The organism is Cryobacterium sp. N21, from assembly GCF_002929575.1.
In the GTDB taxonomy this organism is placed as follows: Bacteria; Actinomycetota; Actinomycetes; order Actinomycetales; family Microbacteriaceae; genus Cryobacterium; species Cryobacterium flavum.
Window position 1 is genome coordinate 342,226 of the sequence record NZ_PJJQ01000035.1, and the last position, 55,494, is coordinate 397,719.

General features: G+C 66.7%; 56 protein-coding genes, 2 pseudogenes and 1 riboswitch (1 of these 59 only partly in view). Of the genes and pseudogenes, 25 read left to right on the forward strand and 33 right to left on the reverse strand.

The annotated features are described in order from the left end of the window. The 6 genes from CXY77_RS16025 to CXY77_RS16050 form a co-directional block, all read right to left on the reverse strand. Positions 1–1,692 (reverse strand): hypothetical protein, encoded by a 1,692-nt coding sequence (locus CXY77_RS16025; RefSeq protein ID WP_104130480.1) that lies wholly within the window; start codon positions 1,690–1,692, stop codon positions 1–3. 26 nt (positions 1,693–1,718) lie between these two features. Then, positions 1,719–1,982 (reverse strand): hypothetical protein, encoded by a 264-nt coding sequence (locus CXY77_RS16030; protein ID WP_134505135.1) that lies wholly within the window; start codon positions 1,980–1,982, stop codon positions 1,719–1,721. Positions 1,983–2,039: 57 nt separating this feature from the next. Then, positions 2,040–3,203 carry a sulfate/molybdate ABC transporter ATP-binding protein gene (locus CXY77_RS16035; RefSeq protein WP_104130481.1) on the reverse strand — a complete coding sequence of 388 codons (1,164 nt, stop codon included), beginning with the start codon at positions 3,201–3,203 and terminating at the stop codon, positions 2,040–2,042. After that, positions 3,200–3,982, reverse strand: coding sequence for an ABC transporter permease (locus CXY77_RS16040; protein WP_104130482.1), 783 nt, complete (start codon positions 3,980–3,982; stop codon positions 3,200–3,202). The genes CXY77_RS16035 and CXY77_RS16040 overlap by 4 nt, the downstream gene beginning before the upstream one ends. Before the next feature lie 163 nt (positions 3,983–4,145). Next, positions 4,146–4,919 (reverse strand): molybdate ABC transporter substrate-binding protein, encoded by a 774-nt coding sequence (gene modA / locus CXY77_RS16045; RefSeq protein ID WP_092340333.1) that lies wholly within the window; start codon positions 4,917–4,919, stop codon positions 4,146–4,148. After that, positions 4,916–5,320 (reverse strand): molybdopterin-binding protein, encoded by a 405-nt coding sequence (locus tag CXY77_RS16050; protein ID WP_104088999.1) that lies wholly within the window; start codon positions 5,318–5,320, stop codon positions 4,916–4,918. The genes modA and CXY77_RS16050 overlap by 4 nt, the downstream gene beginning before the upstream one ends. Before the next feature lie 320 nt (positions 5,321–5,640). Here CXY77_RS16050 and CXY77_RS16055 point away from each other — a divergent pair, with 320 nt between their 5' ends. From CXY77_RS16055 to CXY77_RS16085, 6 genes are all read left to right on the forward strand, one after another. Next, entirely contained in the window at positions 5,641–6,942 is a 1,302-nt protein-coding gene (locus tag CXY77_RS16055) for a ThiF family adenylyltransferase (RefSeq protein WP_092340335.1), read from the forward strand. Between the two features lie 3 nt (positions 6,943–6,945). After that, positions 6,946–8,595 (forward strand): gephyrin-like molybdotransferase Glp, encoded by a 1,650-nt coding sequence (gene glp, locus CXY77_RS16060; protein WP_140425562.1) that lies wholly within the window; start codon positions 6,946–6,948, stop codon positions 8,593–8,595. After that, positions 8,592–9,101, forward strand: a complete 510-nt coding sequence (gene moaC / locus CXY77_RS16070; protein ID WP_092340337.1) for a cyclic pyranopterin monophosphate synthase MoaC — start codon at positions 8,592–8,594, stop codon at positions 9,099–9,101. Before glp ends, moaC begins: the two co-directional genes overlap by 4 nt. Before the next feature lie 160 nt (positions 9,102–9,261). Further along, positions 9,262–9,948: a molybdenum cofactor guanylyltransferase gene (locus CXY77_RS16075; RefSeq protein ID WP_104130483.1), complete on the forward strand. Its 687-nt coding sequence runs from the start codon at positions 9,262–9,264 to the stop codon at positions 9,946–9,948. Next, positions 9,945–10,217, forward strand: a complete 273-nt coding sequence (locus tag CXY77_RS16080) for a DUF6457 domain-containing protein (RefSeq protein WP_092340339.1) — start codon at positions 9,945–9,947, stop codon at positions 10,215–10,217. Before CXY77_RS16075 ends, CXY77_RS16080 begins: the two co-directional genes overlap by 4 nt. Continuing rightward, the gene (locus CXY77_RS16085) at positions 10,217–10,456 is read left to right on the forward strand and encodes a MoaD/ThiS family protein (RefSeq protein WP_092340340.1); all 240 of its coding nucleotides are present in this window, start codon (positions 10,217–10,219) and stop codon (positions 10,454–10,456) included. Before CXY77_RS16080 ends, CXY77_RS16085 begins: the two co-directional genes overlap by 1 nt. 109 nt (positions 10,457–10,565) lie before the next feature. Here CXY77_RS16085 and CXY77_RS16090 read toward each other — a convergent pair whose 3' ends face one another. Together CXY77_RS16090 and CXY77_RS16095 are read right to left on the reverse strand one after the other, a co-directional pair. Then, positions 10,566–11,030, reverse strand: coding sequence for a molybdenum cofactor biosynthesis protein MoaE (locus CXY77_RS16090; RefSeq protein ID WP_104130484.1), 465 nt, complete (start codon positions 11,028–11,030; stop codon positions 10,566–10,568). After that, positions 11,030–11,545 carry a molybdenum cofactor biosynthesis protein B gene (locus CXY77_RS16095; protein WP_233197454.1) on the reverse strand — a complete coding sequence of 172 codons (516 nt, stop codon included), beginning with the start codon at positions 11,543–11,545 and terminating at the stop codon, positions 11,030–11,032. The genes CXY77_RS16090 and CXY77_RS16095 overlap by 1 nt, the downstream gene beginning before the upstream one ends. Positions 11,546–11,869: 324 nt before the next feature. On the opposite strand from CXY77_RS16095, the gene CXY77_RS16100 reads away from it, so the two are divergent. The 3 genes from CXY77_RS16100 to CXY77_RS16105 all read left to right on the forward strand — a co-directional run bounded on the left by CXY77_RS16100 (position 11,870) and on the right by CXY77_RS16105 (position 14,822). Further along, a complete protein-coding gene (locus tag CXY77_RS16100) occupies positions 11,870–13,195 on the forward strand; it encodes an MFS transporter (RefSeq protein WP_104088996.1) in 1,326 nt (441 codons plus the stop codon). 96 nt (positions 13,196–13,291) lie between these two features. Next, positions 13,292–13,429: a hypothetical protein gene (locus CXY77_RS20360; RefSeq protein ID WP_167552427.1), complete on the forward strand. Its 138-nt coding sequence runs from the start codon at positions 13,292–13,294 to the stop codon at positions 13,427–13,429. A gap of 163 nt (positions 13,430–13,592) precedes the next feature. Continuing rightward, complete coding sequence (locus tag CXY77_RS16105) at positions 13,593–14,822, forward strand: NAD(P)/FAD-dependent oxidoreductase (protein WP_104130485.1); 1,230 nt, start codon at positions 13,593–13,595, stop codon at positions 14,820–14,822. A 126-nt stretch (positions 14,823–14,948) separates the two neighbouring features. Here the strand turns inward: CXY77_RS16105 and CXY77_RS16110 are convergent, their stop codons facing one another. From CXY77_RS16110 to CXY77_RS16140, 7 genes are all read right to left on the reverse strand, one after another. After that, positions 14,949–16,370 carry a dicarboxylate/amino acid:cation symporter gene (locus CXY77_RS16110; RefSeq protein ID WP_104130486.1) on the reverse strand — a complete coding sequence of 474 codons (1,422 nt, stop codon included), beginning with the start codon at positions 16,368–16,370 and terminating at the stop codon, positions 14,949–14,951. 135 nt (positions 16,371–16,505) lie between these two features. Further along, on the reverse strand, positions 16,506–16,859 hold the full coding sequence (locus CXY77_RS16115) for a DUF488 domain-containing protein (protein ID WP_092340346.1): 354 nt from the start codon (positions 16,857–16,859) through the stop codon (positions 16,506–16,508). A 9-nt stretch (positions 16,860–16,868) separates the two neighbouring features. Continuing rightward, entirely contained in the window at positions 16,869–17,627 is a 759-nt protein-coding gene (narI, locus tag CXY77_RS16120) for a respiratory nitrate reductase subunit gamma (protein ID WP_092340347.1), read from the reverse strand. Continuing rightward, positions 17,624–18,364 (reverse strand): nitrate reductase molybdenum cofactor assembly chaperone, encoded by a 741-nt coding sequence (gene narJ, locus CXY77_RS16125; RefSeq protein ID WP_233197455.1) that lies wholly within the window; start codon positions 18,362–18,364, stop codon positions 17,624–17,626. Before narJ ends, narI begins: the two co-directional genes overlap by 4 nt. Beyond that, on the reverse strand, positions 18,361–20,028 hold the full coding sequence (gene narH / locus CXY77_RS16130; RefSeq protein WP_104130487.1) for a nitrate reductase subunit beta: 1,668 nt from the start codon (positions 20,026–20,028) through the stop codon (positions 18,361–18,363). The genes narJ and narH overlap by 4 nt, the downstream gene beginning before the upstream one ends. After that, on the reverse strand, positions 20,028–23,783 hold the full coding sequence (locus tag CXY77_RS16135; RefSeq protein WP_104130488.1) for a nitrate reductase subunit alpha: 3,756 nt from the start codon (positions 23,781–23,783) through the stop codon (positions 20,028–20,030). The genes narH and CXY77_RS16135 overlap by 1 nt, the downstream gene beginning before the upstream one ends. A gap of 105 nt (positions 23,784–23,888) precedes the next feature. Then, positions 23,889–24,596, reverse strand: coding sequence for a metalloregulator ArsR/SmtB family transcription factor (locus CXY77_RS16140; RefSeq protein ID WP_158252863.1), 708 nt, complete (start codon positions 24,594–24,596; stop codon positions 23,889–23,891). 152 nt (positions 24,597–24,748) lie between these two features. Here CXY77_RS16140 and pdhA point away from each other — a divergent pair, with 152 nt between their 5' ends. From pdhA to CXY77_RS16155, 3 genes are read left to right on the forward strand one after another with little or no spacing between them, the layout of a single operon-like run. Beyond that, the gene (gene pdhA, locus CXY77_RS16145) at positions 24,749–25,825 is read left to right on the forward strand and encodes a pyruvate dehydrogenase (acetyl-transferring) E1 component subunit alpha (protein ID WP_092340351.1); all 1,077 of its coding nucleotides are present in this window, start codon (positions 24,749–24,751) and stop codon (positions 25,823–25,825) included. After that, positions 25,822–26,844 (forward strand): alpha-ketoacid dehydrogenase subunit beta, encoded by a 1,023-nt coding sequence (locus CXY77_RS16150; RefSeq protein ID WP_233197456.1) that lies wholly within the window; start codon positions 25,822–25,824, stop codon positions 26,842–26,844. Before pdhA ends, CXY77_RS16150 begins: the two co-directional genes overlap by 4 nt. A 9-nt stretch (positions 26,845–26,853) precedes the next feature. Beyond that, the gene (locus CXY77_RS16155; protein ID WP_199181933.1) at positions 26,854–28,149 is read left to right on the forward strand and encodes a dihydrolipoamide acetyltransferase family protein; all 1,296 of its coding nucleotides are present in this window, start codon (positions 26,854–26,856) and stop codon (positions 28,147–28,149) included. Here CXY77_RS16155 and CXY77_RS16160 read toward each other — a convergent pair. The 3 genes from CXY77_RS16160 to CXY77_RS16170 are packed head-to-tail and all read right to left on the reverse strand — an operon-like array spanning position 28,146 to position 30,455. Next, positions 28,146–28,382: a ferrous iron transport protein A gene (locus CXY77_RS16160; RefSeq protein WP_104130490.1), complete on the reverse strand. Its 237-nt coding sequence runs from the start codon at positions 28,380–28,382 to the stop codon at positions 28,146–28,148. The two genes, CXY77_RS16155 and CXY77_RS16160, sit on opposite strands and share 4 nt — an antisense overlap. Next, a complete protein-coding gene (locus CXY77_RS16165; protein ID WP_233197457.1) occupies positions 28,379–29,077 on the reverse strand; it encodes a TrkA family potassium uptake protein in 699 nt (232 codons plus the stop codon). Before CXY77_RS16165 ends, CXY77_RS16160 begins: the two co-directional genes overlap by 4 nt. Continuing rightward, positions 29,070–30,455, reverse strand: a complete 1,386-nt coding sequence (locus CXY77_RS16170; protein ID WP_233197458.1) for a TrkH family potassium uptake protein — start codon at positions 30,453–30,455, stop codon at positions 29,070–29,072. Before CXY77_RS16170 ends, CXY77_RS16165 begins: the two co-directional genes overlap by 8 nt. A gap of 186 nt (positions 30,456–30,641) precedes the next feature. On the opposite strand from CXY77_RS16170, the gene CXY77_RS16175 reads away from it, so the two are divergent. After that, a complete protein-coding gene (locus CXY77_RS16175) occupies positions 30,642–31,169 on the forward strand; it encodes a hypothetical protein (RefSeq protein WP_134505331.1) in 528 nt (175 codons plus the stop codon). 33 nt (positions 31,170–31,202) lie between these two features. Here the strand turns inward: CXY77_RS16175 and CXY77_RS16180 are convergent. From CXY77_RS16180 to CXY77_RS16195, 4 genes and pseudogenes are all read right to left on the reverse strand, one after another. Then, positions 31,203–32,077, reverse strand: a pseudogene (locus CXY77_RS16180) (FAD-dependent oxidoreductase). Positions 32,078–32,120: 43 nt separating this feature from the next. Continuing rightward, a complete protein-coding gene (locus tag CXY77_RS16185; RefSeq protein WP_092340516.1) occupies positions 32,121–32,825 on the reverse strand; it encodes a phosphatase PAP2 family protein in 705 nt (234 codons plus the stop codon). Positions 32,826–33,012: 187 nt separating this feature from the next. Continuing rightward, positions 33,013–34,290, reverse strand: a complete 1,278-nt coding sequence (locus tag CXY77_RS16190; RefSeq protein WP_233197459.1) for a multidrug effflux MFS transporter — start codon at positions 34,288–34,290, stop codon at positions 33,013–33,015. Next, positions 34,287–35,543: an ROK family transcriptional regulator gene (locus CXY77_RS16195; RefSeq protein ID WP_104130533.1), complete on the reverse strand. Its 1,257-nt coding sequence runs from the start codon at positions 35,541–35,543 to the stop codon at positions 34,287–34,289. The genes CXY77_RS16190 and CXY77_RS16195 overlap by 4 nt, the downstream gene beginning before the upstream one ends. Positions 35,544–35,688: 145 nt before the next feature. Here CXY77_RS16195 and CXY77_RS16200 point away from each other — a divergent pair, with 145 nt between their 5' ends. The 5 genes and pseudogenes from CXY77_RS16200 (at position 35,689) to CXY77_RS16225 (ending at position 40,795) form a co-directional block, all read left to right on the forward strand. Next, positions 35,689–36,693 carry an aldo/keto reductase family protein gene (locus CXY77_RS16200; protein WP_104130491.1) on the forward strand — a complete coding sequence of 335 codons (1,005 nt, stop codon included), beginning with the start codon at positions 35,689–35,691 and terminating at the stop codon, positions 36,691–36,693. A 36-nt stretch (positions 36,694–36,729) separates the two neighbouring features. Further along, the gene (locus CXY77_RS16205) at positions 36,730–37,575 is read left to right on the forward strand and encodes an NAD(P)-dependent oxidoreductase (protein ID WP_104130492.1); all 846 of its coding nucleotides are present in this window, start codon (positions 36,730–36,732) and stop codon (positions 37,573–37,575) included. Between the two features lie 664 nt (positions 37,576–38,239). Beyond that, on the forward strand, positions 38,240–39,439 hold the full coding sequence (xylA, locus tag CXY77_RS16215) for a xylose isomerase (RefSeq protein ID WP_104130493.1): 1,200 nt from the start codon (positions 38,240–38,242) through the stop codon (positions 39,437–39,439). 119 nt (positions 39,440–39,558) lie between these two features. Then, positions 39,559–39,744: pseudogene (locus CXY77_RS16220) on the forward strand (sugar phosphate isomerase/epimerase); the annotation flags it as partial. Positions 39,745–39,913: 169 nt separating this feature from the next. Beyond that, a complete protein-coding gene (locus CXY77_RS16225; RefSeq protein ID WP_233197460.1) occupies positions 39,914–40,795 on the forward strand; it encodes a thioredoxin domain-containing protein in 882 nt (293 codons plus the stop codon). A gap of 109 nt (positions 40,796–40,904) precedes the next feature. Here the strand turns inward: CXY77_RS16225 and CXY77_RS16230 are convergent, their stop codons facing one another. From CXY77_RS16230 to CXY77_RS16245, 4 genes are all read right to left on the reverse strand, one after another. Continuing rightward, on the reverse strand, positions 40,905–41,285 hold the full coding sequence (locus tag CXY77_RS16230; protein ID WP_104130494.1) for a CrcB family protein: 381 nt from the start codon (positions 41,283–41,285) through the stop codon (positions 40,905–40,907). Beyond that, positions 41,282–41,719, reverse strand: a complete 438-nt coding sequence (locus CXY77_RS16235; RefSeq protein ID WP_104130495.1) for a CrcB family protein — start codon at positions 41,717–41,719, stop codon at positions 41,282–41,284. The genes CXY77_RS16230 and CXY77_RS16235 overlap by 4 nt, the downstream gene beginning before the upstream one ends. 41 nt (positions 41,720–41,760) lie before the next feature. Next, a riboswitch (Fluoride riboswitch) is annotated at positions 41,761–41,830 on the reverse strand. A 9-nt stretch (positions 41,831–41,839) separates the two neighbouring features. Then, positions 41,840–42,340, reverse strand: coding sequence for a universal stress protein (locus CXY77_RS16240; RefSeq protein ID WP_092340363.1), 501 nt, complete (start codon positions 42,338–42,340; stop codon positions 41,840–41,842). A gap of 72 nt (positions 42,341–42,412) precedes the next feature. Then, positions 42,413–42,787: a helix-turn-helix transcriptional regulator gene (locus tag CXY77_RS16245; protein ID WP_233197461.1), complete on the reverse strand. Its 375-nt coding sequence runs from the start codon at positions 42,785–42,787 to the stop codon at positions 42,413–42,415. Positions 42,788–42,967: 180 nt separating this feature from the next. Here CXY77_RS16245 and arsB point away from each other — a divergent pair, with 180 nt between their 5' ends. From arsB to CXY77_RS16260, 3 genes are read left to right on the forward strand one after another with little or no spacing between them, the layout of a single operon-like run. Next, entirely contained in the window at positions 42,968–43,996 is a 1,029-nt protein-coding gene (gene arsB / locus CXY77_RS16250; protein WP_233197480.1) for an ACR3 family arsenite efflux transporter, read from the forward strand. Between the two features lie 15 nt (positions 43,997–44,011). Then, positions 44,012–44,413 (forward strand): arsenate reductase ArsC, encoded by a 402-nt coding sequence (locus tag CXY77_RS16255; protein ID WP_092340365.1) that lies wholly within the window; start codon positions 44,012–44,014, stop codon positions 44,411–44,413. A 2-nt stretch (positions 44,414–44,415) separates the two neighbouring features. Then, positions 44,416–45,054 (forward strand): arsenate reductase ArsC, encoded by a 639-nt coding sequence (locus CXY77_RS16260; RefSeq protein ID WP_104130497.1) that lies wholly within the window; start codon positions 44,416–44,418, stop codon positions 45,052–45,054. A 273-nt stretch (positions 45,055–45,327) separates the two neighbouring features. Here the strand turns inward: CXY77_RS16260 and CXY77_RS16265 are convergent, their stop codons facing one another. The 5 genes from CXY77_RS16265 to CXY77_RS16285 all read right to left on the reverse strand — a co-directional run bounded on the left by CXY77_RS16265 (position 45,328) and on the right by CXY77_RS16285 (position 50,218). Continuing rightward, the gene (locus CXY77_RS16265) at positions 45,328–45,618 is read right to left on the reverse strand and encodes a metal-sensitive transcriptional regulator (protein ID WP_092340367.1); all 291 of its coding nucleotides are present in this window, start codon (positions 45,616–45,618) and stop codon (positions 45,328–45,330) included. 1 nt (position 45,619) lies between these two features. Next, positions 45,620–45,922 (reverse strand): rhodanese-like domain-containing protein, encoded by a 303-nt coding sequence (locus CXY77_RS16270; RefSeq protein WP_092340368.1) that lies wholly within the window; start codon positions 45,920–45,922, stop codon positions 45,620–45,622. Beyond that, entirely contained in the window at positions 45,919–47,583 is a 1,665-nt protein-coding gene (locus CXY77_RS16275; RefSeq protein WP_104130498.1) for an FAD-dependent oxidoreductase, read from the reverse strand. Before CXY77_RS16275 ends, CXY77_RS16270 begins: the two co-directional genes overlap by 4 nt. Before the next feature lie 173 nt (positions 47,584–47,756). Further along, positions 47,757–49,997, reverse strand: a complete 2,241-nt coding sequence (locus tag CXY77_RS16280; RefSeq protein ID WP_092340370.1) for a cation-translocating P-type ATPase — start codon at positions 49,995–49,997, stop codon at positions 47,757–47,759. Next, complete coding sequence (locus tag CXY77_RS16285; protein WP_092340371.1) at positions 49,997–50,218, reverse strand: heavy-metal-associated domain-containing protein; 222 nt, start codon at positions 50,216–50,218, stop codon at positions 49,997–49,999. Before CXY77_RS16285 ends, CXY77_RS16280 begins: the two co-directional genes overlap by 1 nt. Before the next feature lie 136 nt (positions 50,219–50,354). On the opposite strand from CXY77_RS16285, the gene CXY77_RS16290 reads away from it, so the two are divergent. Both CXY77_RS16290 and CXY77_RS16295 read left to right on the forward strand, forming a co-directional pair. Beyond that, positions 50,355–50,663 (forward strand): metal-sensitive transcriptional regulator, encoded by a 309-nt coding sequence (locus CXY77_RS16290; protein WP_104089193.1) that lies wholly within the window; start codon positions 50,355–50,357, stop codon positions 50,661–50,663. A 93-nt stretch (positions 50,664–50,756) separates the two neighbouring features. After that, positions 50,757–51,443, forward strand: coding sequence for a response regulator transcription factor (locus tag CXY77_RS16295; RefSeq protein ID WP_092340373.1), 687 nt, complete (start codon positions 50,757–50,759; stop codon positions 51,441–51,443). On the opposite strand, the gene CXY77_RS16300 is transcribed toward CXY77_RS16295, so the two are convergent. Next, positions 51,343–53,097, reverse strand: coding sequence for a GAF domain-containing sensor histidine kinase (locus CXY77_RS16300; RefSeq protein ID WP_092340374.1), 1,755 nt, complete (start codon positions 53,095–53,097; stop codon positions 51,343–51,345). The two genes, CXY77_RS16295 and CXY77_RS16300, sit on opposite strands and share 101 nt — an antisense overlap. 63 nt (positions 53,098–53,160) lie before the next feature. Next, positions 53,161–54,015 carry a universal stress protein gene (locus CXY77_RS16305; RefSeq protein ID WP_092340375.1) on the reverse strand — a complete coding sequence of 285 codons (855 nt, stop codon included), beginning with the start codon at positions 54,013–54,015 and terminating at the stop codon, positions 53,161–53,163. 256 nt (positions 54,016–54,271) lie between these two features. Here CXY77_RS16305 and CXY77_RS16310 point away from each other — a divergent pair, with 256 nt between their 5' ends. Both CXY77_RS16310 and CXY77_RS16315 read left to right on the forward strand, forming a co-directional pair. Beyond that, complete coding sequence (locus tag CXY77_RS16310) at positions 54,272–55,327, forward strand: zinc-dependent alcohol dehydrogenase family protein (RefSeq protein WP_104130499.1); 1,056 nt, start codon at positions 54,272–54,274, stop codon at positions 55,325–55,327. A 26-nt stretch (positions 55,328–55,353) separates the two neighbouring features. After that, a protein-coding gene (locus CXY77_RS16315) for a flavodoxin domain-containing protein (RefSeq protein ID WP_092340377.1) crosses the window boundary here: on the forward strand, positions 55,354–55,494 show its beginning. 420 nt of this gene lie beyond the right edge of the window; 141 of the gene's 561 nt are visible here — the first part of the coding sequence; it begins with the start codon at positions 55,354–55,356; its stop codon lies beyond the right edge, outside the window.

Consider the following 55,494-nt stretch of genomic DNA (forward strand, 5'->3'; position numbering starts at 1 on the left):
TCACTTGTACATCCACTTCTCGAGGTCTCTGAGGACCTTATTGTTGCGCGGGTCGTCAGTAGCCACGAGGCTGTGATTGTCCACCATCACGGTCGGATACCATTTTGGCCCCTCATAATATGGCCCGGAGTCAAATGCGTCGCTGGACCGCGGATTGTTGCCGTCGCCGACGCCACCAGTGCCCTGTGCGACCTGCAGAATGTCTTCGTAGGAGAAGTCGGCGTAGGTAGTGGTTGAATCGGCTGTCCAGTCTTTTGGCATCCACGCTCCCGACAGGGAGACCACCGAGTCGTAGTGGGCTCCGGATACTTCCGCCGAGGTGATGTTGGCGAGCCCCCAGCTGTGGCCGATGGCGGTCGAGGTGGCGTCGGCGAACAGGGGGTCCGTGGCCAGGCCCGTTTCGAAGGCGGCCAGGACCGGGCCTGTTTGTTCGGCGAAGTCTGCGCTATTCGCATCGGGGATTCCTTTGGCCAGGCCACCACGAGTGCCGTCTGAGTCTCCGGGAAAGAGATCATCCTTGTAGATGAACGCAACAGTGTCCGGATGATTGTCGACGAACCACTGGGACACCGTTTGGACCGAGCCGTCGTAGAACATGTCCATATTGCTCATCGTGCCGGGCACGTAGGAGATGCGCTGACGCGTTTCACTTGACGGCGTTCCGCGCATTTCGATGATGCGCGCGCCCTCATGATCGTAGAGGTAGAGCTGATTCTTGCCGTCGACCGTTCGCTGCAGGTAGCTGCGCTCGTCCTCCAGCTGTTCGAGTTCCTTGGCGATCTGGTCACTTCTGCCGTAACTCTGCTTCCACCGGCCCCGCGTGCGGTCCATACCGGCGTTTTCAGCGTCGAGCTTGGCGGATTCGGCGTCGATTTCGGTGATTCTGGTGCTGGCGTTGAGGCGGTTGGCGGCGACGCGGGCGAGGGCTGGTAGTCCGTTCAACGATCCGAGCAGGGCCGGGGCCCCGGCGATGAGGGCGAGCTGAGCGGGTTCGCCCAGCTGCTGCCACCGCTCGGGGACGGTCTCGGGGGTGGCCGTCAGCATCCGCTTCACCAGGTCGGAATTGGTAGCGATCAGCACGGCCAGATCGGCTTCCGACAGCGTATTCATGCGGGCGATCAGGTCGTCGACCGAGCCGCGCACTGCTGCGTTCGTGCCGAACCACGCGGTCGCACCGAGCACTTGGTCCGACCCGAGGTCGCGCACACAGGTGGCATCGGCGGTGCGGCGCCGCGTCGCGAGTTCGTCCCAGAGCACATCGATGGCGGCGATCTGCGCGTAGGTGGTCTCGAAGGCCTCCTCCTGCCGAGTCTGGCGAACATCAGTGGGCATGAAGATGAAGGTGTCGCCCGGGGTGGTGAAGTCGGTTTTACCGAATTGCAGGTCGGAGAGGTCGCTGTCGGCGGTGGTGCGCCGCGCTGCGAGCAGGCGCTGCTCGCCCTGAAGTTCGTCGACCGTGACGGAATATGTTTCGAGGGCGGCGGCCTGCGCGTCCAGCCCGCGAATCAACAGGTCTATCTCGGGAACCAGGCCCACGAGGCGTTCCACGAAGGCGTCGCGGGAGACCGCGGTCCAGTCGGTCGTTGCAGCCTGGGCTTGCGCGGCGGCGAGCGCTGTTTGCAGGGTGCGGAGGGCACCCGCTTTGCCGGAACGCGTACGGGCCTCGGACAGGATGCTGTCTGGCTCACCCAACCCCGGATTGGCGACGGTCCAAATGGTCAGTTCGCCTGCCGGCCGAGGGCGGAGTCGGTCGCGTGAAAATTTTCAGCCACGGTGCTCGGGAAGTCGCCGAGCGCGGTCAGCGCCAGCGCGGCCAGGTCGGCTCGTGCGCTCTGCTGGGACGTCGCGTCGCGCAAGGCAGCCGCGACCGAGTCGCTCTGCAGGGCACCCTCTGGCCAGCGAAATATCCAGTCGGAAAAGCTCAGCTGTGCCGCGGCCCCGGACAGGGTCGTCGACAGGCCGTCCAGCACCGAATCAGTCACCCGCAAAGTCGGCATCAGCATCCCCCGGCTACAAATCGACGTGCCCCCTGCTCGAGCTTAGCGGCGGAAAGCGCTGACCTCGGTGGCTTTGACCGAGAGCCAGACGGTGGAGCCGAGTTGCAGGCCGAGGTCGGCAACGGCGGCGGGGGTGAGTTCGGCGATGACCTCGGGGTCGCCGCTCGTGCGCAGGCGCACGCCGCCGCTGCCGGGCTCGATGCCGGTCACCCGGGCCGACCAGACGTTGCGCGGGCTCGCGTGACGCGGCTGTTCGGTTTGCACGACGACGGATGCCGGGCGAAAGACGGCCGCGGCTGGAACGTTCTGGTCGGCCCCGCCGAGGGTGATGGCGCTCGCCGACGCCGGAGTGCCGGAAGACGCGGGCGTGAGGGCGGCGGCATCCGCTGGGCGAACGTGGAAGATACGGCCGTCGGGGGCGGCGATCGCGCCGTTCTGCACGCTGCCGACTACGAGGTTGACGCCGGCGAGGGCCGCGACGAACGGGTTGCGCGGGGCAGCGAGCACTGCTGCGGTCGTGCCCTCGTCGATGAGGGCCCCGTCGTGCAGCACAGCGACGCGATCGGCGAGCACGACCGCGTCGACGATGTCATGGGTGACGATGATTGCGCTCGTGCCGGTTTCGGCCAGCTGCTCGCGAATGAGCTGGCGCATGAACGGCGCGGTCTCCGCGTCGAGGGCGGCCATGGGTTCGTCGAGCAGGAGCACGCGCGGCCCGGCCGCGAGGGCCCGCGCGAGGGCGACGCGCTGCTGCTGTCCGCCAGAGAGTGCAGCCGGTTTGCTGCCGCCGAAGCCGTTCAGGCCGACGCGGTCGAGCCAGCGGTCGGCCTCTTTTCGGGCCTGGGCGGCGCTCAATTGGGCCTCGCCGACGCACAGCGCGAACGCCACGTTGGATCGGGCGCTGAGGTGCGGAAACAGCAGCGGGTCTTGCCCGAGCAGCCCGATGGCCCGGCGCTCTGGGGCTACGAAGCGGCCGGGGGCGGTGAGCACGGCGCCGTCGATGGTGACCGTGCCGTGGTCGGGCGCGGCGAGGCCGGCGAGCAGATCGAGCACGGTCGATTTGCCCGAGCCGTTCGGTCCGAGCAGCGCCAGCACTTCGCCGGGCGCAAGGGAGAGCTGCACGTCGAGGGTGAACGAGCCGCGAGTGAGCTGCAGGTTCGCCTCGAGCAGGGCGTTGGCGGCGGATTTCCAGAGGGCGGGGGTCATGAGAGCACGCTCGTCCGGCGGGTTCCGACCAGCACGAGGATGATCACGGCGACCGCGATGAGCAGCAACGACAGTGCCACGGCCTGGTCGGTCGTGACGCCAGAACCGTTGAACGCGGTGTAAATGGCAAGGGGCATGGTGCGCGTGACTCCGGCCTGGTTGCCAGCGAACAGAGCGGTCGCGCCGAATTCGCCGAGGGCGCGGGCAAAGCTCAATACCGTGCCGGCGAGCAGGCCGGGACCGACGAGCGGCAGCGTGATGCGTGCGAAGACGGTGCCGCGATGGGCGCCGAGGGTGGCGGCGACGCGTTCGTAACGCACGCCGGCGGTGCGCAGCGCACCCTCGACCGCGATCACGAGAAAAGGGAGCGCCACAAAAGTTTGCGCGATCACGACCGCGGTCGTCGTGAACGGAATGCGCAGCCCGGCGAGCTCAAGGGTGTTGCCGAGCACACCATTGCGACCGAGAAGGGAGAGCAGTGCGATGCCGCCGACGAGGGGCGGCAGCACGAGCGGCACGGTGACGAGTGCCCGCAGCACGCCGGCCAGGCGCGGTCTGGAACGGGCGATGACGACGGCGAGCGGCACTCCGAGCAGCAGGCAGAGCACGGTCGAAACGGATGCCGTCGCGAGCGAGAGTCCCAGCGGCTGCAGGGCTTCCGGCGAGAGGAGCAGGGCGGGCAGGCTGGGCCAGTCGACCTTGAGCAGGAGTCCGGCGAGCGGAAGCACGAGCAGAGCGAGGCCGATGCTCGCGGGCACATAAAGCAGGCGCGGGATCATGCGCTCGCCCTCCGGTGCGGCCTGCGCGAGTGCGCGCTCCGGGTCCGGTACGTAACGGACGGGGCCCGGGCCCCGTCCACGGGCCCAGTTTCTAAACTGGGCCCGTGGCCACAAGGTGGGCCCGGTGTCCCGCGGATGCTTGGGCGGCAGGGCAGAAGAACCCTCACGGAGCGAGAAAACCGTGGGCGGCCAGCACGGCCTGCCCGGCGGGCGAGAGCACGAGGTCGACGAAGGCCTGGGCGGTCTCAGCGTGCGCACTCTCCTTGACGACGGCGATCGGATAGTGCCCGACGACCGCGTCCGCTCCGGCCGGGGTCACGCCCTCGATGCGGCCGGGGTTCGCGGCGACGTCCGTCGCGTAGACGAGGCCGGCATCCGCTTCGCCGCTGGCGACCTTAGTGACGACAGCCGTCACATTCTGCTCCTCACTCGCGGGCGTGAGAATGACCCCAGCATTGGCGAGCAGGGTAGCGGATGCCGCCCCACACGGCACCTGCGCCGCGCACAGCACGGTGATCACACCGGAGCGGGCGAGATCTTCGAGGTTCTCGATGCCCAGCGGGTTGCCGGGGGCAACCGCGATGCGAAGCGTGTTGCCGGCGAATAGGGTGGCCGGGCCGGTGAGCCCGCCGTCGGCCAGCGGCTGCATGTTCTTCTGGTCGGCGCTCGCGAACACGTCGGCGGGCGCGCCGGCCTCGATCTGGGTAGCGAGGGTGGAGGATCCGTCGTAGGTGACCTGCACGTCGACGCCCGGGTTCTGCTTCTCCAGCAGGGTGGCGAGCTCGTCGAAGGCCGGGTTGAGGGAAGCGGCCGCGTAGACACTGAGGGTTTGGTCTGCGGTCGCGCTGGCAGCGGCGATATTCGGGGCGGTTGACGGCGCGCAGCCGGTGAGGGCCAGGGCGAGCACGGCCAGGGCGGCGAGGGACAGGCGGGTCACAGCATCCGTCCCGGAGTTTCGACGATCACGTTGGTGGCCTTGATCACGGCCACGCTGAGCGAGCCGATCTCGAGGCCGAGTTCGCGCACGGCCTCGCTCGACATGAGCGAGACGACGCGATGCGGGCCACACTGCAACTCGACCTGGGCCATGACCGTGTCCGTGGTGATGGCGGTGACGATGCCGACAAACCGGTTGCGGGCGCTGCGGCCCACTGTGGACGGGTCGGTCGGGGTGCTTGCCTGGTCGACGGCGAAGGCGGCGAGCGCGGCTCCATCGACGGCGAGACGACCGGATGCGTCGGCATCCGCGGCGAGACGGCCACCGTCTACCCAGCGTCGCACGGTGTCATCGCTGACACCAAGCAACCCGGCGGCCTCACTGATCCGATATTGCGTCATAAATGGAACAATAGCACCGCATCTGCGGTTTGGGCAGCCTGTCTGTTGAACGGTGTCCCCCGGCGCCCGTGGCTACTTCAGGAAATCCCGGTCGAACCTGCCACGTTGACGCTGCATGGGCTCATCCGGCCGACGATTTCCTGATTTAGCCACCGAGGCATCCGTCATAACTCCTGCAAATTGCTCGCCGGGGCTCTCGACTACCGCTGAAACAGGGGCATGTCGGCTCGGGCCTCGAGAAATTGCAGGAGTTATGCCGGTGGAACACCGATGAACGGATGCGGGTGGCCGCGAGGCCCCGCAGCGCCTAGCGTTAAGCCATGGCTATTCCTCCCCTTGTTGAGCCCGTTGATCAGCTCAGCGCGTCCGAATCCGCGCGTACTGCCCGGCAGCGTCGCCTCCCCCAGCTCAATGAACTCGGCCAGCGCCGCCTCGCCAACGCCCGGGTGCTCGTGCTCGGCGCCGGCGGGCTCGGCTCGCCCGCCCTGCTCTACCTGGCCGCGGCCGGCGTCGGCACCATCGGCATCGTCGACGGCGACGACGTGGAACCCAGCAACCTGCAGCGTCAAATTGCCCACGGGCAAGCGGATGTCGGCCGCCCGAAGGTAGACAGCGCCGCCGAGCGCATCATTGAGATCGCCCCCGAGACCAGGGTCGTTCGGCACGCCGAACGCCTCGTCGCGGCCAACGCAGCCGAGATCATCGGCGGCTACGACGTGGTCATCGATGGCACCGACAACTTTCCGACCCGGTTCCTCGTGAACGACACCTGCGCGCGGCTCAGGCTGCCGCTGGTGTGGGCATCCGTTTTGCGATTCGACGCCCAGCTCTCGGTGTTCTGGGCCACTCCGCCGGAGGGTTCCGGCGTGACCGGTGTGCACCTGCGCGATCTGTTTCCCACGCCGCCAGCCGCGGGCGAAGTGCCGAACTGCGCCGACGCGGGTGTGCTCGGCGCGCTGTGTGGCCAGGTCGGGTCGCTCATGGCGACCGAAACCATCAAGCTCATCACCGGGATCGGCTCGCCGCTGATTGGCCGCGTACTCGTGATCGACGCGTTGTCGGGCCGGTTCAGCGAGATTCCGTTGCTCGGGACCGGCATTGCCGCCGAGCCGACCGCTGCCGAACGAGCCGCCGAACAAGCCGAGGAAGCCGCTCGAGTGGCGATGACCAGCACCCCCGAGGTCACCAGCGTCGAGCTCGTCGACCGCCTCGTCGCCCAGGGCGCCGGTACCGACAACTTTCTCGTCGTGGACGTGCGCGAGCCGAGCGAATTCGCTGAAAGCTCGATTCCCACGGCCCGACTGTTGCCGCTCGGCGAACTGTTGACGGACGGCGTACTGTCGGCCAGCGGCCGCGCCGCGCTGCCGACGGACATGCCGCTGATTGTGCACTGCCACGCTGGCGGTCGGGCAGCGCGGGCCGCGAACGCCCTGCGTGAGGCCGGATTCGCCGATGTGTCGGTGTTCACCGGAGGGATCCTCGCCTGGGATGACCTCGTCACCGCCGGGCGAGCTCCCGGATTCGGTAGTCGCTGGGCCGCGCCAGAGCCCGCCCCGGCCGGGCGGCACGCCTCGGCGCGCGACGACGCTGGCAGTGCCAGCCAGTCCGACAGCCTGGTCTGAGCGGTGACCGACAACGAACGACACGCCGCCTCCTCGGAAGCTCCAGCTTCGACCGACGCGACTGGCTCCTCCGATTCACACGAGGTCAGGTCTGGCGATCACGCGGGGGCCGCACACCGTCACGCTGGACCCGACGAGGCATCCGATTCACGCGAGGTCACGTCCGGCCATCGAGAGAACGATCACGCACACCCCGACCGAGCGGATGCCTGTGCCCCCGCCGCGACCGCGCGCACCGTTTCCGAGCAACTCGCGGTCGTGCTCGGCAGCGTGGCTCCGCTGCTGCCCGTGCGGGTCGAGCTCGACGCCGCCCGCGGGCTGGTGCTGGCCGAAGACGTGCTCACGGTGACCGACACGCCTCCGTTCGACAACTCCGCGATGGACGGCTACGCCGTCATCCGCGCTGACCTGCTCAGGGCATCCGCTCAGAATCCGATCACCCTGCCGGTCGTCGCCGATCTCGCTGCCGGCACCGCAGAGAACCCACGCCTCGTTCCCGGGCAGGTGGCGCGCATCATGACGGGCGCGCCAATTCCCGACGGAGCGGATGCCGTCGTACCGATCGAAGACACCGACCAGGGCACCGAACTGGTCACGATCGTGCGGGCGCCCGATGTCGCAGCTCACGTGCGTCGTGCCGGCGAAGACGCCCACGCGGGCGATCGGGTGCTGCGCGCGGGCAGCGTGCTCTGGCCCACCCGGGTCGCCGCAGCGGCGAGCGCCGGAACCCGCTCTGTGCTCGTGCATCCAGCGCCGCGCGTAGCCGTCATCTCGACCGGGAGCGAACTCGTCACCCCCGGCAGCCCGACCCGTCGCGGCCAGATTCCCGATTCCAACTCCTTTCTGCTCTCGGCGGCCGTCGCTGAGGCCGGCGGTATTCCCGTGCGGATCGGCGCCGTGCCCGACGACGACGACGTGCTGCGCGCCCTGCTGACCGAGCTGGCCGGCACGGTCGACGTGATCGTGCTCTCCGGCGGTGTGAGCGTCGGAGCGTACGACGTCGTCAAAGCCGTACTGAAACCGCTCGGCACTGTGGATTTCGGCCCGGTCAAGATGCAACCCGGCAAGCCACAGGGCTTCGGACGCTGGCCCGCCACGGGCGACGTGCCCGGACCGCTCATCTTCGCCCTGCCCGGCAACCCGGTGAGCGCAGACGTGTCCTTCGAGGTGTTCGTGCGGCCGGCGCTGCGGCGTCTGCTCGGCCACGGCCTGGCTGACCCGATCGACCGAGCAGACGAAACGGCGACCGCACCGAACGACGGGGCCATGCGCACCGACACCGAGGCTCATACCGTCGGGACCACTGCCACGTCGCTGGACCAACCGTCACCAGACCACCCGGCCCTGCATCGCCGCACGATCACGGCCACCGTCGCCGACGGCTGGAACTCGCCGCCCGGACGCGCCCAGTACATGCCCGTGATCGTGACGCACCGAACCGTGATCGAGCATGCACCCGCCGTCATCACCGCCGAGGGGAGCACGAGTGCCAGCACCGGCAGCATCCGCTCCGAAGTACGCCCGGCCTCCCGCGGAGGGTCGGGTTCGCACCTCGTCGCCGGCCTGGCGCAGGCCAACGGACTCGCCATCGTGCCCGAAGACACGACTCACATTCGCGGCGGCGACCGCATCACTGTCATGCTGACATCATGACGCACACCACCGACACGGCCGGCGCGACCGTTCCCGCTCAGCTGTTCACCCACCTCGACTCGGCCGGACAGGCCCGCATGGTCGACGTGACCAACAAAGTTCCCACCGTGCGCAGCGCCACCGCCGCCGGCTTCGTGCGCTGCGGCCCGACCGTGATCGCGGCCCTCCGTGACGGCACCGCGCCCAAGGGCGACGTGCTCGCCGTGGCCCGCATCGCCGGAATCCAGGGCGCCAAGAAGACCGCCGACCTGCTCCCCCTCGCCCACGTGATCGGCGTGCACGGCGCCGTCGTCGACCTCGTCGTCGAGGATGACCGGGTGAGCATCACAGCCACAGTGCGCACCGCTGACCGCACCGGTGTCGAGATGGAGGCATTCACCGCCGTCTCGGTCGCCGCCCTCGCCGTGGTTGACATGGTCAAGGGCCTCGACAAATCGGTCACGATCGAGAACGTGCGCCTGCTCGCCAAGAGCGGCGGCAAGAGCGGCGACTGGCTGCGCGCGTGACCCTGCCGGCGTCTGCTCCTGCGTTGATGACGCATTTCTTCGCCCAAAACGGATGCCCCGCACCCGCCACCACCGTGAGCGCGCCCGAAACGGTTGGCCGCGACGCCGGTTACCGTAGCGCGCACCAGTATCGGGCGCGGCCATCCGCTCGCCAAGCCTCATGACTGTACAACCCGACCTGATCGTACTCGCGGGCGGCCGCGGCACCCGCCTCGGCGGCGCATTCAAGCCGGCGGTCGAGGTGGCCGGACGCACGCTCCTCTCCCGCGTGCTCGACGCCCGTCCCCTCGCCCGCCACACGGTCGTGGTCGGCCCGCCCAGTGCTCGGGCCGCCGCGACGCAAGCCCCCACCGCGCCGACACCGGACTCCGCAATCATCTGGGCGCTGGAAGACCCGCCATATGGCGGACCGGTCGCTGGCATCGCGGCCGGACTCGCCGCACAGGGGGCACAGGGCGAGCAACATTTCGACGAACCGGCCGATTGGCTGCTCGTGCTCGCCTGCGACCTGCCCCGGGGAGCGGATGCCGCGCGCCTGCTGGTTACGGCAGCATCCGCTTTCGAGAGCATCGGGGAGCAGTGCGACGGTGTGCATCTCATCGACAGCAGCGGCCACGCCCAGTGGCTCGCCGGGATCTATCGCGGCACCGCCCTGCGCGCTGCTGTGGCAAGCCTGGGCGACCGCGTCGACGGCGCCAGCATGCGGCAGCTGCTCGCCGGACTCAACCTCAAGGGACTGCTCGACGAATCCGGAGCCGGAATCGACGTGGACACGTGGCAGGATGTTGAGAGAAGTTCCGCACGTCTCACCGAGATTCAGCCCAACCCGAGGAGTGACCCCCAATGAGCTCAACACCGCTGCCTCCCGAAGCGCTCGACGGCTGGCTCACGGCACTCGCCGATCGGCTCCAGCTTGACCCGGCCGACGTTCCCGTCGGCGATCTGCTCGACGTCGCCCGCGACGTCGCCCACAATGTGGCGCGGCCGGCCGCACCGCTCAGCACTTTTCTGATCGGGCTCGCCGCCGCGAAGAACGGTGGAACCGGAGCCGACATTGAAGCCGCCTGCGCCGCCGCGAGCGAACTCGCCCGCGACTGGGCACCCGAGAAACTGTGATGGCGACCCTGCGCTTCTTCGCCGGAGCTGCCGAAGCCGCCCAGACGGAGACGGCCACGCTCGAGGCTGGCACGATCGGCGAACTCCGCGCCGAGCTCGGCGAGCGCTACGGCAACGAGTTCGTGCGCGTGCTCCGGCTGTGTTCCCTGCTCGTGAACGGTACGCGCGCCACGGATGACGCGGTCCCGCTCGCGCCCACCGACGCGGTCGACGTGCTGCCGCCCTTCGCCGGCGGCTGAGCACCGTTCACAACCGCGGAGATTTCCGCTGAATGCCCCTGATCGCGCGCTGAATCGGCCGATTTCGCGGAGGTCTCCGCAGTTCTGCACACCCACCCGGCTACAAACGCTACAAACCGACCCAGGAATGCGTTCCGTCGACCTCATACTGCTTCTTCCAGATCGGAACCTCAGCCTTCACGGCCTCGACCAGGCTCTCGCAGGCCGCGAAAGCGACGCCGCGGTGCGCACTCGCGACCGCCGCCACCAGGGCCAGGTCGCCGACGTCGAGGTGTCCGATGCGGTGGCTGACCGCCAAAACCACGAGCGGATGCTGCGCCCGCATCCTTTCCGCGATTGCGCCGATAATGCGCTCAGCGTCGGGGTGAGCGCTGTAATCGAGGCCCGTCACGCGGCCGGTGGCATCCGGGTCGTGGTCGCGCACCTGGCCGATGAAGGTCACGACTGCGCCGTGCGACCGGCCCGATACGGCCGAAATGTGCTCGCTGACGTCTAGGCGTGATTCGGTCACCCGGGCGAAGCCGAGCCCTGCCGCATCTGAGTTACCCGAGAGGTCCGAGGTGCCAGCGCCCATCAGTGGTCTCCTCCGTCGAGCTGATCGATGACGTGCCGCACCAGCGGCGCGAGAATGGCCACACCGTCGCGCACCGCGCCCACCGAACCGGGCAGGTTCACGACCAGCGCGCCGTTGTTGCCGACCGAATCGGCGATGCCGGCGATGCCGCGGGAGAGCACGGCGGTAGGGATCGTCGCGACGCTGACGGCGCGCATCCGCTCGGAGATGCCCGGCAGAATCGTGTGCAGCAGCGTGGCAGTGCCCTCGGGGGTGAGGTCGCGCGACGAGACCCCGGTGCCGCCGGTCGTCACGACGAGGCGAGCGCCGTGGCCGAGCGCGCCCGAGATCGCCCCGGCCACGCTCTCAATGCCGTCGGGCACTACGCGTGGTGGCCCGCAGGGAATGCCAACCTCCCCCAGCGCATCGACGGCGGCCGGGCCTGATTTATCTTCGCGTTCGCCGCGCGAACAGCGATCAGACACGGTGATCACGACGGCCCCGAGTTCGGCCCCGAGCTTGAGCTGAGTTTTCACCGTTCCACAGTACCGCGGCGAGCGGATGCCGCCCCCCGGCGACCGCAGACAGGGTCGCATTGGACGACGGCGATCTCGGCACGCTTGATCAACGGGTGGCGGCACCAGCAGATGCGTCACGGCACGTATTGGGGAACGTGGCACTGGTTTGAACACGTGCCAACGGAGCGAACGAGTGCCACGAGCGGTCGCAGCGGGGCGCACGCCAGCCATCGGCATCCGTTGGAATCATTTGTCACGGTGTTTGCCCAATGCACCCTGAAGCCCGAACGAACAAGCTGGTTGCGAACCGGGCGGCCTGCCCGACAACCAGCCGAGGAAAACATGTCAACCGTCTCACCCCCACGCGTCACGTCCACGCTGAAGCCGGACCTCTCCAACTGGGATCCGGAGAAGGAGGAAACGTGGGATTCCCATCTCGCCTGGCGCACCCTGTGGATCACTACCTTCAGCATGACCCTCGGCTTCGCGGCCTGGTACCTGGTCAGCGCGATCGCCCCGCGGCTAAATGACATCGGCTTCGACCTGAGCACCAGCCAGCTGTACTGGCTCGTCGCGTTGCCCGGCCTCGCTGCCGGCCTGCTGCGGCTCGTCTTCATGTTCTTGCCGCCGATTCTCGGCACCCGGGTGCTCGTCGCCCTGTCCAGCGCACTGCTGTTGCTGCCGATGATCGGCTGGACCCTCGTCGCCCGCGACGTCTCCACCCCCTACTGGGTGCTGCTCGCGCTGTCGTTCGCGGCCGGTATCGGAGGAGGCAGCTTCTCCGGTTTTATGGCTTCGACCAGCTATTTCTTCCCGAAGCGCCTGGCCGGAACCGCCCTCGGTCTGCAGGCGGGCCTCGGCAACTTCGGCATCGGCCTGATTCAGCTGCTCACCCCGTGGGTGGTCGGTTTCGGTCTGCTCGGCACCGCCGCCCTCACCCCGGAGAGCGACTCGAACGGCGAACTGGTCTGGCTGCACAACGGCGGACTCGTGCTCATTCCCTGGGTGATCCTCGCGGTCATTCTCGCCCTGCTCTTTCTGAAGCGCGTGCCGATCAAGGCCAACTTTCGTCAGCAGCTCGACATCTTCAAGGTCAAGCACACCTGGATCATGACCGCCATCTACCTCATGAGTTTCGGCGCCTTCAGCGGCCTGGCCGCGCAGATGGGCCTGATCATTCTCAACGTCTACGGCGACTTTCCGGATGCACCCAACCCGCTCGCCTTCGCCTTCATCGGCCCGGTGGTCGGCGCCCTCGTGCGCGCGGCCTGCGGCCCGCTCTGTGACCGGTTCGGCGGCGCCATCTTCACGTTCATCGGCGGCGCGGGCATGACGGTCGGCACGATCGTCACGGTGTTCTTTCTCACTCCGACGAGTGTTGACGAGTTCTACGGTTTTCTCACCGGCATGATCATCATCTTCTTCTTCTCCGGACTGGCCAACGCCGGAACGTTCAAGCAGATGCCGATGATCTTCCCCAAGCGCCAGGCCGGCGGCGCGATCGGCTGGACCGCTGCGATCGCCGCCTTCGGACCGTTCATCGTGGGCATGGCCCTCACCGCCATGAGCCCGACCGCCTTCTTTATCGGCTGCTCGGCGTTCTGCGTGCTCTGCACCGGCCTGGCCTGGTTCTACTACGCGCGCCCCGGCGCGCCCAACCCGAGCTGACGCTCGACGCCCACCCGAGGCCCCCTCCTCCTCCAGCGGGGGGCCTCGGGTCTTTTCATGCCCGCCGGGGTTCATACTGAAAGGAGGAGGTCAACGATGAGCAGATCTGACGAACCGATCGGCGGCGACCCGGTCTGCTGGCTTGAGCAAGTCTGCCCCGAGTGCGGCGCCTACGTTTCCGGCGAGCTCCCCGCGGCCTGCTGGCGCTGCGACACCGTGGTCTCGCCGTCGTGACCGGGGGCATCCACTTTTAGACGGATGCTTCCCCGCCGCCTGCGCAAACCGTCCTCCACCCGGCAACTCGCGTCACGACTGAGTTCCCCGGGTACGATTGCACCGCCCCCCAGCGGGCAAACTCTCGTACAGTCAAGAGCACACCTCCGAGGAAGGACCAGTCATGGCGGGCCAGCAGATTTTTGTCATCGTGGGAGCAGCGCTTGCGGGGGCCAGCGCTGCCCGAGCCTTGCGCGAGGAAGGCTTCGACGGGGAGATTCACTTGATCGGAGCCGAAGAGCACCCGCCATATATTCGTCCGCCGCTGTCGAAGGATTATCTGGCCGGCACGGCCGAACGCGACTCAGTCTTCGTGCAGAGTGCGAGTTGGTATCCCGACCATGAGGTGCAGCTGCACTCCGGCACCCGCGCGGTGAGCCTCGACCTCGGCGCGCACCTGCTCGACACCGACGACGGCGCGCAACTGAGCTACGACCGACTGCTCCTGACCACCGGCGCCCGGCCGCGACGCCTGACGGTGCCGGGTGCAAACCTCGGCGGGGTGCACTACCTGCGCACCCTCGACCACTCCGACCTGCTGCACTCCGTTCTGGCTGACGGCGGCAAGCGGCTCGTCGTCGTGGGATCCGGCTGGATCGGCATGGAGGTCGCCGCGACCGCCCGCACACTCGGCAACGAGGTCACCATCCTGGAACGCGGCCCGGTACCGCTTGCTGCGGCTCTCGGCGACGAGCTCGGCGATATGTTCGCGAGCCTGCACGAGCGCAACGGAGTGGTCATCCGCCGCTCCGTGACCGTCGACGGCCTGGTCGGAATGGATGGCCGGGTGACCGGAGTGCTCCTGGCCGGCGGCGAAACCGTGCCGGCCGACCTCGTTCTGGTGGGCATCGGTGCGGTTCCAAACGTCGAACTCGCCCAAAAGGCCGGGCTCGCGGTCGACAATGGAATCCTGGTCAGCGCGAGCCTGAAAACCAGCGATCCCCACGTGTTCGCGGCGGGCGATGTGGCCAACGCGGAGCATCCGCTCCTCAAAGCGCGACTGCGCAGTGAGCACTGGGCGAACGCCCTGAACGGCGGTCCGGCTGCGGCCCGAGCCATGCTCGGCCAGAGCGTTTCGTTCGATGCCATTCCCTACTTCTACACCGACCAGTTCGACCTCGGCATGGAATATTCCGGATTCGGCATATTGGCCGACGGCGCCGAGCTGGTCTACCGCGGCAACCGGGATTCCCGCGAGTTCATCGTGTTCTGGCAGCAGGCCGGCCGCGTCGTCGCGGGCATGAACGTCAACGTCTGGGACGTCAATGACACCGTTCAGGCTCTGATTCGTCGGGACGAGCCGGTCGATCCTGCTCGCCTCGCCGACGAGTCGATCCCCCTCGACCAGGTCTAGCGGCCCTGGCTCACGACGGCGGCAAGCGGATGCCCACGCACCAGCCGTGAGGGGGCGCAAATCGACCTTTTACGGCCGGTTTTAGATCGATTTGCGCCCCCTCGGTCCCCACCCAGCGCGGGTGAGCTAGACCCGAGCTTCGGCCCGCTCAGTCGGCGTCGATTCGATGGAGACGTCCGAATCGTCCATAAAGGGCTGCGAGGTTCGCGGGGCGTTGTACAGCGTCTTGTCGAGGATGCCCTGGCGCTTGGCCACGATCGTGGGCACGAGGGCCTGTCCCGCCACGTTCACGGCGGTGCGACCCATGTCGATGAGCGGATCGATGGCCAGCAGAAGGCCAACCCCGGCCAACGGCAGACCCAGCGTTGACAGGGTCAGCGTCAGCATGACGACGGCGCCAGTGGTGCCGGCCGTGGCGGCAGAACCCAATACGGAGACCAAAACGATAAGAAGGTACTGGGTGAAGTCCAGCTGAATTCCGAAGAACTGTGCCACAAAGATGGCGGCGACGGCGGGGTAGATAGCCGCGCAACCATCCATCTTGGTCGTCGCTCCCAGCGGAACAGCAAAGGATGCATATCCGCGCGGTACGCCCATGCTGCGCTCCGTGACGCGCTGCGTCAGCGGAAGGGTACCGATGGATGAGCGCGACACGAAGCCCAGCTGAACGGCCGGCCAGACACCGGAGTAGTACTGCTTGACGGACAGACCGTGAGACTTGATCAGCACCGGGTAGACCACGAACAGCACCAGGATCAGGCCAATGTAGATGGTGACTGCGAACTTGCCGAGCGATCCCATGGTGTCCCAGCCGTAGACCGCGACGGCATTACCAATCAGGCCGATCGTGCCGAGCGGCGCGATGCGAATAATCCACCACAGCACCTTTTGAATGACCGCGAGGGCTGACGCATTGAGATTCAGGAATGGTTCGGCAGCTTTACCCACCTTCAACGCGGCAATGCCCACCACGATGGCGATGACGAGAATCTGCAACACGTTGAAGTTGACAGTGGTGCTCGCGACGCTATCAACGACGGAGGTATTGGCGCCGAGTCCGAGGAAGTTCTTCGGGAAGAGCCCGGTCAAAAATGCCCACCAGTCCCCGGTCTTGCCGGAGTATTCGGCATTCTCGGTGATGCCCGTTCCTGCTCCCGGTCGCACCAGAACGCCCAGCCCGATGCCGATCAGAACCGCAATCAGCGCGGTGATAGCAAACCAGAGAAGCGTGTTCCAGGCCAGCTTCGCCGCGTTCGACACTTCGCGCAGGTTCGCAATGGAACTGACCACGGCCGTGAAGATGAGCGGTACGACGGCAGCCTGCAGCAGCGAGACGTAGCTCGACCCGATAATTTTCAGGGTCGCACCGAGACCGTTGGGATTCGCTTCGGTACTGCCGGTGTATTTTGCCACGAGTCCGAGGCCCAGACCGATGATGAGAGCAGCGATGATCTGAACGCCGAACGAGCGCACCCATTTGGGAAATCTGCTGCCGCGGGTACTGACGGGAACTACTGAAGTCACTGGTTCGACACTTTCTATTGTCATTCGTGAGTCACGCTGACGCCCCCGGTCCCGCGAGACGGGAGCCCCTTGAGATTCCACCGCCGCGTGCAGACGCCTTTATCCCCAAGGCTGGAACGGGGCCCAGTATTCCTTCCAGCGGAATGTGACCTCGTGTGTCTACTTCTCCTGCAGGTATTCGGCGAGCACCCGCGCATGGTTCACCCGCGGGTCCTTGGCTCCGTAGATCAAGGTCGTCACGCCGGCCGCGGCGAGCGCACGAAGCTGCACGACGGCCGCCTGGGTCTCGGTATTGCCGTCTAGTTCAGCGCGGTAGCGCACGGCGAACTCGTCCATGCGCTTCGGGTCGTGCTTCCACCAGGTGCGGAGCGCCGGTGACGGTGCGACCTCTTTCAACCACTCATCAAGGTCGGCGCTCTCCTTGGAGACACCGCGCGGCCAGAGTCGATCAACCAACACCCGGCATCCGTCGTCAGTGGATGCCTCTTCGTAAGCTCTCTTTATACGCACCATCAGAACAGGTTACTTTCGTAACCGCTCCAGCGGACTCTCGCTCTTCTCCCAGCCGCGACGCGGGGCCCGCGACCCGGCGCCGCGGGGGTCATCGCGCGAGCGGTAGACCACGTAGGGGCGCACGAGGTAGCCGAGCGGCGCCGAGAACACGTGCACCAGCCGGGTGAACGGCCAGAGCAGAAACAGCGTCGTGGCGGTGAGTACGTGCAGCTGAAAGAAGAACGGCACGTCGCTCATGAGCGCGGGGTCGGGCTGAAAGCTGTACAGCGAGCGGATCCACGGGGAGATCGACCCGCGATAGTCGTAGCCGCCGCCAAAGATTTGATAGAGCACGGTGGCGGTCGTGCCGAACAAGATGGTGCTGGCCAGGAACACGTACATGACCTTGTCCATCACGGTGGTGACGAGCAGCACCCGTTTGGTGAGGCGGCGCCGATAGATCAAGATGGTCAGCCCGGCCACGGTGAGCACGGCCGCGAAAGTGCCGAGCCAGGTGGCGCCGAGGTGGTACAGATGCTCGGTCACGCCGAAGAATTCCAGCCACGGCTTGGGAATGAACAGGCCAACGACGTGCCCGCCGATCACCATGAGAATGCCGTAGTGGAACATGGGCGATCCCCAGCGCAGCAGGCGGTTCTCGTAGGTCTGGCTCGACCGCGAGGTCCAGCCGAACTGGTCGTAACGGTAGCGCAGCAGGTGCCCCACCACGAACACGCCAGAGGCGGCGTAGGGAAAGGCCACCCAGAGCAAGTAATCCCAGGCGGTCATCGGCTGACATCCTCGTTGGGGTGCGCGGAAAACGGTTTCAGATTGCCGAGGTAGGTCATGCCGACCGTCTCGGTCGGCGGCCCCTCGTTGACGAGGTTGAGGTAGCGTTCCCGGGTCTCGTCGTCGATCAGCGGCAGCGACAGGCACACCGCCTCCACCAGGTGGGCGTAGGGGCTGTCGACCTTCTCCAGGGCGGAGCGCAGCACCTCGATGCCGTCACGATGCGCCGCGAGCAGCTCCTGCGCGATTGGCGAGTCGGACAGCGCCGAGAACTCAAGCACCATCGGCAGGTAGTCGGGCAGTTCGTCGGCGTCAACCTGCCAGCCGGCCGCCCGATAGGCCTCGACGAATCGCACGAGTGCCATTCCGCGGCGGCGCGTATCGCCCGCCGCGTAGTAGGTGAGGTACGGGCAGCACTTGCGTTTCAGGTCGAAGGTCGCGGTGAAGTGCGTTTCGAGCTGCTGCTCATTCCAGCCGGCGATCCCCGTGAAGAACGCATCGAACGCGGCCCGCAGTGGGTCGGGCAGGCCAACAACGCCTGAACGCACCAGTGAAAACTGCCGCTGCCGCTCCGGAGTGGGATAGTCCAGCAGAATCGAGGCCGCCATATGCGCGATGACCCCCTGATCCGCCGTCAACGGCACGGCGGCGATGAACCGCGGGGCCACCTTCGGCGCCCGAAAGCCGAAGTTCACCCGCGCAGCGAGTGCCGCGGGGAGACGGGTGGCGGTGCTCATGCCGCACTCCCGGCATCCGCTACCGGCGGGAACATGCCCTTGGGCACCCCACCACCGTTCCAGTTGAGCAGGTTGACCCGGCCCGGAGTGGTCGGCGCGGTCGGGCTGGCGCGCCCGGTCATCTCGTTGTAGTTGTCGACCGTGGCGCCAAGCGGCATGCCGACGGTGTTGCCGTAGGGGCCGCTGTGCCCGGCAGCGCCCGGCCCGCCCATACCGGGGCCGCCGTCGGTGTCGAGCGAGCAGCCGAGTTCTTCGAGCTCCCGCGCGGTCTCCACGTGCGCCTTCGGAATGACGTAGCGGTCTTCGTACTTGGCGATCGCGAGCAGGCGATACATGGCCTGCATGCTCTCCCCGGTCATTCCGACCGCGTTCGGGATGCGCTCGTCGGGCTCGTTACCGAGGTTGAGGTCGCGCATATACGCCCGCATCGCGGCGAGCTTGCGCAGTGACAGTTCGACCGGAACGACGTCGCCGGCCGAGAACAGTCCGGCGAGGTATTCCACCGGAATGCGCAGCTTGTCGATCGCGGCGAACAGGGTGCGGGCGTCTTCGCCGTCGCTGCCGGAGTTGCTGACCACGTCGACGACCGGCGAGAGCGGCGGGATGTACCAGACCATCGGCATGGTGCGGTATTCCGGGTGCAGCGGCAGGGCGATCTCGTACTCGGAGATGAGCTTGTAGATGGGGCTGTTCTGAGCCGCTTCGATCCAGTCGTCGGCCATGCCCTCCGCCTTGGCTGCGGCGATGACCTCGGGGTCGAACGGGTCGAGAAAGCAGGCACGCTGCGCATCGAGCAGGTCCTGATCGTTTTCGATCGAGGCTGCTGCGAGTACGGCATCGGCGTCGTAGAGCATGAGGCCCAGATAACGCAGACGTCCGACACAGGTTTCGGAGCAGATGGTGGGCTTGCCCTGCTCGATCAACGGGTAGCAGAGCGTGCACTTCTCGGCCTTGCCCGTTTTGTGATTGAAGTACACCTTCTTATAGGGGCAGGCGCTGACGCACATGCGCCAGCCGCGGCATCCGTCTTCGTCCACGAGCACGATGCCGTCTTCTTCACGCTTGTACATGGCACCGGAGGGGCAGGCGGCGACGCACGCGGGGTTGAGGCAGTGCTCGCAGATGCGCGGCAGGTAGAACATGAAGGTCTCTTCGAACTCCATCTTCACGTGCTCGCTCATCGTGGCGAGAATGGGGTCTTGGGCGGCCGTTTCCTGCGAGCCGCCGAGGTTGTCGTCCCAGTTGCCCGACCACTTGATGTCCATGTTCTGGCCGGTAAGCAGCGACTTCGGGCGCGCGACCGGGCTCTGCGTACCGGCCGGCGCTGTGGTGAGCATGTCGTAGTCGTAGGTCCACGGCTCGTAGTAATCGTCGATCTGCGGCAGGTTGGGGTTGTTGAAGATCTGCGAGAGCTTCTTCAGCCGCCCGCCGGCCTTGAGCTGCAGGCGGCCGCGCTTACCCAGCACCCAGCCGCCCTTCCACTTCTCCTGGTTTTCGTATTCGCGCGGGTAGCCGATGCCGGGCCGCGTCTCTACGTTGTTGAACCAGGCGTATTCGACGCCGGTGCGGTTGGTCCAGACCTGCTTGCAGGTGACCGAACAGGTGTGACACCCGATGCACTTGTCGAGGTTCATGATCATCGACATCTGGGCCATGACACGCATTAGTAGTCCACTTTCTGGCTGCGACGACGAATCACGGTGACCTCGTCGCGTTGGTTCCCGGTGGGTCCGAGGTAGTTGAAGGCGAACGACAGCTGGGCGTAGCCGCCGATCAGATGAGACGGTTTCAAGAGGATGCGCGTGAGCGAGTTGTTGGTTCCGCCGCGCATACCGCTGGTTTCGGCGACCGGCACGTTGATGGTGCGATCCTTCGCGTGGTACATGTACACCGTCCCCTCCGGCATGCGGTGCGACACGATAGCCCGCGCCACGACGACACCATTGCGGTTGTACGACTCGATCCATTCGTTGTCGCGCACGCCGATCTTGTCGGCGTCCTGCGGGCTCATCCAGATGGTCGGGCCGCCGCGGGAGAGCGAGAGCATGAGCAGGTTGTCCTGGTATTCGGAGTGGATCGACCACTTCGAGTGCGGCGTCAGGTAGCGCACGGCAACCTCGGCATGACCGGTCGGGGTCTTGCTGGTGGCGCCGACGATCGAGTCGTCGAACAGGCGGTGCATGTCGAGCGGCGGCCGAAAGATGGGCAGCTGCTCGCCAAGCTCGATCATCCAGTCGTGGTCGAGGTAGAAGTGCTGGCGGCCGGTGAGGGTGTGCCAGGGCTTCAAATGTTCGACGTTGATGGTGAAGGCGCTGTAACGGCGACCACCGTGCTCTGAACCCGACCATTCCGGGGAGGTGAGCACCGGAACCGGCGCGCCCTGAACATCCGGGTAGCTGAAGCGTCGACCCTCGTTGTCGCTGGCCAGTTGGGCCAGCTTGACGCCGGTGCGTTCCTCGAGCTGGCGAAAACCCTGCGTGCCGAGGCGACCGTTGGTGGTGCCAGAGAGAGCAAGCACCATTTCGCAGGCGTGAATCGCCGTCGACAGGCGCGGGCGGCCGGCGGCCGGCCCGCTCGGCACGAGACCGTTCTTCTTGCCGAGGTAGGTGACCTCCACGTCGGGGTTGAATTTCACGCCCTTGGTGACCATTCCGAGCTTTTTGGTGAGTGGCCCGAGCGCGCCGAGCTGCGCGGCGAAGGCCGGATAGTCACGTTCCACGACGACGAGCTTCGGCATGGTGACCCCGGGAATGAGCGGCTGGTCGCTGCGCACGGTGCCGTGCGGGGTGGCCATGCCGTCGGGGGTGTCGTGTTGCAGCGGCGCCGCGACGAGGTCCTTGCGCTTACCGAGGTGCTTCACCGACATCTCTGAGATCTTCGCGGCAAGCACGTGAAAGATGTCGAAGTCGGTTTTGGCCTGCCACGGCGGAGCGATCGCCGGGTTGAACGAGTGAATAAACGGATGCATGTCCGTCGTCGAGAGATCGTTCTTCTCGTACCAGGTGGCCGGCGGCAACACGACATCGCTGTAGATCGTCGTCGACGTCATGCGGAAGTCGCTCGTGACCATCAGGTCGAGCTTGCCCTCCGGCGCGCTTTCGTGCCATTTCATGGTCTTCGGGCGGCGAGCCGGCATCGATTCCACGGCGCGCACAGCGGACGGCGCCCCGAGCAGATGCTTGAGAAAGTACTCGTTGCCCTTGCCGGAGGAGCCGAGCACGTTGGCCCGCCACACGACGAGCACGCGGGGAAAGTTCTCGGGGGCGTCGGGGTCTTCGCAGGAGAACTCGAGCGAGCCGTCCCTCAGCGAATCGACGACGTATTCGGCCGGTTCAACGCCCGCAGCGTGAGCGTCGTCGACGAGGTCGAGCGAGTTGCGGTTGAAGGTGGGGTAGCTCGGCATCCAGCCGCGTTTGGCCGAATCGACCATGGTGTCCGCGGTGGTGCGTCCCTTAAAGATCCCGGTGCCGAGCGGGCTCGCGAGGGTGTCGGCGCTCAACCCGTCGTAGCGCCACTGGTCGGTGGCGAGGTAGAAGAAGCCGGTGCCGATCATCTGGCGCGGCGGGCGCACCCAGTCCAGGCCGAAGGCGTACTGGCCGTAGCCGGTGAGCGGGCGCACCTTTTCCTGGCCGACGTAGTGGGCCCAGCCGCCGCCGTTCACGCCCTGGCAGCCGGTCATGGTGGTGAGCGCGAGAAAGGCGCGGTAGATGGTGTCGGAGTGGAACCAGTGATTGGTACCGGCGCCCATCAGAATCATCGAACGCCCCTCGGAGTCCTCAGCGTTCTGCGCGAATTCGCGGCCGATGCGGGCGGCGGCCTGCCACGGCACGGAGGTGATCTCCTCCTGCCAGGCGGGGGTGCCGGGGGTGGAGGCGTCGTCGTAGCCGGTGGGCCACTCGCCCGGCAGGCCCGGGCGGCCGACGCCGTACTGCGCGAGCAGCAGGTCGAACACCGTCGTCACTAACACACCGGCGACGACGCGCACCGGCACGCCGCGGCGCACGATGCCGGCGGCACCGGCGTGGCGCTCACCGACGCTGTCAGCACCCGGCGTGATGTCAAAGCGGGGCAGGTCGATCGCGACGGATGCACCGTCGTAGTCCGGGGCATCCGCTATGGAGAGCAGCGGATCGCGGCCCTCGAGGTCGAGGTTCCACTTGCCTTTGTCGGCCTCGCTGAACCGGTGGCCGATCGAACCGTTCGGCACGAACGCCTCGCCGTTCTCGTCGAGCATCACTGTCTTGAAGGCTGCACTCGAAACGGATGCGTCGGTTCCGGGCAGCGCGTCGGCCGTCAGAAATTTGCCGGGAACCCAGGCATCCTGGCGCGGGGTGAGGGCGATCAGGTAGGACGAGTCGCTGAACTTTTTCATGTACCGGGCGAAACGCGGGGTGCGGCGATCGACCAGGAACTCTTTCAGAATGACGTGGCCCATGGCCAGGGCGAGGGCGCCGTCGGTGCCGGGGTGCACGGCCAGCCACTCGTCGGCGAACTTGGAGTTGTCGGCGTAGTCGGGCGAGACCGTGATGACCTTCTGGCCGCGGTAGCGGGCCTCGACCATGAAGTGTGCGTCGGGGGTGCGGGTGACGGGAACGTTGGAGCCCCACATGATGAGGTAGCTGGAGTTCCACCAGTCGGCCGATTCCGGCACGTCGGTCTGGTCGCCGAACACCTGCGGACTGGCCACCGGCAGGTCGGCGTACCAGTCGTAGAACGAGAGCATGGTGCCGCCGAGCAGCGAGATGAATCGGTTGCCAACGCCCTGCGACACGATCGACATGGCCGGAATCGGGCTGAAGCCGACGACCCGGTCTGGCCCGTACTGCTTGATGGTGTGCACGTGGGCAGCGGCGACGATCTCGGCCGCTTCGTCCCAACTGGCGCGCACCAGACCGCCCTGGCCGCGGGCGCTCTTGTACTGGCGGGCGGTGTCTGGATTGCCGGTGATCTCGGCCCAGGCCAGCACCGGGTCGCCGAGACGGGCCTTGGCCTCGCGGAACAGGTTCAGCAGCACACCGCGCACGTAGGGGTAGCGCACCCGGGTGGGCGAGTAGGTGTACCAGCTGAAGGCGGCGCCGCGGGGGCAGCCGCGAGGCTCATATTCGGGTGAATCCGGGCCGACGCTCGGGTAGTCAGTCTGCTGGGTTTCCCAGGTGATGATGCCGTCCTTGACGTACACCTTCCAGGAACAGCTGCCGGTGCAGTTCACGCCGTGGGTCGAGCGCACCTCTTTGTCGTGGGTCCAGCGGTCACGGTAGAACGTATCGGCGCCGCGACCGCCGGTCTTGAACACACTGCGCAGGTCTTCGCTGGTTTCTGAGCTGCGCAGAAAGCGACCGAGCTTGATCAGCGAGTCGGCGACCGGGCCGTCGGTGCCGGGCTTACTGGTGGTGCTGGTTGTTCCTGTGCGCGTTTTCACGGCTGCCCCTTGCCTGCCGGGGAATGCCGCAGTGGCACTCACCCTCAGAACGAGCTAAGCCGCTGCCTTCGAGGCCGACAACCGCAAACCACCGGTAATAATGTTTTACCCCGGTTCGCGAGAGCGCAAAAAGTGCCCGTTCGAGGTGTCCAATCGGGCACTTTTTGCGCTCTCGCGTTCAGCGGGAAGGGGAGCAACGTCGATCACGCAGAGGTGTGGGGCGTCGATGAGGTTCAGGCCGATCGCGCGCAGCGGGCCGTCGGCCTGTTCGAGCACGCCCTGGATCAGGCGATAGTGCACTCCGCAGACCTCCGGGTGGTCCTTGACCATCTCGGAGTACGGGCAGTCGCGCAGGTTGAGCTGTTCGCCGCTTGCGGCGACGCTCGCGTCGAAGCCGGCCTGGTCGAGATGGTCGTCGAGGGCATCGAGCTGCCGCTGGGCGGCCGGACCGGAGCAACCGGCCAACGCGCTCTGGCCTACGGGCAGAACGGGCAGCATCCGTCGCAGCTGGTCGGCGCGCTCCTGCGCGGCCTCGATCTTGCGAGCGCGAATAGACCCGAGCTCGGTACTGACCCCGCCGGCAGCGCTGTAGAGCATCTTCGGGCGACCCTTGCTGTCACGGGCTTCGGGCGCACAGGTGACGAACCCGTCGTTGATCAGCCGGTCGAGGTGTTCGCGGGCGGTGTTGGGGTGCAGGCCGGCGGCTTCGGCGAGGTCATTCACCGTCATCGTTCCGCGGCTTTGCAGCTGGTAGAGCAGGTTCATGCGGCTCAGACTGGCGAGCGTTTTGTAACTCGGGGGTTGGGCGGCCATGACTCCATTATGTGCCCCCATTTTGGGCAGCCGCAGAATTCTCGAATTCACCCCAACTCTCCCGTAGATCCTTCCGCTGACCGCTTAGAAAGGAAACTATTCAGCACAAAGTAATAGTCTTAACAAACGAAACACGCAGGAAGTGGGACCACATGGCGGCAAAAGCCCGCACGCGACCGAAGGCAGTAGTCGAGTCAACGGGTGGTGAACCCGCTGACACCCTGCGTGACTATTACGAACGGATGTCGCTGGTGCGGGCCTTCGAGCTGCGCTCCAGCGAGATGTACGCCCGGGCAAAGATCGGCGGTTACTGCCACCTGAACCTCGGCGAAGAAGCCACCGTGGTCGGCCTGATGGCTGCCATCGAGGCCCGTGACTACCTGTTCACCGGCTACCGCGACCACGGCTACGCGCTGCTCCGCGGCCTTGCCCCCGAACGCGTCATGGCCGAGCTGTTCGGCAAAGTCACCGGCGTCTCCGGCGGACGCGGCGGCTCGATGCACCTGTTCGACGAAGAAACGCGCCTGTTCGGCGGCTACGGCATCGTCGGCGGGCAGCTTCCTCCGGCCACCGGCGCGGCTCTCGCCTTGAAAACCCAGGAAACGGCAGGGCCCGACGCTGCGGCAGTGATGTGCCTGCTCGGCGATGGCACCACCAACATCGGCGCGTTCCACGAATCGCTCAACCTGGCCGGCCTGTGGAAGCTGCCGATCGTCTACGTGATCGTCAACAACGGCCTCGGCATGGGAACGACGGTGGAGAAGGCATCCGCTGAACCCGAGCTGTACAAGCGCGGCGCGTCGTACCGTATGCCCGGCATTCGGGTCGACGGCGACGACGTGCTCGCGGTGCGCGACGCCGCCCGAGACGCCCTCAAGCAGGCCCGCGAGCAGCGTCAGCCGGTGCTGCTCGAGGTCATGTGCTACCGGCTGCGCGGCCATTCCGTGGTCGATCCGGCCCGCTACCGCTCGCCCGAAGACACGACGATCGCCCAGCAGTCCGACCCGGTGCCGAGCTTTCGCGCCGAGCTGATCGCTTCCGGCGTGCTCACTGAAGCGGATGCCGCCGCTATCGACGAGGCCGCCGACCTGCGCGTCTCCGAGGCGGTCGTTTTCGCCGACGAGAGCCCTGAACCCGACGTGGCCGACCTGTTCAAATATGTTTACGCAACCCCGGTGGCGAATGCGCCATCCGCTTTGCCCGGAGAACCCGTTATGGACGCACTGTGAATACCAACGTAGAGTCAACAACCCGCACGATCACCTACCGCCAGGCCCTCAACGAGACGCTGCGAGCCGAGCTCGAACGCGATGAGAAGGTCTTTCTGGTCGGCGAAGAGATCGGGGTGTTCGAGGGGTCCTACAAGATCACCGCCGGGCTGCTCGAAGACTTCGGACCCGAGCGGGTGCTCGACGCCCCGATCGCCGAAGAGGGATTCGTGGGAGCAGCCCTCGGCGCCGCGATGCTCGGCATGCGGCCGGTGGTCGAGATTATGACCATCAACTTCAGCCTCATCGCGATCGATCAGATCGTGAACCATGCCGCCAAGATGCGGTCGATGTTCGCCGGTCAGGTCTCCATTCCGCTGGTGATTCGCATGCCCGGCGGCGGTGGCCAGCAACTGGCCGCGACCCACTCGCAAAACCTCGAGGTCTGGTACGCGCACATTCCCGGCCTCAAGGTGGTCGCCCCATCGACCCCGGCCGACGCGAAGGCGCTGCTCACCGCGGCCATTCGCGACGACGACCCGGTGATCTTTCTGGAAAACCTGTCGCTGTACAGCGCGAAGGGCGAAGTGCCTGACGGCGAACAGGTCGCCGAGATCGGCAAGGCCGCCGTCGTTGCGACCGGCACCGACCTCACCATCGTGAGCTACTCGCGTGGCACCACGACCGCCCTCGAAGTGGCGCATCAACTCGAAGCCGAGGGCCTCTCGATCGAGGTCGTCGACCTGCGCAGTCTGCGCCCGCTCGACCGCGACACCATCTGCGCCTCCGTTCGCAAAACCGGCCACGCCGTGGTCTTCGAAGACGACTGGCTCAGCTACGGCATCGGCGCCGAGATCTCGGCGACCATCGGCGAGGGCGTGTTCGATTTTCTCGACGCCCCCGTGCGTCGCGTCGCCGCCGCCGAGGTGCCGTTGCCCTACGCCAAAGCCCTCGAGAAGGCCGCGCTGCCCAGCGCAGCCGACCTTGCCAAGGTCGTGCGCGAGGTTCTCAACATTTCATCTACCCCGAACGACAAGTAGGAGCCGGCCATGCCCGACGTCATCATGCCCCGCCTCTCCGACACCATGGAGGAGGGCGAACTCAGCCGCTGGATGAAGCAGGTCGGCGACGAGATCCACAAGGGCGACGTACTCGCCGAGATCGAAACCGACAAGGCCACCATGGACCTCGAAGCCTTCGATAACGGCATTCTCGAGCAGCTGCTCGTCGTCGCCGGCGCCCTCGTGCCCATCGGGGCACCCGTCGCCCGTATCGGTGACGGCAGCAACATCGTCGAGGGCGCAACGACGCCCGCCGCGCCGGTAGCGGATGCCGCGGCTCCGGCCGCGCCCGCCGCCGCCGTTACCGCTCCGGCAACGCCCGCCGTCGTGGCACCCGCGTCGGCAACGCCCGCCCCGACAGCGCCCGCTGCCCCGGTGTCAACCGGCGAGCTGCGCACGTCGCCGCTGGCCCGCAAGATCGGCCGCGAGCACGGCATCGACCTGCACACTATCGCGGGCACCGGGCCGCAGGGCCGCATCACCCGCACCGACGTCGACACGGCCATCGTCGCGCAGGAGGCCGCAGCATCCGCTTCGACGGCACCGGTCGGTCCCGTCGCAGCACCAGCCGCAGCACCAGCCCCAGCAGCCGTGTCGGCCGACTCGGTCTCCGTACCGGTCAGCCGCATTCGCGCCGTCACGGCCCGCCGGCTCACCGAGAGCCAGGCCGTGCCGCACTTCTTCCTCACCAGCGTCGTCGATGTGGCACGCCTGGTCGCGTTCCGCGCCGAGGTGAACGAATCACTCGCCGCGCTCGGCACCAAGGTCAGCCTGAACGACCTGTTCGTGCGGGCCAGCGCGGTCGCGCTCCGCGCACACCCCGAGGTGAACGCATCCTGGGGCGACGGCGTCATCCTGCGCCACAACCACGTCAACGTCGGCGTGGCGGTCGCGACCGATGACGGCCTGCTGGTGCCGGTCGTCGCCGACGCCGACCAGAAGTCCCTCGCCGCCATCGCCACCGAGACGCGCGCCCTGGCCGGCCTCGCCCGCACCGGCGGTCTGTCGCTGGCTCAAATGTCGGGCGGCACCTTCACGATCAGCAACCTCGGCATGTTCGGGATCGATTCGTTCACCGCCGTGCTCAACCCGCCGGAGGCGGGAATTCTGGCCATCGGTGCTGCCAGCGACGTTCCCGCCGTTCGTGATGGCGTGCTCGTGTCGGTGCCCACGGTGAAGATCACCCTGACCGTAGACCACCGGGTACTCGACGGAGCCGTCGCCGCCGCGTTCCTGCGCGACCTGACCCAGCTGCTCGAGGAACCGCTGCGCATCGTTCTCTAACGCGGGCCGCCCCGGCTCCCGCGCGGCTCGGGCGCCGGCGGCACCTCTTTGGCCGCCACGACGTCGGCCATGGCGAGCGTGACCAGCCCGCGCTTGGTCTTTACCGAAACGGATGCCGCGCCGCGGCCGCGCAGAAAGCCCAGCGCGTCGGTGTAACCACCAGGGATGCGGGTGCGCACGACGACCCTGGTGCCGAGCGGGGCATCCGCTAGAAAGGCGACGGGGGAGGTCATCGCATGAGGCTGTACTCTTCGACCCTCGCCGATTCGCCGGCGATGAGAATGATGTCGCCGTCTTCGATCACGGTGTCGAGCGAGGTGTAGCTCCAGCCCGCGCCGGGCCGGTGAAACGCCGTGACGGTGATGCCGTAGCGCGCACGCACCTTGGCCTGGCCGAGGGGCACGCCGATCAGCGCGCGCGGCGGCGCTGTCTTGACCAGCGCGAAGTTCTCGCCGATCTCGATGTAGTCCTGCATAGCGCCGCGCACCAGGTGGGCGACCCGCTGCCCCATGTCCTTCTCCGGGTAGATGACGTGGTTGACGCCGAGCTGGGTGAGGATCTCCCCGTGCGGGTCGCTGACCGCCTTGGCCCAGATGTTGGGAATGCCCAGCTTGAGCAGCAACGAGGCGGTGAGAATATTCGCCTGGATGTCGCCGCCGATCGCCACGACCACGCTGGAGAAGTCCGGCACCGAGAGCTCCCGCAGGGTCGCCTCCTTGGTCGAATCGGCGCGCACCACGTGGGTGAGCAGGCGGTTGTGCAGCTGCACGACCTCTTCGTCGCCGTCGATGCCGAGCACCTCGGTGCCGCTCTTCATGAGCTCGAGGGCCAGGGCGCTGCCGAACCGGCCCAGCCCGATGACGACGACCGACTCAGCCTCGGCCAGGCGGGAAGGGTCGCGATGCCCGAACATCGAATATTTAGCCAATGATCGGCCTTTCTTTGGGGTACTCATAGGTAGAACGCCGCTCGCGCAGAGCAATGGCCGAGGCGAAGGTGATGGGTCCGAGCCGACCGATGAACATGAGCAGAATCAAAATGATCTGCCCCTCCCACGGCAACCCCGCAGTAATGCCGGTGGACAGTCCCACGGTTGCGAAGGCGCTGATGGTCTCGAACAGCAGCGCATCCATGGAAATATCCGTCATGAGCATGAGTGCCGCGGTGGCCGCGATGATGACGCCGACGGCGAGCAGGACGATCGTGATGGCCTCCCGGTGCACCGCCCGCGAGAGCCGCTTGCCGAACACGTTCACGGCCACCTGGCCGCGCACCTCGGTCCACAGAATGAAGAACAGCACGGCGAAGGTCGTGATCTTGATCCCGCCAGCGGTTCCGGCCGGGCCCCCACCGACCAACATCAGAATGTCCATGCCGAGCAGGCTCGCGGAGTCCAGCTGACCAATGTCGACGCTGTTGAATCCCGCAGTACGAGTCTGCACCGCCTGAAAGAAGCCGGCCAGCAACTTGCCCGACCAGTCCAGCGGACCGAGCGTATTCGGATTCGACCATTCAACCGCGGTTATATATACCGTTCCGAGAACGAGCAGTGCGATCGTGCCGGCGAGGACGATGCGGGTGTTCATGGTCCAGGTGCGAATGGACCAGCTGAACGGACGCGTGCGCAACTGCCGCGTCAACTGCACGATCACCGGAAAGCCAAGGCCACCGAGAATGACGGCGGCGCAGATCGGCAGGCAGATCCAGGCATCCGTTGCGTAGCCCATGAGATTGTCGCTGAACAGGGCGAAGCCGGCGTTATTGAAGCTCGACACCGAGTGGAACACGCCCAGCCAGATGGCCCGACCCACGGGCTCGTCATAGCCAAGCATGAACCGCAGCGCGAGCACTACGGCCACGGTGAGTTCAATCGCGAGTGAGATGCGTACGACGCCGAAGACGAGCCCCTTCACGTCTTCGAGCCCGACGCTTTTGGTTTCGGCAGCCGCCGTGATGCGCGATCGGAGGGAGAGCTTGCGGGCGATCGCCAGACCCACCACCGAGGCGAACGACATGATCCCGAACCCGCCGATCTGAATCAGCAGCAGAATGACGATCTGACCGAACGGCGTCCAGTACACCGCGGTATCAACGACGGTCAGCCCGGTGACGCAGACCGCGCTCGTCGCGGTGAACAGCGCCTCGAGAAACGAGGCCCCGCCCGGTCCGACCTTGGCGTTGGGCAGCATCAGCAGCGCCGTACCACCGAGAATGGTCAGGGCGAAGCCCGAAACGACGACTTGCGCCGGATGCAGCCGGTGCCGCTTCGTTGTATTGCCGCGTTCGCGGACGGCCCGTGAGTGCACGCAGCCAACTCTACGCCGAGCGTGCCACATCGGGTCGTTGTCGATTCGTCGTCATATAATTTACTCGTTTCAGACCGCTTCGTCTACCCCCTCGGGGTAGGAGAGGAATACCGCTCGAAGTGCGGGATACTGAACCTGAAGGGTGAGACGAAACACATGGTGCGCGAGGGGAACGAGCCGGACGGAATGCAGATTTTGCGACCCCGGCGAAAGCTGGTGGCGCGGTCTATCATCGCTGCGCTGTCATTCATCGTGCCCCTGCTGATCGTGCTGTATTGGCTCGCCATTCCCCGCGACACTTGGATGTTTGTCGCCGCCGTTCAGCTCGGCCTGACCGTTCTCGGAGCGGTCGCCGTGTTCGGAGCCCGCAACATGTGCGTCACCGTGACGGGTGCGCGCTTGGAGAGCCGAGACCTGTTGGGCCGACTGACCACGATTGGAACGGCTGATATTGCCACCGTCGTGCTCGTCGATCTGTACCAGAACGGGACGGTCGACACGCTCCCGCACCTGTACCTGCTGGACGCCGCCGGCGACGTGCTGCTCCGCCTCCGGGGTCAGTTCTGGCCCCGATCGGGCTTCGAGAACATGATCGATACGCTCGGGGTGACCGTCGTGCGCCCGCCCGACCCGCTCACCGCGGCCGAGCTTGGGCGACTCCGCCCGCAGCTGGTGCATCGCTGTACGCGGCACGCTGCTCGCCTGGGCCTCTAGAGCCTCCGCCGGTAAGTGCGGCTGGCCCCGGTTTTAGTGCCCCCGGCCAGACACGACGTCGGCTACCCGCGCGAGCGGCGACGTCGTGCGTCGCCCGGCGAGCTCGGCTCGATCCGCCAGCGAATAGGCCCGGTAGAGTGCGGTGACGGCGAGCCAGCGCAACGGTTCCGGCTCCCACGCGCGCACCCGGTGGTTCACCCATGGCAGGTGCACGAGGTTGCTGTCGCGGCCGAGAATCAGATCCCCGTCAGTGTGCGCCCGGCCAGGTTCGTGGTGGCGACTCCGGTACCCACATAGCCGCCGGCCCAGGCCAGTCCGGTCTGCGGGTCGAGACCGACGGTGGCCGCCCAGTCTCGTGGTACGCCAAGCACGCCGGACCAGGCGTGGTCGATGCGAGCGCTTTTCGTCGCCGGAAAAAAGCTCACCAGAATGTCGCGGAGGGCGTCGACGGTGGCCTGCGGGGTCTGGCCGTCGGCATCCGTTTTCGAACCGAAGCGGTACGGCACGCCGCGCCCGCCGATGGCGATGCGGTCGTCGCTGGTGCGCTGTGCGTACATGTAGGCGTGGACCATGTCGCCCAGGGTTTCCTGGCCCGACCAGCCACTACTCGCCCACGCGGATGCCGCGAGCGGCTCGGTCGCGATCAGCGACGAATTCATGGGGAGCCAGGTTCGGTGCAGTCCTCTGAGGCCGGCGGTGAACCCCTCGGTGGCACGCACGACGATGCGCAGCTGCGGTGCCGCTTTCTTGAGGTAGTACGCCGTCCACAGCCCGGTGTAGCCGGCACCGACTATGACGACATCGGCCCGGGTCGACCCGGCCAGGGGCGCGCGCGGCACTGGCCGACCGAGCTGGTTCCACCAGAATGAGACATCGCCGTTGCGCGCGGCGTGCCGCACGTCGGTCATGATCCCGCCCGACGCTGGCGCCGAGCGGGGAGCGGCACATCCGTCATGCTGGGGTCCCCTTCTGGCGTGCGCGCTCAAGTCTTCGCCGGGCGGCAAGTTCTCGTTCACCGTCGAGCTTGGCCGCAACCGGAGCCCACAGTACGACAGCGACCCCGGCGCCGAGCAGCAGGCCACCGATGGTGTCGGTGAGCCAGTGCGCGCCGAGGTAGGTGCGGCTGAGCAGCATCACGATCGTGTACGCGGCTCCGGCGAGCGCCACCCACAGGCGGGGAAAAATGATGGCGAGGCAGACGGCCATGGTCGCCGCATTCGAGACGTGTCCGGACGGAAACGAGCCGAAATCCGAGGTGACCAGCATATTTTCGGGTCGAGCTCGTCCGAACAATTGCTTCAGGAGTTGCACCCCGCCCGCACTCAGCACGGTCGCCACGAGGTAGTACCCGGCGGCCCAGGGCCGATTGATGAGCACAATCGCGAGGGTGATGGCCAGCGGAACGATGAGCACGCCGAACAGTCCGCCGCCGAGCGCGTTCATAAACAGCGACGGAATTTCCCAGATCGCCGAGCGGTGCTCGATGATCTCGTCCATCCACTCGGTGTCGACCTCGAGGGCGACGCCGTTCGCGCGCACGACCACGACGAGGCCGAGCAGGGCCGCCAGGGCCACGGCGGAGAGCCCGCTAATGACGGGCCAACGGCGGGAGATGCGGCGGGCCGCTCGGTCTGCGGCGCGCTCCGGGTTAGTCATCCCGCCATCGTAGGGCTGCCCGCTGTATTCGGCCACGCACCGGGCCGAGCCCGCGGCCATCCGCTCAGTATTCTGCCTGTGCTCGGGCCGCGCACATTGCGGACGGGGCCCAGGCCCCGTCCCTGGGCCCAGTTTATAGACTGGGCCCGGGGCTACAAGGTGGGCCCGGGCGCCGAGCGGCCGCGGCCTAGCGGCCGAGCGCTGGCACGGTGCGCGGGCGCACGATCAGCCAGAGCGAGAGGAGCGAAACCACCGCGGTGACGCCCATAACGGATGCCATCGGTATCGCCGTTCCCACTCCGAGCACTCCCACAATCGGCGAGATCAGACCAGCCACCCCGAAGTTGGCCGCACCGAGCAGTGATGCCGCGGTGCCGGCCTCATGTCCGTGCGCGTTCAAAGCGATGACCTGCACGCTCGGCAGCGTGAAGCCGCAGGCCGCAATGAAGAACCAGAGCGGAACCAGGGTTCCCCACAGTCCCATGCCGGCCAGGTCGAGCAGCACAATGGCAGCGGCGGTGAGCAGCAGCACGACCGTGGAGACCGAGAGAATCCACTGGGGTCCAATATTGAACCGGTGCATCAGGCGCGAGCTCAGCTGCACGCCGGTGACCACACCGAGGGAGTTGACGGCGAACAGTAGACCGTATTCCTGCGGGCTGAACTGGTAGACATCCTGAAACAGAAACGGCGACGCCGACAGGTAGGAGAACAGCCCGGTGAACGTCATCGCCCCGATGATGGCGACACCCACGAAGGTGCGGTCGCTCAGCACGGCCTTGTAGCGCTGGGCCAGGGTGTTGTGGCCCTTGGCGTGGCGCTCGTTTTCGGGCAGGGTCTCCACGATCCAGAAGGCGACGGCCAGAATCACGATGACACCGTAGGCGGCGAGCACCCAGAAGATGCCGCGCCAGTTCATCACGAGCAGCAGCTGCGACCCGATCACCGGCGCCAGCACGGGCGCGAGCCCGCTGACCAGGGCGAGGCGGGAGAGCATGCGCACGAGCGGCTTGCCGCCGAACAGGTCGCGCACCATGGCCATCGCGACGACCGCGCCGGCCGCGGCGCCGAAGCCCTGCAGCACCCTAAATACAGCGAGCATGACGATCTCGTTCGACAGCGCAGCGCCGACACAGGCCAGAATATGCACACCGGTCGCGAGCATCAGCGGCAGCCGGCGCCCGACCTTGTCGCTCCACGGCCCCACCACCAGCTGCCCGAATCCGAAACCGATCATGGTGCCGGTCAGCGTCAGCTGAATGACCGACGGCAGCACCCCGAATTCGCTCTCCAAAGTCGGAAAGGCCGGCAGGTAGAGGTCGATCGTGAACGGGCCGAGGGCCGTGAGGGCGCCGAGAATGAGAATGTAGACGATTCGCTGACGCCTGGTCAGTTTGTCCCCGGGGTGCGCGGCTTTGGAAGCGAGTTGCGCGGCGCTAACCACGGGAATGCTGGCAGTAATCACGAAAGCGGATGTCCTTGGCTGGTTGAGAAAGTTGGTGCGGCAGTGTCGGCCGCTCTAAAGCCAAGCAGGGGTAGACCCGTAGTATTCCCTCGATCCTGCTGCGGGTCCACCAGCAGTGCCTCGAAAGCGAGTTCGGCCGCCCCGATCATGAGCAGGTTGGAGCCAAGCACAGCTGGCGCGATGCTGACCTCCGCGAATGCGGCGGGAAGAGTCAAGGCGGCGACGGCAACGTTCAAACGCTCCGGGTCAACCGCGTGGAGCGCGGCGAGAAAACCGCCGAGCACGATGAGCTGCGGGTTGAGCATGTTGACGGCGCTGGCCAGGGCGATGGCCAGGAAATCGAGCTGTCGATTCACCAGGTTGCGCACGATGAGCGAGTCGGAGGCGAGCAGCGCGCGTTCGAGGGTGTCGGCATCCGTTTCGCCGGCCTGCAGGCCGAGCGCGGCGAGCAACGCGTGGCGGGTGACCTCGGCTTCGAGGGTGCCCGCGATGCCAGCCGAATCGGTGTCGATGCCGTCGCTCACCCGAGTGTGGCCGAACTCCCCCGCATACCCGGCCTGGCCACCAGCGGCGACGCCCCCGATCACGAGGCCGCCTCCGATGCCGCTCGACCCGCCGTTGAGATAGACGAGGTCGGTCAGGCCTTGACCGGAACCGAAATAGCGTTCGGCCGTGACACCAAGGCTCGCGTCGTTGGCCGCGACGACCGGAAGGCCCGTCGCAGCGGCAAGCAGGTCGCACAACGGCTCGTCGACCCAACCGAGATGCGGAGCGTGACGCACCAGACCGTCACTCGCACGCACGAGACCGGGCACCGCCACTCCTATTCCGATTATGGAATATTCGCCGAGGTCGCGCTTCAGCTTCGCCACAATGCCCGCGGTGATCGTGACGGCCTCAGCGATTGACGGCGACGACGGCGTGGCATAGCGGATGAGCCGGTGGACGACGCCGCTGAGGGCGACGGCTCCCACGGTGATCGCGTCGATTTCAGGATTCACCGCAATGGCCACGATTCGGTCGCTTGCCGCCACGATCGGGCTCGGTCGCCCGGCGAGCTTCGTGGGGTCGGGAGTGCGTTCCTCGACCAGGCCGCGCTCGACCAGCTCCGCGACCAGCGCGCCGATCGTCGACCGGTTCAAGCCGGTCAGTCGGGTGAGCTGGGCGCGCGACGCTGCGCCGCCGCGATGCACGAGGCGCAGGATGATCGACAGGTTGTGCCTGCGCACATCGTCATGGTTATTGCCCTGCATGGCGTCCACTGCTCTCGGCTTCCGGCTCGCTTTTTTCGGTCAGAAGTCAGGTTACTGCGCCGGATGAGCTCGACGGGTGATACGTTGCCAATGTCAACAAATCATCAAGGGTGCTGACAGACTTGCGGCGCCAGACAGGGACGTCATGGAGTTTCGATACCTCGGCAACAGCGGATTGAAAGTTTCAGAAATAACCTACGGCAACTGGCTCACCCACGGGTCTCAGATTGAGAACGACACCGCGACGGCCTGCGTGCGCGCGGCCCTCGACGCCGGAATCAGCTCGTTCGACACCGCAGACGTCTACGCCAACACCGTCGCCGAACAGGTATTGGGCGACGCCCTACGCGGCGAACGCCGACAGTCCCTCGAAATCTTCACCAAGGTCTTCGGCCCGACCGGCCCCAAGGGACACAACGACACCGGCCTCTCCCGCAAGCACATCCTCGAGTCGATCGACGGCTCGCTCAGCCGACTGCAAACGGATTACGTCGACCTCTATCAGGCCCACCGGTACGACGTGGAGACCCCGCTCGAGGAGACGATGCAGGCCTTCGCCGACGTCGTGCGCCAGGGCAAGGCCCTCTATATCGGGGTAAGCGAGTGGAACGCGACGCAGCTACGCGCCGGCCACGCCCTCGCCACCGACCTCGGCATTCAGCTCATCTCCAACCAGCCGCAGTACTCGATGCTGTGGCGCGTGATTGAATCCGCAGTGGTTCCGGCCGCCGAGGAGCTCGGCGTCTCTCAGATCGTCTGGTCCCCCGTGGCTCAGGGCGTGCTCACCGGCAAGTACCTGCCTGGTCAGGCACCACTGAACGGCAGCCGAGCAACGGATGCTCAGGGCGGCGCCAACATGATCAAGCGTTGGATGAGCGAGCCGGTGCTCACCGGTGTGCAGAAATTGCGCCCGATCGCTGACGAGCTCGGCCTCACCATGGCGCAGCTCGCGCTCGCCTGGGTGCTGGCCCATAAGAACGTCGCATCCGCAATCATGGGGGCGTCCCGGCCCGAGCAGGTCGCCGACAACGCGAAGGCCGCCGGTGTGCACCTCGACGCAGACGTGCTCACGAGAATCGACACCGCCGTGCGCGACCTGGCCGAATTCGACCCGCGCAAGACCACCTCGCCGGAGCAGCGCGAGGCGTAAGCCAGCGGCATCCGCTTTTAGAATCAAGGAGTATTCATGAGAATCGCCGTCACCGGTGGCAGTGGCAAGCTCGGGCGCAGCGTTGTTGCGCGCCTGACGAACGAGGGCCACGTCGTCACCAACCTCGACCGCACGGGTTCTCGCGGTTCGGGATTTACTACGATCGACCTTACTGATTATGGCCAGGTCATCGACGTGATGTTCGGCATCGACGACCGCACGGACGGATTCGACGCCGTCGTGCATCTGGGGGCAATCCCGGCTCCTGGCCTTCTGCCCGATGTGGCCACCTTCCACAACAACATGCTCGCGACCTTTAACGTCTTCCAGGCCGCCCGCCGGGCCGGAATCAAGGCGATCGTCTATGCCTCGAGTGAGACGACCCTCGGTCTGCCATTCGATATCGACCCGCCCTACATTCCCGTCGACGAGGAGTACCCGGCCCGGCCGGAGAGCACGTATTCACTCGTGAAACACCTCGAGGAGCAGATGGCTATCCAGCTCGTGCGCTGGGATCCGCTGTTGAGTATCACGGCGCTGCGCTTCTCCAACGTGATGGACGAGGACGACTACGCGGCCTTCCCCGCATTCAACGACGACGCCACCCTGCGCAAGTGGAATCTGTGGGGCTACATCGACGGTCGCGACGGCGCCCAAGCCGTGCTGCGGGCGCTCGAACGAGCCCAGCCGGGTTTCGAGACGTTCATCATCGCGGCCGCCGACACGGTGATGAGCCGGTCGAGCGCGAGCCTGGCCGCCGAGGTCTTTCCGAGCGTCAGAGTCGTCAAGGCGGTCGGAGAACACGAGACCCTGTTATCGATCGACAAGGCGAAGCGGATGCTCGGCTTCGCCCCCGAGCACAGCTGGCGCGATCACGTGTAATGCGCCACTATCGGTACTCAACGTGGGCGCTCGACAAATGCGTTCCGAAACTTGCCCGCCGGATCGAGCCGATCAACAAGGGCTCGAAAATCGCCGAGCCGGGGGAAGCTGGTCGCAAGCGTCTTGGCATCCGTCTGAGAGTTTGCCCCAATGCGGCCGCACCGCGAAGGGGGCCAGCGCCGCTTCGAGGGCCGGCAGCAGCAGCGCGATCCGGGCGCATCGTTTCGATCGCTGCGACGGCATGCTCGCGCGGCACGTGGTGTTCGCTTTGCAACTTTTCGCCGTTGCTCGGAGTGAAGGCCATCCGAAAGTGCGCCAGTCGCTCGGACCAGGGTCCGGCCACGCCGAGCTGCTCGGTGCGAGGCCCCAGCCACGAGTTCGTGTACTTCATCGATCGATGTCGGATGCACGATCGGAGCCCCGTAGCGGTAGTTCCGAGCCCAATTGCGTTCATTCGCCTGCTTCATGCCGGCCGCTTCACGAGATTTGATGTTCGGGACAACTTACCGGACCAGTAGGTTCACCTGGGCTTGGTGGCACTCGAATTCTGGAGCTACCCGGATGCGGCGGATTCGCTAGTCCGGCTATTGACGACTGCACCCACTCTCGGTATATGTTTGAGTAATCAACAAATCATCGATGCAGCTGAATTGGACGTCCTGACATGACACCGAGCGACCTGACCCCCACCCGTGACGACAAGTTCTCCTTCGGGCTCTGGACCGTCGGCTACAACGGCAGTGACCCGTTTGGTGGTCCTACTCGCCCCAAGCTCGACGTCGTCGATGCCGTGACCAATCTGGCCGAGCGTGGCGCCTACGGCCTCACCTTTCACGACGACGATCTGTTCGACTTCGGTTCAACGGATGCCGCCCGCCAGCAGCAGATCGACCGCCTCAAGCAGGCGCTCTCCGACACCGGGCTCATCGTGCCGATGGTCACCACAAACCTATTCAGCGCCCCGGTTTTCAAGGACGGCGGATTCACCTCGAACGACCGAGCCGTACGCCGGTTCGCGCTCCGCAAGGTGCTGCGCAACATCGACCTCGCTGCCGAGCTGGGCGCGAAGACGTTCGTCATGTGGGGCGGCCGCGAGGGCGCCGAGTATGACGCGGCCAAGGACATCCGTTCGGCGCTCGAGCGTTACCGCGAGGCCGTGAACCTACTCGGGGACTATGTCACCGACAAGGGCTACGACATCCGCTTTGCCATTGAGCCCAAGCCCAACGAACCCCGTGGCGATATTCTGCTGCCGACCGTCGGCCACGCAATGGCGTTCATCGAAACGCTCGAGCGGCCCGACATGGTCGGCGTGAACCCCGAGGTCGGGCACGAGCAGATGGCCGGGCTCAACTTCGCCGCCGGCATCGCGCAGGCGCTGTACCAGGGCAAGCTGTTCCACATCGACCTCAACGGTCAGCGCGGCATCAAGTATGACCAGGACCTGGTCTTCGGCCACGGCGACCTGCAGAACGCCTTCGCTCTGGTAGACCTCCTCGAAAACGGCGGCCCGAACGGAGGCCAGACCTACACCGGGCCGCGCCATTTCGACTACAAGCCGAGCCGCACCGAAGACGTCGCCGGAGTGTGGACCAGCGCTGCGGCCAACATGCGCACCTACCTGCTGCTCAAGCAGCGGGCTGCGGCATTCCGCGCCGACCCCGAGGTGCAAACGGCCCTCGCCGCGTCGAAGGTACCTGACCTGTCGAACAACACCCTCGCCCCGGGCGAAAGCTACGACGATCTGCTGGCGGACCGCGCCTCCTACGAGGACTTCGACGCCGACGCCTACTTCGGCGGCAAGGGCTTCGGCTTCGTGCACCTGCAGCAGCTGGCCCTCGAGCACCTGCTCGGCGCTCGCTAGCTCCACCATTCCGCACCTACGTGGCAAATTCCAAAGAACCGAATGCGACCGCCCCGCTCTTCATCGCAAAATCGGGGCCCGGGTCTTTTCTGAACTAGCCACCGTATACCGGGGCATAACTGCCTTGGGAAGACAGCTTTCGCATGCTCAACACGATCGGCTACGACGGCCCGCTCTCGGTGGAATGGGAGGATGCCGGACTGGACCGCCTGGTCGGCGCTCCCGAAGCGCTCGCCTTAGTGCGATCGCTCGCCTTTGACGCACCGACCGATGCCTTCGATGCGGCGTTCACTACGCGCCGATGACCGCTCGCGTGCGCCGGGCATCCGTTTGTTACTGCCCCCCATTCGGGCCGTCAGGGCCGGCTCCCAGCCGCCTTTCAGCCAGCATGAACCTGGCCGTTAGACGGGAGCGCTAACGTCGTAGGCACGGCTGCTTCGGCAGCACAGCGACGAACGAATGGTGAACACCCGCATGAGCACTTCCGGCCAGGCCCGTCCGCCCAAGAAAGACCGCCGCGAGGAGGCCCGCGAACACGCCAGGCTGATGCGCGCCGAGCAGGTCAAGCGGGACAAGCGCCGTCGCCTCTTTCTGCGCGGCGGCATCGGCATCGGCTTGCTCGCCGTGGTCGCCATCGTGACCCTTGTCATCGTGAACAACGTCACCGCGCCGGCGGCGCAGGGCCCGGCCAACATGGCCAGCGACGGAATTCTGCTCGGCAGCGACGGAACCACGGTCTCCGCGGCCACCTCGACCCCCCTCGCCGCCGACGCCGAACCGGTTGCGACCGACCAGAGCGCCCTGACCGACACGGCGAACATCGTGATGTACGTCGACTACCTCTGCCCCATCTGCGGCAACTTCGAGACCACCAACAGTGAGCAGATCACCAGTTGGGTCACCGCGGGCAACGCCACGGTCGAGATCCACCCGATCTCGATTCTTGACCGTCTGTCGTCGGGCACCAAGTACGCCACGCGTGCCGCCAATGCCGCCGCCTGTGTGGCCGACTACGACCCCAACAACTTTCTGGCCTTCAACTCGGCCATGTTCGCCGACCAGCCCGCCGAGAACTCCACCGGCCTCACGGATGCCGAACTGACCACCCTCGTTGAAGGCGCCGGGGTGACCTCCACCGACGTCGCCAGCTGCATCAAGGATCAGACCTACGCCGACTGGGTCGACGCCTCAACCCAGCGCGCGCTCAACGGCCCCATCCCCAACTCGGACATCGAGAAGGTCAAGGGAACGCCCACCGTGCTCGTGAACGGTGTCAGCTACACCGGTTCCTTCACCGATGCCGCCGCCTTCGAGGCCTTCGTGACCGCGCAGACGACCGCCGCGGCAGGCGAGTAGCCCGCCCGCTTCCACTCTGCACGGGGCCCGGGCCCCGTCCACGGGCCCAGTTTATAAACTTGGCCCGTGGACGGAACATGGGCCCGATGCCGCGGCTGGGCTTTAGCCCTTAGCCGAGAGCGAGCCCGGCCCAGAGCCCGAGCGCGGCCGCCAGAACAGATGCCGCGAGCATACCGACTCCATTCACCAGTACGGCCAGATACCGGTGCGCCTGGGCCAGCCGCACGGTCTCGAAACTGGCCGTGCTGAATGTCGTGTAGCCGCCGAGCAGGCCGACGCCGAGCACCAGGCTCCACTCCAGCGTGAGCAGGAGGTTCATGGCGAGGCCGGTGACGAGGCCGAGCAGAAGCGAGCCGCTCACGTTGATGATCGTGGTTCCATACGGAAACGCGCCGCCCAGACGGGTGCGCACGAAGCCGTCCAGAAACAGGCGTGCGGACGCGCCCACGCCGCCGGCCGCAGCGATGCCTAAGAACAGGAGCGGGGTCATCCGTTTTCCCCCCGAGAGGATTCGCCGCGCCGGTGCAGTGCCGCGCCCAGCACGATTCCGAGCCAGGTCGCGAGGCCGCCGAGCAGAACCGTGCCGAGCGCATAGGCGATCGCCAGTCCGCTGGCGCCGCCGTGAAGGAGCAGAGCGCTGTCGGTGGCGAGGGCGCTGTAGGTCGTGAATCCGCCGAGCAAGCCGGTACCGAGCAGCAGGCGCGCGGTGCGGCGGCGGCCGGCATCGTGGCCGAGGCGCACGAGCGCTTCGAGCAGCAGCCCGAGCAGCAGGGCTCCGAACAGGTTGATGCCGAGGGTGGTCAGCGGCAGGTGGACGCCGGCCAGATCGATGGGCGGCAGCACCAGACCGAGCACCTCGCGCAGGGCGGTGCCCACGGTTCCGCCGAGAAAGACGAGGCCGAGGTAGCGCCAGTTCAGGTGCACGGCTCGTGGCGTGATCGTGGCGATGGTTCACCTACCTGTTGCACTCAGTAGGAACCATCAGCGCAGGCAGTTTGAGCGGATGCTCGGGCGGGATCCATCGCCGTGGCCAGAATACACGCCCTAATCGGTGGACTCCCACGGCAGTTCGTCGCGAAAGGCCACCGGTGCCAGGGGAATGACCACGACGGGTCGGTGCTGCCGGTGCGCGAGGTGCACGGCCACGGAGCCGCCGAAGAATTCCTGCACGCTGGCTCGCACACCCCGCTCGCGGGTGCCGACCACGATCATTGCGGCGTCCAGCGTGTCAGCGAGGTGGGCCAGGGCGCGGGCCGGGTCGCCCGCGACAGCCCTGGTCGACCAGGTCAGGCTGCGGCCGTCGAGCAGCGTCGTCAGGTGGGCTCGCAGGGCAACCGGAAAGCCCTCGTCGTCCAGATCGAGCAGGTCGGGGTCGATCGGCAGCGACAGGATGCTGCCGTCGGCGAACTCATCGACCACATAGCGGCCGGGCTCGACCGTCGCGCAGACCAGCTCGGCGTGAAACCGGTCCGCGAAGGCGGCGGCCTCGAGCACGACCGCGTCGGGCTGGCCGGGTGTGACTCCAACAATCACGTAGGTGCTCACGACCGGCTCCTTTCAAGGGCTTCCGGTACCAGCTTGGCCGCGTTGCCGCCATAGGGATAGTGGCGCCGGGCGTCAGACGGCCGCGAGCACTCCGGCGACGGAGTTCAGCGAGCCGGGTACCAGGCTGTAGTACGACCAGGTGCCGCGTTTGGCGCGGGCCAGGAAGCCAGCCTCAACGAGTACCTTGAGGTGGTGCGAGATGGTGGGCTGGCTCAGGGTCAGCTGGTCGGTCAGGTCGCAGACGCAGGCTTCCTGGTCGGTGTGGGCCGAGACGATCGAGATAATGCGCAGCCGGGCCGGGTCGGCGAGGGCTTTGAGCGAGCGGGCCAGGGCGTCGGCGTGGTCGGGGGCGAGGGTCGCGCGCGCCTGGGGTGAGGAGCAGGCATCCGCTTCGTCGGTTGAACGGCGAGAAATGTCGGTCAGTGGCAGGGTCTGGGTAAACGACACGTGAACACACTCTCCTTAGATTGACATCGGTCGATGAAGTGTTCTAGCGTAGACATCGACAACGATCAATGTTACCGCGAATCGCTGTCCAAGAATTGGAGATTCGTGAGCAGCACCGCCCCAGCCCCCACCCGACTCGGCGCGATCGACCGGCTGCTGCCGGTCTGGATCCTCGCCGCCATGGCCCTCGGCCTGCTGCTGGCCCTGTACGTTCCCGCCGTCGGCGAGCTGCTGCACGCCTTCACGATCGGGTCGGTCAGCGTGCCGATCGCCATCGGGCTGCTCATCATGATGTACCCGGTGCTGGCCAAGGTTCGCTACACGGATGCCCGTGCCGTCGCCTCTGACAAGCGCCTGCTGGTCTCCTCCCTGCTGCTGAACTGGCTGGTCGGGCCGGCGCTCATGTTCGCCCTGGCCTGGATCTTTCTGCCCGACCTGCCGGAATACCGCACCGGCCTGATCATCGTCGGGCTCGCCCGCTGCATCGCCATGGTGCTGATCTGGAACGACCTGGCCTGCGGCGACCGCGAAGCCGCCGCCTTTCTTGTGGCCGTGAATTCGGTGTTCCAGGTCGTCGCGTTCGGCGCGCTCGGCTGGTTCTACCTGCAAGTGCTTCCGGCCTGGCTCGGCCTGCCCACGACGAGCGCCGAGTTCTCGATCTGGGCGATCACCGCGAGCGTGCTGATATTCCTGGGAATTCCGCTGCTGGCCGGGTATTTGTCGCGCCGCGTCGGCGAGGCCCGCCGCGGCCGCGACTGGTACGAGGCGCGTTTTCTGCCCCGGGTCGGCCCGTTCGCGCTCTGGGGGCTGCTGTTCACGATCGTGATGCTGTTCGCCCTGCAGGGGCAGCAGGTCATCGACCACCCCGGCGACGTCGCCCGCATCGCACTGCCGATGCTGGTCTACTTCGCGGTCATGTTCCTGGTCGGCTTCGTCACCGGACGCCTGCTGCGCCTGAGCTACGAGCGCACCACGACGCTCGCCTTCACCGCCGCCGGCAACAACTTCGAGCTCGCCATCGCCGTCGCGATCGGCACCTTCGGCGCGCTCAGCGGCCAGGCCCTGGCCGGCATCGTCGGTCCACTGATCGAGGTTCCTGCATTGGTCGCCCTCGTCTACGTGGCGCTCTGGCTCAAGCCCCGACTTTTTCCCGAGCGGATGCCGGCGGCCGCGCCGCCGACGCCCGCCGCGGCATCCACTCTCGTCTAAAGAAGGAAGACCCCAATGAAACCCTCCGTACTGTTCGTCTGCGTGCACAACGCCGGCCGCTCGCAGATGGCCGCCGGCTATCTGACCGCGCTCGCGCAGGGACGCGTCGACGTGTTCTCGGCCGGCTCCGAGCCGAAGGACCAGATCAACCCGGTCGCGATCGCCGCGATGGCCGAAGAGGGCATCGATATCGCGCACAACGTGCCGAAGATTCTCACGACCGAGGCGGTCAAGCAGGCCGACGTCGTCATCACCATGGGCTGCGGCGACGCCTGTCCGATCTTTCCGGGCAAGCGGTATGAAGACTGGGAGCTGGCCGACCCGGCCGGCCAGGGCATCGAGAGCGTGCGCCCCATTCGCGATGAGATCAAGGCGCGCATCGAGGCGCTGCTGGCCGAGATTCTGCCGGTCGCCTGACGATGCTGCCCGGCCTGACCTATCCCGAGGAGTCGCTGCGACGCCTCGCCGCCGATCTCGCTGAGCAGTTTCACGGAGTCTTCGCCGCCGAGACCGTTGAGCGCTACGTGCTCGAGAGCTATACCGGGCTGCTGCGCACGTCGAGCGTGAAGGCACACCTGACGACCCGCACCGCGCACTTTGCCCGGGAGCGCCTCACCGCGCTGGCCCAGGCCAAGGGTGCGATCGGCCGTTCGGTTCCCGAGGTATTGTTCGTCTGCGAGCAGAATGCTGGCCGGTCACAGATGGCCGCGGTGTTCACCAACGCTTTGTCGGGCGGCTCGGTGCACGTGCGTTCGGCCGGATCGATGCCCTCCTCCGCGCTGAACCCCACCATGGTGGCGGTTATGGCCGAACTTAATCTGTCGCTGGACGAGGCGTTCCCCAAGCCGCTCACCGACGACGTCGTGCAGGCAGCGGACGTCGTCATCACTATGGGCTGCGGCGACGCCTGCCCGATCTACCCGGGCAAACGCTACGTCGACTGGGAACTCGTCGACCCGGCCGGCCAGCCGATCGAGGAGGTGCGGCGCATCCGCGACCAGATCAAGGCACATGTCATCGAAATGCTCGCCGGCCTCTGCGTGACGCCCGTCGCCTGACCCACCCTGCGGTCGGGGCCAGGTGGGCCCGGCGAATGGATGCCGCCCCACCAGGACGGGGCCCAGGCCCCGTCCCCGGGCCCAGTTTATAAACTGGGCCCGGGGCTATAACGTGGGCCCGGTGGTCGCGGCATCCGTTGACTCACGGCAGCGATTGGCCGGCACTACGGATGCTCGCGCCCGATACGGGTGCGCGCCACGGTAACCGGCGTAGCGGCCACCCGTTTCAGGCGCGACACATGCTCAAACGTGGCGAAACGGAGGCCCGCCCCGCTACGCGAGCGTCAGGAACAGCTTCTCGAGTTCGGGCACCGTCATTGAGTTCTCGTTGTCGGGATTCGCGATGCAGTCGCGCATCGCGGTCGACACGATGACGAAGCCGGCCTTGTCGAGCGCGCTCGACACGGCGGCGAGCTGAGTGACGACGTCGCGGCAGTTGCCGCCACCCTCGACGGCGGCGATCACCGCCGTCAGCTGCCCCTGCGCCCGGCGCAACCGGTTGAGGATCTTCTTCTGCTCGGCAGCCCTGGCCGCCGTGTCATCGGTCACCGACGAGATCGCCACCTCAGGCCCCCTGCTCGGTGGGAAGCCCGGCCTGCTGCCAGGCCGTCGTGCCGCCGGCGATGTTCACGGCGTCATGGCCGTGGGCAGCCAGATACTCGGCGACCTGGGCGCTGCGACCGCCGAGGGCGCAGATGACGTGCACCGGGACATCCGCTGGGATCTCACCGATCCGCTCGACAACCTCGCCCATCGGAACGTGCACGACGCCGGGCACGTGGGCGGCTTCGTACTCCCACGGTTCGCGCACGTCGATGACGACGGGTTCGGTGAGCGCGTTCAGCTCGGTGACGGTGATCTCTTTCATACGAGGACCCTTTCAGCAATGGGGGAAACAACAAGGCTAGACGTTCCGGCCAGCCAGGTGCGATAGCCGCCGTCAAGATTGCGCACGTCGAATCCGTTCTGGGTGAGAATGCGCGCGGCGGTATGCCCGCGCTGGCCCACTTGGCAGTGCACGATCAGAGGCACGCGCGGCAGCTCGTCGAGCCTGGCGCGCAGGTCGTCGAGCGACACGTTGAGTGCGTCCGGAATGCTGCCGGCCGCGAATTCGCCGGCCGACCGCACGTCGACGAGCACGGCGCCGTGCGCGCGCGCGGCCGCCAACTCGTGCCACTGCAGGTTCACGCTCGTGCCCTCGGCGAGGTTCGACGCGACATAGCCGAGTTGGTTAATCGGGTCTTTTGCGGAGGCATATTGCGGCGCATAGGCCAGTTCGAGGCGCGTCAAAGCGGATGCGCTCAGCCCCGCCGCCATCGCGACCGCGAGCACGTCGATGCGCTTGTCCACCCCGGAGCCGCCCACGATCTGGGCGCCGAGGATGGCGTCGGATTCGGCGTCGATGAGCAGCTTGATGGACATCCCCTCCGCGCCGGGAAAATAGCCGGCGTGGTTGGCGGGGTGCGTGTGTGCGATGCGGTGGGCGAGGCCCGCTTCGACCAGGCGTTTCTCGCTCCAGCCGACCAGGGCTACGGTGAGACCGAAGATGGCCACGATCGACGTACCGAGCGCCGGGGCAGCCTGCCCGGGAGTGCCTGCGATGCTGTCGGCCACGGAGCGGCCGTGTCGGTTCGCGAGGCCCGCCATGGTGACGAGCGTGCCGGAGCCGCTGACGGCATCCGTTTTCTCGACGCCGTCGCCGACCGCGAAGATGTGCGGGTCGCTCGTGGCCTGGGTGCCGTCGACCCAGATGCCGCCGCTCTCGCCGATGCGGAGGCCGGCCTGCGCGGCCAGGGTAACGTCGGGGCGCACGCCGCTCGCGTCGATCACGAGGTCGGCGGGCACGGTGCTGCCGTCGCTGAGCATGATGCCGAGGGCCGACGTTCCGGTGACCGTGGCGTTCAGGCGCACGTCGACACCGCGCTCACGCAGGCGATCGAGTACGGGAGCGGCCATCTCGGGATCGAGCGGGGTGAAGATCTGCGGCCCGCGCTGCACGAGGGTCACGTGCACGCCACGGTGCACGAGGTTTTCGACGGCTTCGAGGCCGATGAATCCGCCGCCGATCACCACAGCGGATGCCGCTGCGACGCTCGCCAGCACCGCGGTGATGTGATCGACGTCATCGACCGTGCGCAGGGTGTGCGTGGGGACGGTGCTGTCTTCAGATGCGTTGGACCTGGCCGAAGCGCCGGCCGCGAGCACGAGCCGGTCGTAGTGTTCGACGCTCGTTTCATCGGTCAGCAGGTCGCGCACCGTGACGGTCTGGGCTTTGCGGTCGATCTGCACGACCTCGGTGTCGACACGCACGTCGAGTGCGAAGCGTGCCCCGAGGGATTCGGGGGTCTGCAGCAGCAGGTCACCGCGATCCCGAATGATTCCCCCCACGAAATACGGCAGCCCGCAGTTCGCGAACGACACGTAATGGCCGCGCTCGAACACGATGATCTCGGCGCTCTCGTCGAGTCGGCGCAACCTGGTCGCCGCCGACATTCCGCCCGCAACTCCGCCTACAATGATGATTTTCACGTGTGCCTCCAGGTCAAAGATACCCCAGGGGTATGCGCGCACAAACCTGCGGGCGGAGCAGGCGCCGGTGAGGGCCGCGCGGCCGCATCCGCTCCCCGGGCCCACGTTATGAACACGGGCCCAGTCTATAAACTGGGCCCGTGGACGGGGCCTGGGCCCCGTCCACAAAATGCTCAAGCGGGTTGGGCTCGGAAACCGCGCAGGCGCAGGCTGTTCGTCACCACGAAGATCGACGACAGGGCCATCGCGGCCCCGGCGATCAGGGGGTTCAGCAGCCCGGCCATTGCGAGCGGAATCGCCGCGACGTTGTAGGCGAAGGCCCAGAACAGGTTGGCCTTGATCGTCGTGAGGGTGCGGCGGGCCAGCCGTATCGCATCCGCTGCGGCGAGCAGGTCGCTGCGCATGAGCGTCAAGTCGCTCGCCTCGATGGCCACGTCGGTGCCCGACCCCATGGCAATGCCGAGGTCGGCGGTGGCGAGCGCGACCGCATCGTTCACGCCGTCCCCGACCATCGCGACCACGTGCCCCTGCGCCTGCAAAGAAGCGATCACCCGCGCCTTGTCGGCCGGCAGCACCCCGGCGGTCACGTCGGTAATGCCGACGAGAGCGGCCACGCTCTGCGCCGCGGCGACATTGTCACCGGTCACGAGCATCGGCGTCAGCCCGAGGGCACGAAAACGTGCGATCGCCGCAGCGCTCGTGGGCTTGAGGGTATCGGCGACGGTGAGCACGCCGCGCACCTTGCCCTCCCACGCCACCATGACGGCCGTCTTGCCGAGCGCCTCGGCCGTTCCCATCACGGCCTGCATCTCGATCGGCACCACCAGCCCCCATCGTTCGACCAGCCAGACGGGCCGTCCAACCAGCACCAGGCGTCCGTCAACCAGCGCCTGCACGCCCAGGCCCTGCTCCGACAGAAACTCCGACGCAGCCGGCACCGCGCCCAGGCGCGATACAGCGCCGGCCGTGATCGCCCGCGCGATCGGATGCTCCGACCCGCTTTCCGCGGCCCCGGCCAGCCCCAGCAGCTCATCTTCAGAGCCGCACTCGTGCATATCTGCGGTCGACAGCGTCATTCGCCCGGTGGTGACCGTGCCGGTCTTGTCGAGAACGATCGTGTCGACCCGGCGCGTGGATTCGAGAACCTGCGGCCCCTTGATCAGAATACCGAGCTGCGCGCCGCGCCCGGTTCCCACCAGCAGTGCGGTCGGCGTGGCCAGCCCGAGCGCACACGGGCAGGCAATGATCAGGGTCGCGACGGCCGCAGTGAACGCCATCGCGGCGCCGGCACCGACCAGCAGCCAGCCAGCCAGGGTCGCCAGCGCGAGGAGGATCACGATCGGCACGAACACGCCGGAAACCCGGTCGGCCAGGCGCTGTACCTCGGCCTTGCCGGTCTGCGCCTGCTCCACCAGCCGGCCGATGTGGGCCAGCTCAGTGTCGGCACCAACCTTCGTGGCTTGCACGACGAGTCGCCCGCCGGAGTTCAGCGTGGCGCCCACAACACTGTCGCCCGGACCGACCTCGATCGGTACGGATTCGCCGGTGAGCAGGCTCGCATCGATAGCGCTCGCGCCATCAACGATCACCCCGTCGGTCGCGACCTTCTCACCCGGCCGCACCACGAACTGGTCGCCGACCGCGAGCAACGCGGTGCTGATGCGACTCTCCACACCATCGCGCAGCAGCGTAGTCTCCTTCGCACCGAGCTCGAGCAGCGCCGTGAGGGCCGCGCCGGAGTTGCGCTTGGCCCGCGCTTCCGCGTACCGACCGGCCAGAATAAACACGGTGACAGCGGATGCCACCTCCAGGTAGATCTCGTGGGTGCCGGCCCCCGGGGTAGCCGAGAAGGTGAAACTCATGGTCATGCCCGGCATGCCGGCCATGCCGAAGAACAGGGCGTAGAGCGACCAGCCCAAGGCGGCGAGCACGCCGACGCTGACCAGGGTGTCCATGGTGGCGGCGCCGTGCCGGGCGTTCACCCAGGCGGCGCGATGGAACGGCCAGGCACCCCAGATGGCGACCGGGGCCGCGAGAGTCAGGGCCAGCCACTGCCAGTTCGTGAACTGCACCACGGGAATCATCGACAGGGCGGCGACCGGCAGGGTCAGCGCGGCGGAGATCAACAGCCGCTGCCGCAGCGACGCAAGCTCAGGGTCGACGGCGGCCGCGGCGGGGTCCACGGTGACCGGAGCTGGCAGCACGGCCGTGTAGCCGGTGGCCTCGATGGTCTTGATGGCGTCATCGACGCTCGTGCCGGCCGGCACGAAAACGCTCGCCTTTTCGGTGGCGTAGTTGACGCTGGCTTCGACCCCGGGCATTCGGTTGAGTTTCTTCTCGATGCGGGCCGCACACGAGGTGCAGGTCATGCCCCCAACGAGCAGATCAACTTGCTGGCCCACATCGGCAGACATCAGGCGGCTACCAGCTGGTAGCCCGCCTCCTCGACGGCCGCGGCAACCAGGGCGCGGTCCAGCGTGGCGGCGCTCGTGACGGTGACCTGCGAGGTACCGCCCTTGACGAGGTCGACCGTAACGTTCTCGGCGCCCGCGAGAGCTGTAATCTCTTCGGTCACGCTGGCGACGCAGTGGCCGCAGGTCATTCCATCAACGCTGTAGGCGGTCGTGGTGCTCATCGAAAATTCCTAACTGTTTTCTACCCCCGAATGAGTATTCATTCGAGCATACCCCTTGGGGGTACCTTTGCCCCTACTATACCCCGAGGGGGTACAGTTAAGCATGGGGTTCACGAACGACGCAAAGGACAATGTCATGACCGAGTCAGAGAGCCACGACGGCCCGCACGGCTACATCTCCAACAAGGACGCCTACCTCAAGCGCCTGCGTCGCATCGAGGGTCAGGCCCGCGGCCTGCAGAGCATGGTCACCGACGACAAGTACTGCATCGACATTCTCACGCAAATTTCGGCCATGACGAGCGCCCTCGAATCGGTCGCTCTGGGCCTGCTCGATGACCACCTCAACCACTGCGTATTGCACGCGGCCATGGCCGGCGGCACCGAAGCCGAGGCCAAGCTGCAGGAGGCATCCGCGGCCATCGCTCGGCTGGTTCGCTCCTAAAGGACCGGACCTTTGGCCCTAGTCGCCGGGCTGCGCCGCGCGCGACACTGTTAATACATATAGAGCTAGCGTGCCCATTCGGGAAGGACCACAATGAACCTGCCGCACAGCGCGCCCCAGACGACGGTCGAGGCATCATTCGCCGTTCCGATCCGCGTTTTCATTCTCGACGACCACGAACTGGTGCGCCGGGGCCTGCGTGAGCTGCTTGAGGGCGAGGGCTTCGACGTCGTCGCCGACACCGGTTTGGCGGTGGAAGCCACCGTGCTGATCCCGAAGCTGCGCCCCGACGTGGCCATTCTCGACGCCCGCCTGCCCGACGGCACCGGCATCGAGGTGTGTCGCGACGTACGCTCGGTCAATCCGGCCCTGCAGTGCCTCATTCTCACGAGTTACGACGACGAGCAGGCGTTACGTGGCGCCGTGCTGGCCGGTGCGGCAGGCTACGTACTGAAGGAAATTCGCAGCACCGACCTGCTCGACAAGATCCGTCGCGCGGCCGCCGGTGAGTCGCTGTTCGACCCAGCGGTCAAGGCGGGCATCATCACCGGCCTGGCCGACCCGCTAGACGCCCGTCTCGCGTCGCTCACCGCGCAGGAGCGCAAGGTGCTCGACCTGATCGGCGAGGGACTGACCAACCGTGAAATCGGTCAGACCATGTTCCTGGCCGAGAAAACGGTCAAGAATTACGTGTCGTCGATGCTGGCGAAGCTGGATTTTCAGCGCCGAACCCAGGCTGCCGTGTACGTTGCGAAACGTGGAGACGAACACCAACGGTAATCTCCGGCACCGGCGCAGACCAGCGCAGCCGGGTGCCCTCGCCGGGGGCGCTGCGCACCGAGAATTTGCCGCCGAGCAGCGCCGCTCTTTGTTTGAGGTTGTCCAGGCCGCTGCGCCGGGTGGGTTTACTGAAACCACAACCGTTGTCGGCGATGACGAGCTTGATGCGGTCGTCTTGGGCATCGACCGAAATGTCGATCATGCTCGCCTGCGAATGCCGCGCAGCATTACTGAGGCCTTCCGAGATCACGGCGAGCAGGCTGCTGGCGAGGTCATCGGCGAGCGGCGCATCGATCGGCCCGGACAAACGGATGCGCGGCGCATACGGCAGGCTCGCCGCCCCCTCCTTGATCACGGCCAGAATGCGACTGCTGAGCGTGCCGGTGTCTTGCGCCATGCCGCGCAGCGAATAGATCGTGTCGCGCAGTTCCCGAATGGTGTCATCGAGCTCGTTCGTGACGGCGTTGATGCGGTCGAGCGCTACGGAATCGTTGGTAAACCGCCGCAGGCTCTGCATGCTCAGCCCGGCGGCGAACAGCCGCTGAATGACCAGGTCGTGCAGGTCGCGGGCGATGCGGTCGCGGTCGCCGAGCACGGCCTGCTCTTCGCGCATACGGTGCACGGAGGCCAGTTCGAGCGCGAGTGACACCTGCGTGCCGAAGACCGCGCTCATCTCCACATCGGTGACGCTGTATCGAGCGGATGCCGGTGCGCGCGACAGCAGAATCACGCCCTGCCCGTCGCCGGCCGGCCCCAGGGCGGCAATGAGGGTGGACCCCAGGTGCGACCACTTTGCGGCCGAGCCGGGCGTGGCATCCGCTATCTGGAGGGGCGGAGTGGCGAGCGTGGCGGAGCGGCCGGTGGCCTGCATCTCGGCCAGCACACCGGGTTGCAACAGCACGGTCGTGCCGAGCAGTCCCGCCGCAGTCGTGCCATCCGTGCCGGCCGCAGCCGCACAGTACAGGCTGTCGTCGGTGGGAAAACCGATCACGGCCAGTTCGGCACCGGAAGCCACGAGTACGCGCTGAACGACGAGGTCGAGGCCGTTGTCTTCACCGTCGACCGGTCGCAGCAGGTCGCGGCCCATCGCGGCGACCGCTTCGAGCCAGCGAGAGCGAGCACGGGCCTCGTCGTAGAGGCGGGCGTTCTCGATCGTGACGCCGGCGGCCGCGGCGAGTGCCACGGCCAGGGTCTGATCTTCGTCGGTGAAGTCCCCTCCGCCCTCTTTCTCGGTGAGGTAGAGGTTGCCGAAGACCGTGTCGCGCACCCGCACCGGAACCCCGAGGAACGACTTCATTGGCGGATGGTGGGCGGGAAAGCCGAAGGAGTCGGGGTGATCGTGCAGGTCGTGCAGGCGAATAGGGTTCGGTTCTCGAATGAGCAGGCCGAGCACGCCGTGCCCGGTGGGTAGCGCGCCAATCTGGCGCACGGTCTCTTCGTCGAAACCCACGGTGACGAAGTGACTGAGCGCCTGGCCCTCGCCGATCACGCCGAGCGCGCCGTAGCGGGCCTGCACGAGCTGGCAGGCCGCTGTAACGACGCGTTCAAGCACCGCTTCGAGGCTGAGGTCTTCAGCCACCGAGACGACGGCGTCGAGCAAACCGCGCATGCGATCCTGGGTGAGGGCAAGTTCGGCGGCGGTCTGATCCGTCATCGTCGTCCCCCACCCTCATGCCATCCGGTGGTCTAACCTTGGCATGATTTCGGGTGCATGAAGCTACTTATGGGTGGTTCTGGTGACAATTGTCGGGCAGGAGATGTGCAGCAGCACTTCGTGGCTGACCGAACCCATGAGCAGGCGCTGCAGTGAGCCCCGGCCGCGACTGCCGACGACGAGCAACTGGGCGTGCTGCGCGGCCGCAACGAGTGCGCGGGCCGGCGATTCGTCGGTCTCCAGAACCTGGTGCACCACGAGGTCGGGGTACTGCGTGGTGAGGCCGGCGACGGACTCGGCGAGCACAACGCGCTCCTCTTCCATGCGCTCGGTCACGGCGTCGGCCGGAATGCTGCGCAGAACGCGACGATTCGGCAGGTGCACCGCATAGAGGGCGTACAGTTCCTGGCCGGTGCGGTCGGCCTCGGCGGCGGCGAACGCCACGGCGGTCAGCGAGTCGGCCGAGCCGTCGACGCCGACGTAGACGCCGGTTCTCTCGGTCTCGGGCAGCGAGGGAATCACGGCGACCGGGCAGGTTGCCAGCGCGGCGATCTGCAGGCTCACGCTGCCGAACAGTTCGCCCTCGACCCGGCCCTTCTGGTCGGTTCCGACGACGACCAGGTCGGCGTCCTTGGAAAGTTCGCTCAGCACGCGCGGTGCGCTGCCGGTGCGCAGTTCGGTGTGGGTGGTGACGCCGGGGGCGAGGGCCACGGCGCGGGCGCCGGCTTCGGTGAGCAGCTTCTTCTCGGCGTCGAGGATGGAGTCGTAGTAGCCGTAGCCATCGGCCAGCCAGGTTTCGTACACGGTGTGCATGAGCGTCACCGGGCTCTTGACGTTCTCAGCGCGGGCCATGGCCCACGCGAGGGCGGTCTCGCCGGCGTCCGAATCGTCGATGCCAACCACAATCATCCGGTTCATTGCTCTACCTCGTTCTTGATCACAGGTCGCAGCAGTGGAGTCCCCCGCCACGAGCGCGGAGCTGATGCCCCATCGCCTCACACCCATCCTGTCAGCAGCGGGTTCCAACAAGTAGGGCCGGAAGTCCCGATTAGGTGCCCAATCTGTGGCCGCACAGGGCGGGACTTTCGGCCCTAGCCGCCCTCGGCCCGCCGGTCTTAACGTAGTTCTGACGGGCCTTCTGCCCGCCCACATTCTAAGAATCAAGGAGATACCCATGAAGGCATTGGTTTATGGCGGTCCCGGTCGAAAGAGCTGGACCGACGTTCCCGACCCGAAGCTGCACAGTTCGACGGATGCCATCGTGCGCGTGGACACCACCACGATCTGCGGCACCGACCTGCACATTCTCAAGGGCGATGTGCCCGCCGTCACGGTCGGGCGCATCCTCGGCCACGAGGGCGTCGGCACGATCACCGAAATCGGCTCAGCGGTGAGCAACCTCAAGGTCGGCGACCGCGTCATCATCTCCTGCATCAAGAGCTGCGGCCACTGCAGCAACTGCAGCAATGGGCTGTACTCGCACTGCCTCGGTGATGAGGGCGCCTCCGGCATCGGCTGGGTCTTCGGCCACCTCATCGACGGCACCCAAGCCGAGTTCGTGCGCGTGCCCTACGCCGACAACTCCCTGCACAAGCTGCCCGAGGGCGTCAGTGACGACCAGGGCGTCATGCTCAGCGACATTCTGCCGACCGGTTTTGAAATCGGCGTGCAGTACGGCCGGGTCAAGCCCGGCGATGTCGTCGCCGTGATCGGCGCCGGCCCGGTGGGGCTGGCCGCCATCGCCACCGCCGGACTCTACGGGGCCGCGAGCATCATCGCCATCGACCTCGACGAAAACCGCCTCGAACGGGCCCGAGACTTCGGCGCCACCGACACGGTCGTCTCCGGTGCGGCGGATTGGAAGGAACAAGTCCTCGCGCTCACCGACGGCGCCGGCGTCGACGTCGCCATCGAGGCCGTCGGCATACCGCAGACCTTCACCATGGCCACCGAGATCGTGCGCCCCGGCGGCAACGTCGCCAACGTGGGCGTGCACGGCAAGCCCGTCGACCTGCACCTGGAGAACCTGTGGATCCAGAACATCAACATCAGCATGGGCCTGGTCAACGCCAACACCACGAAGATGCTGCTGAAGCTCGTTGCGAGCAAGAAGCTGGCGGCCGAGAAACTCGTCACGCACCACTTCAGTTTCGATCAGTTCCTCGAGGCCTACGACACCTTCGGCCGCGCGGCCGAAACCAAGGCCCTCAAGGTCGTCATTTCCCGCTAGTTCCGCGCCCACTGCCTGGAGGTTTCATGCGCGCCCTGATCGTCTACGAATCGATGTACGGCAACACTCGTCTCGTCGCCGAGGCGATCGGGCGCGGCCTGGCCCCGGCCGAGGTGATCCTCGTGCCCACGAATCAGGCCGCGGGCGTTGACCTGTCGCAGGTCGAC

Coding starts and splice junctions, on each gene's coding strand:
- CXY77_RS16035 (WP_104130481.1), bottom strand. CDS start 3,203: ATGACCCCCGCCCTCTGGAAATCCGCCGCCAACGCCCTGCTCGAGGCG.
- CXY77_RS16040 (WP_104130482.1), bottom strand. CDS start 3,982: ATGATCCCGCGCCTGCTTTATGTGCCCGCGAGCATCGGCCTCGCTCTG.
- CXY77_RS16050 (WP_104088999.1), bottom strand. CDS start 5,320: ATGACGCAATATCGGATCAGTGAGGCCGCCGGGTTGCTTGGTGTCAGC.
- CXY77_RS16055 (WP_092340335.1), top strand. CDS start 5,641: ATGGCTATTCCTCCCCTTGTTGAGCCCGTTGATCAGCTCAGCGCGTCC.
- moaC (WP_092340337.1), top strand. CDS start 8,592: ATGACGCACACCACCGACACGGCCGGCGCGACCGTTCCCGCTCAGCTG.
- CXY77_RS16075 (WP_104130483.1), top strand. CDS start 9,262: ATGACTGTACAACCCGACCTGATCGTACTCGCGGGCGGCCGCGGCACC.
- CXY77_RS16080 (WP_092340339.1), top strand. CDS start 9,945: ATGAGCTCAACACCGCTGCCTCCCGAAGCGCTCGACGGCTGGCTCACG.
- CXY77_RS16085 (WP_092340340.1), top strand. CDS start 10,217: ATGGCGACCCTGCGCTTCTTCGCCGGAGCTGCCGAAGCCGCCCAGACG.
- CXY77_RS16090 (WP_104130484.1), bottom strand. CDS start 11,030: ATGGGCGCTGGCACCTCGGACCTCTCGGGTAACTCAGATGCGGCAGGG.
- CXY77_RS16100 (WP_104088996.1), top strand. CDS start 11,870: ATGTCAACCGTCTCACCCCCACGCGTCACGTCCACGCTGAAGCCGGAC.
- CXY77_RS20360 (WP_167552427.1), top strand. CDS start 13,292: ATGAGCAGATCTGACGAACCGATCGGCGGCGACCCGGTCTGCTGGCTT.
- CXY77_RS16105 (WP_104130485.1), top strand. CDS start 13,593: ATGGCGGGCCAGCAGATTTTTGTCATCGTGGGAGCAGCGCTTGCGGGG.
- CXY77_RS16110 (WP_104130486.1), bottom strand. CDS start 16,370: ATGACAATAGAAAGTGTCGAACCAGTGACTTCAGTAGTTCCCGTCAGT.
- CXY77_RS16115 (WP_092340346.1), bottom strand. CDS start 16,859: ATGGTGCGTATAAAGAGAGCTTACGAAGAGGCATCCACTGACGACGGA.
- narI (WP_092340347.1), bottom strand. CDS start 17,627: ATGACCGCCTGGGATTACTTGCTCTGGGTGGCCTTTCCCTACGCCGCC.
- narJ (WP_233197455.1), bottom strand. CDS start 18,364: ATGAGCACCGCCACCCGTCTCCCCGCGGCACTCGCTGCGCGGGTGAAC.
- narH (WP_104130487.1), bottom strand. CDS start 20,028: ATGCGTGTCATGGCCCAGATGTCGATGATCATGAACCTCGACAAGTGC.
- CXY77_RS16140 (WP_158252863.1), bottom strand. CDS start 24,596: ATGGCCGCCCAACCCCCGAGTTACAAAACGCTCGCCAGTCTGAGCCGC.
- pdhA (WP_092340351.1), top strand. CDS start 24,749: ATGGCGGCAAAAGCCCGCACGCGACCGAAGGCAGTAGTCGAGTCAACG.
- CXY77_RS16155 (WP_199181933.1), top strand. CDS start 26,854: ATGCCCGACGTCATCATGCCCCGCCTCTCCGACACCATGGAGGAGGGC.
- CXY77_RS16160 (WP_104130490.1), bottom strand. CDS start 28,382: ATGACCTCCCCCGTCGCCTTTCTAGCGGATGCCCCGCTCGGCACCAGG.
- CXY77_RS16175 (WP_134505331.1), top strand. CDS start 30,642: ATGCAGATTTTGCGACCCCGGCGAAAGCTGGTGGCGCGGTCTATCATC.
- CXY77_RS16185 (WP_092340516.1), bottom strand. CDS start 32,825: ATGACTAACCCGGAGCGCGCCGCAGACCGAGCGGCCCGCCGCATCTCC.
- CXY77_RS16195 (WP_104130533.1), bottom strand. CDS start 35,543: ATGCAGGGCAATAACCATGACGATGTGCGCAGGCACAACCTGTCGATC.
- CXY77_RS16200 (WP_104130491.1), top strand. CDS start 35,689: ATGGAGTTTCGATACCTCGGCAACAGCGGATTGAAAGTTTCAGAAATA.
- CXY77_RS16205 (WP_104130492.1), top strand. CDS start 36,730: ATGAGAATCGCCGTCACCGGTGGCAGTGGCAAGCTCGGGCGCAGCGTT.
- xylA (WP_104130493.1), top strand. CDS start 38,240: ATGACACCGAGCGACCTGACCCCCACCCGTGACGACAAGTTCTCCTTC.
- CXY77_RS16225 (WP_233197460.1), top strand. CDS start 39,914: ATGAGCACTTCCGGCCAGGCCCGTCCGCCCAAGAAAGACCGCCGCGAG.
- CXY77_RS16230 (WP_104130494.1), bottom strand. CDS start 41,285: ATGACCCCGCTCCTGTTCTTAGGCATCGCTGCGGCCGGCGGCGTGGGC.
- arsB (WP_233197480.1), top strand. CDS start 42,968: ATGGCCCTCGGCCTGCTGCTGGCCCTGTACGTTCCCGCCGTCGGCGAG.
- CXY77_RS16255 (WP_092340365.1), top strand. CDS start 44,012: ATGAAACCCTCCGTACTGTTCGTCTGCGTGCACAACGCCGGCCGCTCG.
- CXY77_RS16260 (WP_104130497.1), top strand. CDS start 44,416: ATGCTGCCCGGCCTGACCTATCCCGAGGAGTCGCTGCGACGCCTCGCC.
- CXY77_RS16270 (WP_092340368.1), bottom strand. CDS start 45,922: ATGAAAGAGATCACCGTCACCGAGCTGAACGCGCTCACCGAACCCGTC.
- CXY77_RS16280 (WP_092340370.1), bottom strand. CDS start 49,997: ATGTCTGCCGATGTGGGCCAGCAAGTTGATCTGCTCGTTGGGGGCATG.
- CXY77_RS16285 (WP_092340371.1), bottom strand. CDS start 50,218: ATGAGCACCACGACCGCCTACAGCGTTGATGGAATGACCTGCGGCCAC.
- CXY77_RS16290 (WP_104089193.1), top strand. CDS start 50,355: ATGACCGAGTCAGAGAGCCACGACGGCCCGCACGGCTACATCTCCAAC.
- CXY77_RS16295 (WP_092340373.1), top strand. CDS start 50,757: ATGAACCTGCCGCACAGCGCGCCCCAGACGACGGTCGAGGCATCATTC.
- CXY77_RS16300 (WP_092340374.1), bottom strand. CDS start 53,097: ATGACGGATCAGACCGCCGCCGAACTTGCCCTCACCCAGGATCGCATG.
- CXY77_RS16305 (WP_092340375.1), bottom strand. CDS start 54,015: ATGAACCGGATGATTGTGGTTGGCATCGACGATTCGGACGCCGGCGAG.
- CXY77_RS16310 (WP_104130499.1), top strand. CDS start 54,272: ATGAAGGCATTGGTTTATGGCGGTCCCGGTCGAAAGAGCTGGACCGAC.